Raw genomic sequence first — 56,314 nt, 5'->3', positions numbered from 1 at the left:
CCGCTGATCGCGGTGCTCAACCGGATCAGCAACGCCCTGGTACGGCTGTGCCGGGTCACCCCGCGCGACGAGCTCGCCTCGGTCCACAACCGGGAGCAACTCACCCACCTCGTCGAGGAGTCCCAGCGGCTGGGCCTGATCAGCGAGAGCGACTCGGAGCTGCTCACCCGCTCGCTCGTCGAGCCCGAGACCCCCGTCGGCGAACTCCAGATCCCGGCCGCGGAGATCACCTCGGTCGACGGCGACGCGGGCATCGACGACATCCTCCGCCGCGCCGCCGAGCACGACCGCACCCGCCTTCTCGTACGGGAGGAGGGTGGGCAGGGCCGGGTGCTCGGCTCCGTCCACGCGCGCGACGCCCTCGTCGCCCGCGCACAGGCTCGCGCCACGAACGCTCGTGCCCTGGCCCGCCCGGTGCCGGAGCTGACCCACGGCACCACGGTGGCCGACGCCATCGAGCTGCTCCGCCGCAACCGGGCCTCGCTCGCGGTCGTCCGCGACGAGAGCGGGACGCTGACGGGCATGGTGACGCTGGACGACCTGCTGGCCCGGTATCTGCAACCGGCGTGAAGGGCGGGGCCTGGAGGGTGGCGCTGTGCCCGGATGACAAGCCCGCGGCGGAAAACTGAGTTCCTGCCAGCACTTCCTGAGGGAGGTGCCACCCGCCTCCTAGCGTCCATGGCATGGACATGATTCGCAGAAGGAAAGGTAGGGCGTGGCGTTGTGCCGCGCTGTCGGTGCTGCTGACCGCGGGGACGCTCACGGCGGCGGCCTCGGGCGCCCGGGCGGACGGGGCGCGGACCGAGACGCCGGTGGTGTCGACCTCGCCGATCACCGGGGTGCGCGAGTCGGTGGTGCGGGTACGGGTGCCGTTGCCGGCGTCGGCAGGCGCCCGTCCGGCGGCGTGCGACTGGCTGTCGTATCTGCGCTACCGCGCCGAGGGCGGTCCGGCCGCCTCCGCCGACGCGGACCGGATCCTGATCGCCCAGCCGGGCATCCTGGAGGGCGCCGGGGCCTTCGACAGCGTCGCCCGCAACACCGTGGCGGCGGCCGCCGCACAGGGCCGGCACATCGAGTTCTGGGCGCTGGACCGGCGCTCCAACTGTCTGGAGGACCGCACCGGGATCGCCTCGGGCGACCAGCACACGGCCGTCGACTACTACTACCGCGGCAAGCAGGTCGCGGGCCGGACCTTCGACGGCTTCGTGGGCAACGGGCAGTTGGGGTGGATGGCGGGGCTCGGCATCGAGCAGACCGTCCGCGACCAGTACGACCTGCTCGCGGCCGAGCTGCCGGTCCAGACGCTGCGCAAGCGGAAGGTGCTGTGCGGCGGGCATTCGCTGGGCGGGGTCGTCACCGGCTACTTCGCGGCCGCCGACTTCGACGGGAACCCGCGGACCACGGCCGACGCCGGGTACAACCAGTGCGCGGGCTACTTCGCCCTCGACACCACCGTCTCCACCTCGCTCGCCGACCTCAGCGGCAACCTGCCGGACGACATCAACCTGCCCGACATCGGCCTCGGTCACGGGGTGGTCCAGGCCGGGCTCGACAGCGGAGTGCTGCCCCGCTCGCTGTCCGCGCCGGTCCTGCTCAACCCCGAGACCATGACCCTTCTCGCGATCGCCGGCCTCGGCGCCATGCGCAGCCCGGGCGCCGAGGCCGACCTGCCCCGCTATCTGCCCTCCGGTCTCAACATCGACGCCACCAACCGCTTCCTGTTCTCCAAGGACACCGCCACCTTCGTCACCGGCACACCGAGCGTGAAGGACTTCCGGCTCACCAACGAGGCGGTGCTGGGGTCGCTGATGGACGACCACTCCGTGCCGCTCGCCTTCCTCCAGAGCAGTGTCGGATTCTTCGACGGGGGACCGCTCGCCGACAAGAACTTCCCCGTGGCCAACGGGGACCAGTCGCGGCCCGGGCTGTACGGCACCGAGTACAAGGCCATCCCGGACCGGCCCCGGGGGCCGCTCTACACATGGCGCAACTTCGACCGTGTCGGGGACGCCGACGACCCCGGGTACCGGTCGGCCGACGGCACGCCGTTCACCGCCGCGGGCAAGGAGGTCACCGACATCCAGGAACTGGCCCGGAGCCTGGCCGAGCAGCCGCTGGACTTCACCGAGCAGTACTTCCCGACCAAGCTCGTCACCGACCTGCAACTGACGACCTCCCCGCAGGTGAAGAAGCTCGTCGTGCATCCCGGCGGGCTCACCGCCAACCCGACCCTGACCGTGCTCGCGGGCGACGGACTGCTCGCCGGCCGGGTCCCGGCCGACCTGCGTCCCGTGGTCGCCGACGGCTACCAGCACCTTGACGTGCTCACCGCGGCGCCCGTGCAGAACAACGGCCGGCCCGAGCCCGTCTCCACCAGCCTCGCGGGGTTCGCCGCGGACCCGCGATAAGCGCACCACAGGGGGGGGGAAGGGCCCGGGAAAGCTCCCGGGCCCTTCCCCCCTGCCGTGTGCTCCGGCCTCGGGACTCAGACCTTGCCCGCCGCGAAGGTGGCCGCGGCGTCCGCGTTCGCGGTGTAGCCCAGATGGGCGCCGACGTCGTTCCCACCGTTCTCACAGACCGGGTCGCCGGTCGCGCAGAAGTCGATGGTGCGGCTCTGGTAGGTGCCCGTGACGCTCTTGCCGAGGGCCCGGATCGGGTTGCCGAACAGCAGCACCGCCGCGACTCTCGGCTCGACCCTGGCCGGCAGCGTGGCGACGATCGGGCTGCCGACGACCGCCCCGGCGCTGCTGATCCCGATGGAGTTGTCGACGACGTTCGCACCCTGCGAATAGCCGACCAGAATGAAACGCTGATTCGGACAGGAGGCGGCCTGCTGATTGACGTGGTTCACCAGATCCGAGTTGCCCTGGGCGGCGGACGTCAGGGAAAGGTCGGCGGGATAGTTCACCGCATAGCTGGAGAACGTCCGTCCGGCGATTTTCTTCTGCAGGGCGGAATACACGGGGTCGCCGACGATGAAACCGAGCGTGCCCGGTTCGAAGGTGCCGCGGGCGGCGACAACCTCGATGTCCGTGCAGGCCGCAGCCGATGCCGTCGGTGCCGAGAGGGTGGTGAGCCCGGCTCCGCCGACCAGGGAGAGCGCGGCGAGGGATAAACGGATGCGCATGGGATCCTCCGCGGGTGGGGCGCGAGATGCGCCTGCGAAAAAGGATGCCCTGAAGGTATTCGCTGCGCTCGGCCGACTGTTATGGACGGGGAAAAGGAAACGCCGCGAGTTTTTGTACCTGGGTGAGCGTCGACCGAATGACGGGCGCCGATCCGCCCGCCGACCGGGAACGGATTCTCACTCCGGCCGCGTGCGCAGGGATTCCGCCCGCAGCGCGAGGATGAGGTCGAGGCGGGCCTCGGGATCGTGCAGGGCGTCGCCGAACAGCTTCTCCAGCTGACGCAGGCGGTAGCGGACCGTCTGGGGGTGGATGTGCAGCCGGGCCGCGACATCGGGCACGTTGCTGCCGCCCAGCAGCCAGGCCAGCAGGGTCTCGGCGAGCCGGGCGCGCTGCCCCGGCAGGACCGTGTCGAGCGGGGTGAGGGCATGGGCGCGCAGGGTGTCCAGCAACGGTTCGTCGGAGTGCAGCAGCAACGTCGCCAGATGGTCGGAGCAGCGCACCACGCCGTGCCGGGGCAGGACGCCGCGGCCCATCAGCCCCAGGGCCCGGGTCGCCCAGCGCAGAGACCGGGCGCCCTCGGTGACCGGCACCGTCGGGCCCACCGCCGCCGGACGTCCGCGCAGCGCCAGGGCGAAGCCGCGACCGGCCCACCGGCCGGAACCGTCAGGATCGGGCACGACGATGCGGGGCGGCCGGGACTCCATGTCCGACAGCGCGCCGGCCATCGCCGGCGCGTCGCACTGGTCGGGGGAGGCGGCGGCCAGGGCGACGACGGCGATCTGTCGCGGCACCGGCCAGCGAGCCCGGTGCGCGAGGTCGTTGACGGCCTCCGGGGCCACCGGGCCCGGCCCCAGCAGCAGGTTCAGCAGGCGTTTTCGACGCCGCTCCAGCTCGTCCGTGCTGCGCAACTGCCCTGCCGCGTACCCGGCCGCGGACGCCTCCGCGACCTCGTGCACCGTACGGAACGCCAGTTCGCCCAGTGCGGCCACGACCGTCGAGTCCAGCCCCAGGTCCTCCGCGGTACGGCCCATCAGCCGCCAGGCGTGCATCCCGCCGATGCGCAGCGCGGACTGCAACGGGTCCAGGGCGCGGCCCTCCACGGCCGTACCGCGTCCGAGCTCGTAGTACGTCGCCGCGATCGACTCCCCGTCGTCGCACGGGTCGGCGATGTGGTCGACGAACAGGGTCAGCGCCTGCACCACCCCCTCCCGCAGCCATTTGCGTTCCGTCTCGTCCACGGGTCGCGCGTACTCCGGGACCTGGCGGCGGACCTCCTCCTCCACCTCGTCGGCCACGGACTTGAGCCGGGCGCGCAGCAGCTCCGCCAGTTCGGGCGGCACCGGTGCGGTCCCGCGACCGTCCGGCACCTCGTGCGGTGTGGGGGCAGTCATCGGGGACATTCCTTTCGCCCGGATGCGGGTCGCGCGAGCGCTGTGGCCCACGGGACGGCTGGGACCTCCCGTGTTGGACGGGCGTCCCCTCCGCTCCGTTCCGTGCCCCCACGGCGCGGACATTACGCGGGCACCCCCAGCGCACCGGCGAGCATCGGCCACGAGGAGGCGAACTCGCCCTTCCAGTAGGCCCAGCTGTGCCCGCCGCCGGTGTAGAGGTGGGCCGTCGCCGGGATGCGCAGACGCGTGAGCATGTCGGTGAAGCTGTGGGCCGAGGGCCACAGGGCGCTCTCCAGGATCCCGGGCAGCGGATCCCCGCTGCCGCCGCCCACCCCGCTGCCCTGGGAGACGTAGAGGGCGGTGCCGCGCAGTCCCGCGGCGCGGGCGCGCGGGTTGAAGTCCCGCCAGGTGAGGAGGTTGAGGACGGGGTTGCCCCAGAGTGCGACGGGGGAGAGGCCCTCGCGGGCGACGATCGCGTCCACGATGGTCGGCACGCCCGGTGCGGTGGTGTCGAGGACCCCGCTGTAGGAGGCGGCCGCGGCGAACACGCCCGGGTGCCGGGCGGCGTGGGCCATGGCTCCGTAGCCGCCGGTGGAGACGCCGGCGACGACTCGCCTGCCGGAGGCGCGGTACTCCCGCGCCAGCAGCCGTGGCACCTCCTGGACCTGGAACGTCTCGTAGTCGGGGCCGTCGCGCCAGGCGCTGGGGATACCCGTGGGGCCCCCGTCCGGCATCGCCACGATCACGTCGCGGCCCTGGGTGAAGGCCTCGATGTCCGTCTCCCGGGTCCAGGACGTGTAGTCGTCATGGGCGCCGTGCAGCAGGTACAGCACGGGGTAGGTCCGCCCGGTGTCGGTGTCGAAGCCCGACGGGAGGATCAGCCGCACCGGAGCGCTGCGGCCCAACGCCGCGGACGGCACGGACAGGTCCAGGGTGCGTGGGCCCAGCCGGGTCGCCGCCCGCGCGCGGCCCGCGGTCGCGGCACCGAACAGGACGGCCAGACCGGCCGCGGCGGCCGTTCTGGCGGCGGTGCGCCGGGTCATTGCGGTGGCGGGGTGGGACATGGCGGCTCCTCGTGTTCCGGTTCAGGTGGACGGGGCCCGCTCGGCGAGCGCCCGGCCGAGATGGGCGGCGATCTCCTCGACGCACGGCGGGTCGAGCAGCGCCAGATGGTGCCCGGCCACCGGTACGACCTCCAGGTCCGGGCAGACCTCGTCCCAGCCCAGCGCCTCGTCGTCCCGCTCGTAGGCCGGATCGCGCACGGTGTGCGGGGCCGGCTCGGTGGCCCGGTAGAGGAGGGTCCGGCCGTGGTACGGGCCGGGCCGGTGCGCCTCGCCGATCCGCAGGTCGAGGTAGGAGGCGCGCTGGTGCTCCAGGGCCGCGGGCGGGATGTCCGCCGCCGCGCGCAGCGCCCCGAGGACGGCGTCGATGCGCTGCTCGTCGTCGTCCATCGCCACCAGGTCGTCGTACGGCAACTCCAGTGGAATGCCGTAGGTCTCGGCGACGTGCGCGGCGAAGCCCTCGAAGTGGCGTCGGACCCGGTCGGTCCCTGTCGGGCCGCGGTGCGGGAGCGGGCGCACGGAGTCGATGAGCACGAGCAGGCGCACCTCGCGTCCCGCCTCGGTCAGTTGCCGTGCGGTCTCCTGGGCGACGAAGCCCCCGAAGGACCAACCGCCCAACAGCACAGGTCCCTTCGGGTGGGTGGCGGTGATCGCCGCGGCATAGCGGCGCGCCTTGTCGGACACCGTGCGGGCCTGCTCGATCCGGTCGAGCCCGAACACCGGCTGCTCGGCGGAGAGTCGCTCGGTGAGCTGCCGGTACACCGAGGTCGGTCCACCGGCGGCGTGCACGAGGAACAGCGGCGGGTGGGAGCCGGTGGCGCGCAGTGGACGCGGGTGCACACCACCGGCGGTCGAGGGGAGCCTGTGCTCCACGCGTTCGGCGGCCTCGGCCACGGTGGCCGCGCCGAGCAGGTCGCGCAGGGGCAGGTCGATGCCGAACTCGCGCTCCATGGCCGTACGGACGCGGACGGCCATCAACGAGTCGAGGCCGAGGTCGGCGAGGGCGGCGGCCGGAACGACACGGGCCGGGGAGTGGCCGCTGACGGCGGCGATGTGGTGGCACAGCCGGGCCAGCACCGACGAGGACTCGCCCGCGGGCCCAGCCTCGGCATCGGTTTGGTGGTCGTCCCGCACCGGTGCGTCGCTCGGTCCCGACGCCGCTTTGGCCCGTCCGTCCGTCCACCAGTGCCGCACGTGCCGCCAGCGCGGTCCGGGTACGTCGACGACCTGGCCGGGCGGCAGCGGGAGGCGCTGGCCCGCCGCGTAGAGCGCGGCCAGCCGGGTCGCGAACGCGGCGGAGCCGTCCGCGTCGCGGCGCAGCGTGGCCAGGGCCAGCGCGCCGGGCACGCAGTCGGTGACGGCCCCGGTGAGGACCGGATGGGGGGAGATCTCCACGAACGCGGTGTGGCCGTCGGCCGCGGCGGCCGTGACGGCCCGGTCCAGGCGCACCGGCCAACGCAGGTTCGCGACCCAGTGGGCGGCGTCGAAGGCGCTCTCGGCGCGCGGGTCGTGGAGGACCGTGGAGTACACCGGCACGCGCGGCCGGCGGCCCCGCACTCCGGCCAGCTTCTCGGCCAGCTCCGGCAGCAGCGGGTCGACCTGCGGGGAGTGCCCGGCGCCGACCACCCGCAGGGACCGGGCGGACCTGCCCTCCTTCTCCAGCCGCTCCACCAGCCGGGCCACCGCCACCGCCTCGCCGGTGACGACCTTGTGCCGGGGCGAGGAGTGGACGGCGACATGCACCCCCGGGAAGTCCCCCGCCAGCCGGTCGAGTTCGCGGTCGTCGAGATCCACGACGGCCATGGCGCCACCGCGCAGTCCGTTCAGCAGCCGGGCACGCACGGTGATGACACGCGCCCCGTCCGCCACGTCCAGGGCGCCCGCGCACACGGCGGCCGCCACCTCGCCCATGGAGTGGCCGATCACGGCGGCGGGCTCGACACCGTGGGCACGCCACAGCTCGGCGAGCGCCAACTGCAGCCCGAACATGAGGGGTTGGGTGCTCTCCAGCCGGTCCAGGCCGGTGCCGGATGCGAGGTGGTCGTACAGGGACAGACCGTCGCACTCGGCGGCGAGCTGGGGGTCCAGCTTCTCCACCGCGGCGGCGAACGCGGGCTCCTCGGCGAGCAGTCGGCGCCCCATGCCGGCCCACTGGCCGCCGTACCCGGAGAAGATCCACACGGTGCCGGGGCCGACGAGGTCCCGGTCACCGGTGACGACGCGGGCGTCCGGGCGTCCGGTGGCCAACGCCCTCAGCGCGTCGCGGAGTTCGTCGCGCTCGGCGGCGACGACGGCGGCGCGGACCGGTCCCCGGCCGGTGCGCCCGGCGAGGGTGCGGGCCACGTCGACCGGGTGCGCGGCCGTGGTCTCCAGCCAGTCGGCGACCCGGCCCGCGGTGTCGCGCACCCGCTCCTCGTCGGCGTCGGAGAAGAGGTGCAACCGGGGGCCGGGCTCGTCGAGCGGCTCCGGCGGGGGACCGGCGGGCCGCCATTCCTCCAGCACGGCATGGGCGTTGGTGCCGCCGAAGCCGAACGAGGAGACGCCCGCGGTGGCCGTGCCGCCGTAGCGGGGCCACGGCTCGGGCTCGGTGACCAACCGCAGCCGGTCGTCGTCCAGCGCGCTGCCGTCCGCGCCGTGCAGGGAGGGCGGGATGACGTCGTGGCGCAGTGCGAGCACCGTCTTGACCAGCCCGGCGATGCCCGCGGCCGACTCCAGGTGACCGAGGTTGCCCTTGACCGAGCCGAGCAGCAGCGGCTGGTCGGGATCGCGGCCGGGTCCGAGCACGGCGGCCAGGGCGCCCGCCTCGATGGGATCGCCGAGCGGGGTGCCGGTGCCGTGCGCCTCCACGAAGTCGACCTGGCCCGGGGCGAGTCCGGCCCGTGCGTACGCGGTCTCCAACAGGGCCCGCTGGGCTGCCGGGTTGGGAGCCATGAGCCCGTTGGAGCGTCCGTCGGAGTTGACGGCCGTGGTGCGGATCACCGCCAGGACCCGGTCACCGTCCCGCTCCGCGTGCGACAGGCGCTTGAGGACGACGGCCGCGCAGCCCTCGCCGCGTCCGATGCCGTCGGCCGCGGCCGAGAACGGCTTGCACCGCCCGTCCGGGGCGAGGACACCCGCGCGCCGGAAGGCGACGGTGACCGCGGGCGACAGCAACAGGTTGACGCCCGCCGCGATCGCCGTCTCGCTCTCCCCGGCCCACAGGCTCACGCAGGCGTGGTGCACGGCGACCAGCGACGAGGAGCAGGCGGTGTCCACGGCCAGGCTGGGGCCGCGCGTGTCCAGGACGTACGCCAGCCGGCCCGCGGTGATGCTCAGGGCCGCGCCGGCCGGCGCCCAGGGGTCGACGGCTGCCGGGTCGGCGCCGGTGAGCTGGCCGTACTCCGGGGCCGAGACCCCGACGAAGACACCCGTGGCGGTGCCCGCCAGGGACACGGCCGGGACGGCGGCGTGGTCGAGCGCCTCGTGCACGACCTCCAGCAGGATCCGCTGCTGGGGGTCCATCAGCGCGGCCTCGCGGGGGGTGATGTGGAACAGGTCCGCGTCGAACCCGGCGATGTCGTCGAGATAGCCGCCGTAGGGGTGCGCGTCGGCGGGCGGGAAGGCGGTGAAGTCGCGCCACCGGTCCTCCGGCACCCGCCGGACGGCGTCGACACCCTTGGACAGCAGCCGCCAATAGTCCTCCGGGCTATGCACCCCGCCCGGCAACCGGCAGCCGACGCCGATGACCGCGATGGGCTCGCCGTGGCCACCGGACGCCCTGACGAGCGGCGCCGGGCCGGGGGCCGTGCCGCACAGCCGTGCCACCAGGGCGTCGCCGGTCGACGCCTCCCACAGCAGCGTCGCGGGCAGTTCGCACCCCGTGACCCGGGACAGCTCGGCGGCCAGCGCGACCGCGTCCCGGGAGGACATGCCCAGGTCCGTGAGCTGTCGGTCCATGGGCACGTCCTCGGGCGCGCTGCCGTCCCAGGACGCCACCCGCTCGGCGATCAGCCGGCGCAGCGCGCCCGCGTCGACGCCCCTCATCCCGCGGCCTTCCGCGACTCCGGGGACGCCGCGTAGACGCCCTGGAGATAGCGCTCCCGGGTCAGTGCCCGGGAGACCTTGCCGCTGGAGGTCCGCGCGACCGCCCCCGGCGCCACGACGACGACCTCGTGCAGCCGCAGCCCGTGCCGGCTGGAGACGGCGCCGCGCACGGCCCGTACGACGTTCGGCACGTCGAGGTCGGCGAGCGTCGTGCCGCGCACGTGCTCGGCCACGACCACGACCCGTTCCCCCGGGGTTCCGGGCACGGCGAAGGCGGCGAGCCGGTCGGGCCGCACGGCGGGGTGCGCGTCCTGGGCGGTGGCCTCGATGTCCTGCGGGTAGTGGTTGCGCCCGTCGACGATGACCAGGTCCTTGAGCCGGCCGGTGACGATCAGCTGCCCGTCCAGCACCGCGCCCAGGTCACCCGTGCTCAGCCAACGGCCGGGCGCGTCCTCGGTGTCGGTGAACCCGGCCCCGAAGACCCGCTCGCTCTCCTCCCGCCGGTTCCAGTAGCCCCGGCCGACGTTGGGACCCTGCACCCGGATCTCACCCACCTCGCCCTCGCCCAGCACGGCGCCGGTGGCGGGGTCGGCGATCCGGACGCGCTGGCCGGCCGGGCTGCCGCACCCGGCCAGCAGGACGGCTCGCGGGTCGTCGGGCCGGGCGGGCAGCGCCTTCCCGGAGGCGAGGGCGTCGCGGTCGAGGGCGAACCGGGCGAGCGGTTCACCGGGCCGGGCGGCGCTGACGAAGACGGTCGCCTCGGCGAGCCCGTACGACGGACAGTGGGTGGTGGGGGCCAGGCCCCGGTCGGCGAAGGCGGCGTGGAAGCGGTCGGCGGTGCCGGGGCGCACCGGTTCACTGCCGTTGATCAGCGCGGCGACCCCGTCGAGCCGGAGGTCCGCCTTCTGCGCGTCGGTGATGGTGGCGGCGCAGTAGTCGTAGGCGAAGTTGGGCGCGGCGCTGAGGGCGCTGGGGTGCGCGGCCAGCAGCCTGAGCCAGCGCACGGGCTCGCGCAGGAAGGCCGTCGGGTCCATCAGCACCGACAGCAGCCCGCGGACCACGGGCGCGGCGACGCTGAGCACCAGCCCCATGTCGTGGTAGAGCGGCAGCCAGCCCACGCAGGTCACCCGGTGGACGTCGGCGCCGTACGCGCTCAGCGCCTGGCGGGCGTTGGCGACGACGTTGGCGTGGGTGATCTCCACGCCCGCCGGGGCGCGCGTCGAACCGGAGGTGTACTGGAGGTAGGCGATGTCCCCGGGGTCCGTGGCGGGCGGCCGGAAGCCGTCGGCCACGTCGTCGGACACGGTGTCCGCACCGACGATCCGCGTGTCCGGGGCCGCCTGCGCGCAGAAGTCCGCCACCTCCTGCCGCACGGCGCTCGTGGTCACGACGGCCGCCGGCCGGGCGTCGGCGAGCACGCCCGCGAGCCGGTCCGCGTGTCCGGGCAGCCCCGGCGGATACAGGGGCACGGCGACCATCCCCGCGGACAGCGCCGCGAGGAACCCGGTGACGTACTCCGTGCCTTGGGGACACAGCAGTGCGACCCGCGCCCCCGGTGCGCCCTGCTCGGCGAGCCTGGCGGCGAGGGCCCGCACGCGCAGGTCCAGACGCCGCCAGGTGAGGGTGCGGTGGACACCGCGCGAGTGCGGTGCGGGATGGTCGACGAAGGTGAACGCCCGGCGGTCCGGGCTGGTCTCGGCCCAGTGCCGCACGTACTCCGGCAGGGTCCGGCACGCGGGCGCGATCGGGGGGCGGCGGCTGTCCATCGGTCGTGGCTCCTCACGTCGCGGGATCGGCCTGCGGGGGGCCGGCGTTCGATCCCGGTCGGATGCGCGGGGTTGCGCGGGGCCTTGCGGGGGTGTTCTGGAGGGCCTTGCGGGGGCCGGGAGTCGGGGTGTTCAGAGCGGGATGTTGCCGTGCCGCCGTTGCGGCAGGTGGGCGCGCTTGCTGCGCAGGGCACGCAGGGCGCGGCAGATGTGGTGCCGGGTCTCGCGCGGGGCGATGACGGCGTCGACGTAGCCGCGTTCGGCTGCGAGGTAGGGCGTGCCGTGGGTGCGCTCATAGGTGGCGATCAGGTGGGCCCGCAGCGCCTCGGGGTCCTCGGCGGCGGCCAGTTCACGCCGGTGCAGGACGCCTACCGCGCCCTCGGCGCCCATCACCGCGATCCGGGCGGTCGGCCAGGCGAGGTTGACGTCGGCCCCGAGGTGCTTGGAGCCCATCACGGCGTATCCGCCCCCGTACGCCTTGCGCACCACGACGGTCACCTTGGGGACGGCCGCCTCGGCGTAGGCGTACAGCAGTTTCGCGCCGCGCCGGATGATGCCGCCCTGCTCCTGGCGCAGCCCGGACAGATAGCCGGGCACGTCGGTGAAGGTCAGCAGGGGGATGCCGAACGCGTCGCAGAACCGTACGAACCGGGCGGCCTTCTCGGAGGCGTCGATGTCGAGGACGCCGGCCAGGTGCAGCGGCTGGTTCGCCACGACACCGACCGACTGCCCCTCGACGCGGGCCAGGGCGCAGATGATGTTGGGCGCGAACAGCTCCTGCACGTCGAGCAGTTCGCCGTCGTCGACGACCGCCCGCAGGATCTCCCGCATGTCGTAGGCCTGCTCGAGCCGGTCCGGGACGATCGAGTCGAGCGGCTCCCCGGCGGGTGCGTCGCCGGGCGCGTACTGCGGCGGCCGTTCCATGTTGTTGGCGGGGAGATACGACAGCAGGTCGCGCACGGTGTCGAGGGCGTCCTCCTCGTCGGCGGCGAGGAAGTGGGCGTTGCCGTTGACCGTGTTGCTGGTGCGGGCGCCGCCCAGCTCCTCGGCGGTGGTGCGCTCGCCGGTGACCGTCTCGATGACGTCGGGGCCGGTGACGAACATGTGCGAGGCGCCGTCGACCATCACGGTGAAGTCGGTGATCGCGGGCGAGTAGGCGGCGCCGCCCGCGCAGGGTCCGAGCACGACCGAGATCTGCGGGATGACCCCGGACGCCTGGACGTTCCTGCGCACCAGCTCGGCGTAGAGGGCGAGGGAGGCGACGCCCTCCTGGATGCGCGCGCCGCCGGAGTCGTTGAGGCCGATGACCGGGCAGCCGGTCTTCAGCGCGAGATCCATCAGGGCGACGGTCTTCTCGCCGAACGCCTCTCCCATGCTCCCGCCGAACACCGAGGAGTCCTGGGCGAACACGCACACCTGGCGGCCGTCGACGGTGCCGAACCCGGTGATCACCCCGTCGCCGTAGGGCCGCCGGCCGTCATCGCCCGTGGGCCGGGCCCGTACGAACAGCCCGGTCTCGCTGAAGGACCCCTCGTCCACGAGCCGTTCGATCCGCTCGCGGGCCCCGAACTCCCCACGTCTTCTCGCGCCGCCGCCCGCCGCCTCTTTCGCGCGTCGGCTGAGATCGGCGATGCGCTCGGCGGTGTCGCCCCGCATGGCCGCGGCCCTCTGCTCCGGACCGGATGTCGTAGCCCCTTGTGTCACAACCACCTCCGAAGTGGTTGTCGAATATGGCAGCGTGCCGACCGGGGCCGCGACGAATCACCGGCGTATGTGGGGGAGTTGAGTCATCGACTGCGGAATTTCATCCCGGCGTGACAAGGCCCGCCGACCTCCCGTGTGGCCCGGGGCGCTGAACCTCCGCCGGTGGCCTCGACCGGCGCATGCGCGGCGCTGCCTCAACCCATGCCCCCGGCCCGCGCATCGAGGCCGGACGCGCGCATCACCTGGTCGATCGTCGCCGCGAGGGGGCTGCTCGCCGGGACCACCGTTTCGACACGGCCGGGAAGTACGTCCAACGGCCGGTACCACGACCGCAGTTCGGTCGGACCCACCACGTCCGCGATGGGCTTGGTGGCATGCCGGACGAGGGTCTCCTCGAAGGGGACGTCCAGGTAGAAGCAGTGGGCGCGGTCACGGTAGTCGGCAAGGAGCCCGGCGAGCATGTCGCCGTAGTGCGCCGCGTACAGGATGCCCTCGAGCACGGTGTGGAAGCCGTGTTCGAGGGCGTGCCGCACCGTCAGGTCGATCAGGCCGATGTTGGCGCCGCCGGGGATGTCGCGCTCGCGCAGCACCTCACGGCGCAGGGTGTCCTGGCTGACCAGGGCGACACCGCGGCCGTACTGGGCCCGCACCCCGGCGGCCACCGAACTCTTGCCGCTCGCGCTGTTGCCGCGCAGGACGATCAGGCGGGTGGGGGAGGGGACCGTCGTCACCTCGGGGACCCTACCGCTCGGCCACCCCGGGCTCGTCGGTCCCGGCACGGAGGAACTCCCGGGCGCCGCGCAGGCGGGTCACGAGGCGCCGTTGTGTGGCGGTGCTGTCGAGGCGGACGTCGAGGGCGCCCGGCACACGGCTGTCGGCGCGGCGCCCGGAGGGGAGGCGGGAGGCGTCGAGCCCGTCGCGGCGGGCGATGAGGACGCCGAGTTCGTGACGGCTCACGGCGTCCTGCCCGGCCAGATGGAACATGCCCGGAAGGTCGGACGCGGCGAGTTCCAGCAGCGCACCGGCGAGGTCCTCGACATGGACCGGGCAGCGGACGGTGTCGGTGAACAGGACGCCGTCGTGCGCGCCGCCGGCCAGGTCGTGGACCATGCGTTCGTGCGCGGACCCGCCGTTCCCGATGATCAGCGAGGTGCGGGCGACCGCGGCGCCCGGTGCCAGGAGCCGTACGGCACTCTCGGCGGCCGCCTTGGCCGCACCGTACGGCGTGACCGGGTCGGGCAGGCAGGCCTCGTCGTAGTGGACCCGGGCCCCGGAGAAGACCGCGTCACTGGAGACGTGCACCAGCCGCAGGCCGTGCCGTGCGGCGGCCATCGCCGCGCGGATCGAGCCGTCGGCCGTCACCGCCCAGTCGCTCTGGCCGCTGGTGGCGTTGACGACGGCGTCGGGGGCGACCGCGGCCATGACCTCGTCGACCTGCCCGGGGACCCGGAGGTCGAGTGGGTGCCACGAGACGCCGGACGCGGCGCCGGGACGGGAACGGAACGTCGCGGCCGTCTCCCAGCCCGCGGCGGTCGCCCGACGCACCAACTCCGTTCCCAGAAAACCGCTTCCGCCGATGATCAGCACCCTCATGGCCCGCCACCGTAGGACACCGCTCAGCGCTCGGTGAGGAGTTCACGGGCCGTGTCGAGGGCCTGCTCGGCGTAGGCGCGGCCGAAGAGGACGGCGTGGACCAGCAGCGGGAAGAGCTGGTGGAGACCGACGCGCCGCTGCCAACCGGGGGCGAGCGGTGTGACGTCCTGGTAGCCCTCCAGCACCTCGGCGAGGTGTGGGCAGCCGAAGAGCGCCAGCATCGCGAGGTCGGTCTCCCGATGCCCGCCGTGTGCCGCGGGATCGATCAGCCACACCTGGCCATCGGCGCCCCACAGCACGTTGCCGTTCCACAGGTCCCCGTGCAGCCGCGCGGGATCCTCGTCCGGACCGGACAGCTCGGCGAGCCGCTCGCAGACACGCTCCACCACGGCCGCCTCGCCGCGCAGCACGGTCCCCCGGTCGACGGCCGTACGCAGATACGGCAGCACCCGGTGCTCGGCGTACCAGCGGGGCCAGTCGTCCCCGGGTACGTTCCGCATCGGGGCCCGTCCGATGTACGCCTCGGCCCCACCGCCCGGCGGCGGCGCACCGAACGCCGGAGCGCCGGACGCGTGCAGCCCGGCCAGCGCCCGCCCGAAGCGCACCGCGGCCTCGGCACCGGCCCGCCCCCGCGGAACGGACCCGGTGACCAGCCACCGCCCCTCGACACCGTGCACGGCCGGCACCCGAACCGCCCCCGCGCCGGCCAGCCACTCCAACCCGGCGGCCTCGGCCCGGGCGGCCTCCGCGCTCCCGGCGTCCTTGACCACCACCGGCCCCTCGTCGAGCGTGACCTCGGTGACCGTCCCCGACAACGGCCTCCGTGCCGTCACCGCGCGCCCGGTGAGCCGCGCGGCGACCGCCTCCGGCCCGTCCTGTTCCTCGCGCACCGCGCCCTCCGATCAACCGGCCCTCAGGCGGCCGGCTCACGCACCATGAACACGTCCACCGGGTCCTGCGACTCGACGGTGAACCCGTGCCGCTCGTACAACCGCCGTGCCGCACCGCCCTGGAGCACGTTCAGCCGGACCGGCAGCCCTTCGCGGTCGCACCGCTCAAGCAGCAGCCCCAGCACAGCCGAACCGATGCCGCCGCCCTGTAGATCCGGCGCCAGGTAGAAGTGTTCCAGCCAGTACGCGTCCTCGGCCGGCCGCAACGCCACGCATCCGGCGAACGCGCCACCCACCTCGATGACCCAGGTCTGCTCGGGCACGAAACCGTCCCGCAGCCGCTGCCGCACCCGGTGCTCGTCGTACCGCCCGAGCCGTTCCAGATCGGGCCGCATGACCACGGCACGCAGCTCGACGATCGCCTCGACGTCGGCCGCCGTCGCCGGTCGCACCTTCCAATCGGCCATGATCACCACGTTACGGTAATGCGCGTGCGTGCGCGGTGCGCGGGTCGCTACGATCCGGCACCGCCGACCACGGTGTATCCGCGAGCTTCCAGGGGGCGTCATGGAGTACTTCTTCTACTGCCGGGACCGGCAGGGTTCCATGCCGCTGCGCATGGAACTCAACGAGGAACACTGGGCGTTCATGGACCGCTACGCCGATGGGATGATCGCCCGCGGTCCGACGCTCACGGCAGACGGCGAGGGCGTGACGGGCAGCATGCACATCGTCGACCTGCCCGACCCGGCCGCCGCGCGGGAGTTCGCGTACGACGAGCCCAACCACCGGGCGGGCGTCTACAGCGAGGTGATGATCCGTCGCTGGCGGAACGTACTGGGCCGCACGATGTGGGAGTTCACCGGCGGGCGCGCCGGCCGGCACCGCTTCCTGGTGATCGCCCACGGCAAACCCGACGCCACCGGGGCGTCCGACCGGCTGGAGGCGGAGCAGCACCGGTATCTCGTCGACGGCTACCGTCAACACCTCATCGCCTACGGCCCGTTGCTCTCCGAGGACGGAACCGGGTGGAGGGGTACCGCCCTGCTCGTCGAACTGCCGGACCGCGGCGCGGCGGAGGCCCTGATGGCGAAGGATCCGTACGCCCGCGACGGGCTGTACGAGAGTGTGGAGATCCACGACTGGCGGTTCGGCGGCCGCCCCGTCGACGAGGACGACGAGCCGCGCTCCGAGGGATCGTGACGCCATGACCATCGAGGTTCGCCCGGCTTCGGTCTTCGAGGACGTCCGTCTCGTGATCGGGCCGAAGTCGCCCACCGCGTCCGTCTGCTGGTGCCTGAGCTACCGCATCCCGTCCAAGCTCAACAACGAGCTGCGCGGCCCGGCCCGCGGCGGTTACGTCGCCGAGCTGTGCCACGCACAGCCCCCGCCGGGCGTGCTCGCCTACGACGGCGACGAACCCGTCGGATGGGCCGCCGTGGCACCGCGCTCGGAGACCACGTTCGTCCGCAACCGCAAGATCCCGCACGTCGACGACCTGCCGGTGTGGTCGCTGTGGTGCATCCGGGTCCGCCCCGGGCACCGCAAGCAGGGGATCTCGCACGCCCTGATCACCGGCGCCGTGGACTTCGCCCGCTCGCACGGCGCGCCGGTGGTCGAGGCGTACCCGCTCGACAACGGCGACGCCCGGGTCGACCTGACCATGGCGTACGCCGGTATCCGCAAGAACTTCGAGCGCGCCGGATTCGTCCACGCCGCGGACACCACGTCCGTGCTGGCCGGTCATCCACGGATCCTGATGCGGCTCGATCTGCGCTGACGGCGTACGTCATCGGCACGGGGGCGGCCTCCGCGGACCGGCGCGGCGGCCGCCGGCATCTGCGCCGACACTCCGCCGACGAGGGACGGCAACCTTTCCGGTTCCGGCGGCCACTAAGGGGGCGGAGGCTCTCTTGCCGGGCCTCGTACGCCCAGCACGCGTGCTGCCGAACCATGTAAGGACTCATCCGTGGCGTCGTCCCGTTCCCACCGCCGTCGTCCCGACCGGCAGGGCACCACCTGGGTGGTCTCCGCGATCGTCGTCGCGGCCGTCGCCCTCGTCGCCTCCCTCGTCGTGGCCTTCGCCCCCGACGACGGAGGGGAGGCCACCGCGTCGGCGGCGAGCGTCGAGGCGCGGGCGGCGTCCACCTCGCCCGACGAGTCACCCGCGACGGCGTCCCCCGGCGCGTCGGCCTCGAAGAGCGCCGTCCCCTCGAAGTCCCCGAGGACCACCCCCTCGCCGTCCGCGAGCACCCCGAAGGCCAGGCCCTCGACCACCAGCCCCCGACGGACGTCCACCACCGGGGCACCGGCGGCCGGACGCATCCGCCCCGGCGTCACCTACCAGGGCAAGGCCACCTTCTACGACACCGGAAACGGCGACGGCGCCTGCTCCTACGGCCCCACCGACGACGTCATGACCGCGGCGATGAACCACACCGACTACGAGACCTCCCAGGCGTGCGGGGCGTACGTGCGCGTGCGCGGAGCCGACGGTGCCACCGTCACGGTGCGCATCACGAACGAGTGCCCGCTGCCCTGCGCCCCCGGCCAACTCGACCTCAGCCCCCAGGCGTTCGCCAAGCTCGCCGCCCCCTCGCGCGGCGAGATCCCGGTCACCTGGACCCTGCTGAGCCCCGCCACGTCCGAGAAGATCGCGATCCGCTACAAGACCGGCTCCTCCCAGTACTGGTGCGGTGTGCAGGCCATCGGCCACCGCAATCCGGTGGCCCGCCTGGAGGTCCGCACCAGCGCCGGCTGGACCCGGCTGGCCCGTACCGAGTACAACTACTTCCTCTCCGAGCAGGGCGCCGGGTGCGGTGGAGCGATCCGGATCACCGACATCTACGGCGAGCAGCTGACGGTCGACGGGATCGCCGTGCGCCCGGGGGTCGCGCAGCCGACGGGGGTCCAGTTCGCCGCCCACTGAGCCCGGGCCGTGCCGGTCAGCGTGAGGGCCCCAGCGCGCCGAGGATCAGCCTGAGCTGGCCGGTCAGTTGGGGCACGTCGAACCTGGCGGGGTCGGTGAGCGCGAGCCGCCCGAAGTGCTCCGCGCAGGCGACGAGGGCGTGCGCCAGGACCCGAGGGTCGAGTCCCGTGTCACCTCGGTCGGCGAGCAGCAGGGAGATCCACTTCTCGACCAGCAGCCGGAACCGCTCCCGGTCCGCCTCGATACGGTCGCGCACGGCGGCCGGCATGTTGCCCGGCGACAGCAGGATCAACCGCCAGGTGTCGGGGTCCTCGTGGAGCATGCCGGCCATCCGACGCACCGCTTCGGAGCCGAACGCGGCCGGGTCGCGCAGGTCGCCGACGTCGGGCACGGTCTCCAACAGCCGGGCGTAGGCACGCTCCTGCTCCCGGTCGAGCAGGGCGAGCAGCAGGGCGTCGAGGTTCGCGAAGGCGCCGTAGACCACCGACCGGGCGACACCGGCCCGCTTGGCGACGGCGTCGATCGACACCCGGTCGTAGCCGTCGTCGACGATCACGGCCAGGGCCGCGTCGAGCAGCTGCTCCCGGCGCTCCTCGATCGGTACGCGCGGGGCGTAGGGCCGCCGCCTGCGCGGCCGGTCCGACGCATTCGTGGTCGCTGACACCTTGGCAGTTTACGACACCCATGTCTTAATTTACGACAGCAGTGTCTTAATCGATCGGCGGCCCGTGCCGCGCACGCACAGGGAGCGGCTCCATGGCGAGGTTCAGGCGCGACGAGGTCCAACCGCACGAGGACTACGGCTTCTTCGGCCCGGGCTCGGTGGTGTGGAAGGTCTGGAGCTATCCGACGGCACCCACGGTGGGCTTCCAGCGCGCGGTGGTCGTGGAGGAACTCGACCCGCCCCTGGTGGCCGCGGTCCACCGCACCCAGGGCATCTACCAGCGCGCCCGCACCCGCTACGACCGGACGTTGCGCTACTTCGCCATGGTGGCCTTCGCCGGCACCCGCGAGGTGTGCAGGGCCGCCGACATCCTGGTCAAGGTCCACTCCAAGGCGATCGGCCAACTCCCGTACGGCGGCGGGACCTACGACGCCAACGACCCGGCCTCGCAGCTGTGGATCCAGCTCACCGGCTGGCACTCGATCCTCTACGCCTACGAGAAGTACGGCCCCGGGAAACTCACCGCGCGGGAGGAGAGCGAGTACTGGGAGGCCTGCGCAGTCGCCGCGGAACTGCAGACCTGCTCCCCGGACGACGTCCCCCGCACCCGCGACGGCGTCCGGGCGTACTTCACACGGATGCGCCCCCAGCTCTCCGCCAGCCCGATCGCCCGCCAGGCCATGCACCACCTCCTGAGGACCGAACTCGTCCTGCCGCCGGTGCCCTGGTGGGCGAAGCCGGCGCGCCACGTCGTCGCGAAGGCCCAGCGCGCCGCCACGATCGCCACCATGCCGCGCTGGATGCGTGAGATGGCCGGCATCCGGCAGTCCCGTCTCCTCGACCTCCTCATCGTGCCCGTGATGAAGGCGTCCTTCGCCCTCGCCCACCTCAACCCCGCCCTCGAACTGCGCCTGCTCGGCCTGCTGTCCCCCTCCACGGTCCCCGTGATCGCCCCCGTCAAGCTCGGTGTCCCGCCCCGCACCGCGGAGGTCCTGACCCCGGCCCAGGCCCGCGACCGCCACGGCTACACCAGACCCGCCGAGGCACACCTGGAGTTCCGCGCCCGCCAGGCCACCCGCGTCTTCGGCGACGGCAAGGCCCCGAGCGACCAGGGGCTGATCGAGTCCCAGGAGATCCTCGGCCCGCTGGCGTGACCTGACGCGCGCCGGCCACCCGCCCGCTCATGGGTGTTCCGACCGGGGCCCGGCAACCGGTGCCCGACGCTTGTTTGCACGGGGCGACTGCCAGGGAGAATGCATAGAGAGCCGTACGGCGTGAGCCGGTACGACCGCTCTCACCGCTCTCACCGCTCTCACCGCTCTCACCGCTCTCACCGCTCTCACCGCTCTCACCGTGCCGCCGGCCGCCCGCTCGCGCCAGCCCCGCCGAGCGTCGTGGCTGCCCAGACCGAGTCGCACACCCGTCCGCGCCGGACCCGACCCCGTTCACGACAGACGCTGCCTCGCTCGTCGCGGACCGGCAGTGCATGGCGCGAAGGAGGAGTCATGCCCCGATCCGAGGATGAGCGACCGGTCGTACTGGAAGCGCGGGGCGCGTGCGACGATCCGTGCTTGGCCAGGGCGATGGGCATCGGACGCCTCCGCCGACCCCGTGAGTACCGTCGTGCGGGGGCCTGGTGGGCGCTGGTCGCCGCCACCGCCGTCCTCGTCAGCGGGGTGATCCTGGCTCAGGGGCTGCTCATCGCCACGGGCCTGGTCGGGGCCGGTCTGGCGGCGCAGCTGATCGACCCGCCGGACTGACCCCTGGCACGCCGGTTGGTGACGCGAGACAGTTCGGCGCCCCCGGTTCGTACACTGATCACCCGCACCGGCGGCAGGAGGCGAGCGTGAGCGAACCGCTGGCGAAACGACGCCCTGAAGGTCTGTTCGTGGGCCTGTGCACCCTCGACGTCATCCAGCTCGTGGACCACGCACCCGCCGCCGACGAGAAACTGACGGCTTGTCGACAAGTCGTCGCCGCGGGCGGTCCGGCGGCGAACGCGGCCGTCGCCTTCAGCCATCTGGGCGGGGCGGCCCGGCTGTTGACCGCGATCGGCGCCCATCCGCTGGGTCTCGCCGCCGTCACGGACCTGCGCGCGTGCGGCGTCGCCGTGTCGGACCTGACGCCCGACTCGACCGAGCCCCCGGCGGTCTCCTCCATCATGGTCACGGCGTCCACCGGACAACGCGCCGTCGCCTCCACCAACGCGACGGGCCACCGCCTCACCCCGCCCGGCGACCTCGACGCACTGGTGGCGTCCTGTGACATCGTCGAGTTCGACGGCCACCACATGCAACTGGCCCTGCACACCGCCCACATCGCCCGTGCCCTCGGCCGCCCGACCGTACTCGACGGGGGCAGTTGGAAGGACGGTACGGAGAGCCTGCTGCGGTCGATCGACGTCGCCGTCTGCTCGGCCGACTTCCACCCACCCGGCACGAGCACCCCGACGCAGACCCTGCGCTTCCTGCGCGACCACGGAGTTGACTGGGCGGCGGTCGCCCAAGGGGCGGCGCCCCTCGTCTGGTTGGGTCCCGACGGCGAGGGCGGCACCGTGGACATCCCGCCCGTCCCCGTCCGGGACACCCTCGGCGCGGGAGACTTCCTCCACGGCGCCCTCACCCACCACCTCGCACGCCAGGGCCAGTTGACCCCGACGGCCTTCGCCGAGGCCCTGCGCGCCGCGACCGGCGTCGCCTCGCGGGCCTGCGCCTCCTTCGGCACCCGCGCCTGGATGCGAGGCGGGTAGAGCCGGCGACGGAGTCGCGGCTGCGCGAGCCGGGCCCGTCCGCCACCTGCCGACGCACGGCCCCGGGGACAGCGGCCCCGCAGCCGTACAAGGCCGTGACCGGCATTCCGCCACTCGCCACCGCTTTGGCTACTGTGCCGATCATGCGCCCACCCGGTCCCTCCCTCTCCTCGCCCTCGCCCGGCATCCCACCCCGGGCCCGTGAACTCGGCCTGGGCGTCGGTGACCTGCCCACGGGGCCGCTCAACGCGGTCACGGACGTGCCCGGCATCCGGGTGGGGCACACCACCCTGATCGAGCCGCCCCGCGTGCACAGCGGTGTCACCGCGATCGTGCCCGAGGGCGTGGGCCCCGCGCGCCCGCTGCCCGCCGGGGTCTTCGCGGGCAACGGCTACGGCAAACTCCTCGGCGGTACGCAGATCAGCGAGCTCGGCGCGCTGGAGACCCCCGTCCTGCTCACCTCCACCCTGTCCGCCTTCCGGGCCGCCGACGCCCTGGTGGGCTGGATGCTCGGCCGTCCCGAGGCGGTCGGCGCGCGGAGCCTGAACCCGGTGGTGGGGGAGTGCAACGACGGGCTGCTGTCCGACATCCGCTCGCGTCCGGTGCGCGAGGAGCACGTGCGCGCCGCACTGGAGAGGGCGCGCGGCGGGCCGGTGGCCGAGGGCTGTGTCGGTGGCGGCACCGGGCTGACGGCGCTGGGTTTCAAGGCGGGCATCGGCACCTCCTCGCGCCGCGTTCCCGTGGCGGGCCAGGACGTCACTCTCGGGGTGCTGGTGCAGGCCAACTTCGGCGGCACGCTCCGCGTCCTGGGCCGCACGATCACCCCCGCCGACGTCGGACTGCCGGTCCCCGACCCCGTTCCTGACACGGGTTCCTGCATGATCGTGGCCACGACCGACGCACCCCTGGACGCCCGGCAGCTGACCCGTCTGGCCCGGCGCGCCGTCTACGCCCTGGCCCGGGTCGGCGCCGGGTACGGCCACGGCAGCGGTGACTACGGGCTGGCGTTCGGCACCCGGCCCCTGGGTACTCCCGCGGGCCCGGCCGTCGTGTCCGACGACAGCCTCGACCCCCTCTTCGTCGCCGTCCTCGACGCGGTGGAGGAGGCCGTCCTCAACTCCCTGCTGACCGCCACCCGCACCACGGGCCCGGAAGGTCACACACGGCACCCGCTGCCCGCGGACCGGCTGCTTGCCCTGCTCGGGTGATCAGCGGGCCATGGGCGACAGCGCTCAGCGCATCCGCGGGTTGAGGGCGATCAGACGTTCCCGGAAGCGGGGGTCGGGCCGGTTGGGCTCCAGTTCGCCGGTGGTCGGGTCCAGGTAACCCCAGTCGCCCTCACGGCCGGCGCCGCACACCATCAACGTCAGCGTCCTGCCGGGTGCCTGGATGTCCGTGACCTCGTGAAAGGTGCTGAGCGGCACCTCGTTCGTGCCGCCCGCCGCATGCACCTGGGTCTCGGTGACGACCTGGCCGTCGACCACCTCGTAGCGCTGCTCGGTGTAGCCGCCCGCGAGAATGTGCGCGGTGAACTCCCACGGGTGGTTGTGGGGCCGCGACTTCCCGCCGTCGCGCAGGTCGGGTGCCATCCACAGGTTGACCTTGACGGTGCGGCCCTCGTCCCGGCGCAGCACCGCCTCCGCCTTGTAGCCCACGCCGTCGGAGTCGGGAACCAGCAGCCACCGGTCCTCGGACGTGAACTCCGCCCAGGTCAAGGTCTCGTCCGGCGTGAACCGCGCGAGCCCGTCGACCGTGGCGTCGAAGAGCTCCTCGTCGACGGTCAGCCCGGGCACGATCCGAACGGTCCTCATACTTCTCCCCGCGTAGAACGGCTTGACCTGTGCATGCTATCGGCCTGATGCGGCGTGGGTTCGAGTCACGCACGGCTGTTCGGGGGACCTTGTTGCCGGGGTGGTGCGGCGGGGGCCGGACAGAGGCGGGGCGGTCCTGTCCGGCCCGTTGCCGTGTCAGAAGTTGATCATGTGTCCGGCCAGGCCGTGCACCGCTTCCTTCACCGCCTCGCCGAGCGTCGGGTGGGCGTGCACGTTGCGGGCGATCTCGTGGACCGTCAGATCCCACTGCTGGGCCAGCGTCAGCTCGGGCAGCAGCTCGGTGACGTCCGGACCGATCATGTGGGCACCGAGCAGCTCGCCGTACTTCGCGTCGCTGATGACCTTGACGAAGCCGGTGGAGTCGCCCAGGCCGTGCGCCTTGCCGTTGGCGGTGAACGGGAACTTGGCGACCTGGACGTCGAAGCCCTTCTCGCGGGCCTGTGCCTCGGTCCAGCCGAAGCTCGCGATCTGCGGCTGGCAGTATGTGGCGCGCGGGACCATCACATAGTCCAGCTCCATCGTCTCCGCGTCGGCGATCGTCTCGGCGGCGATCACCCCCATCGCCTCGGCGGTGTGCGCGAGCATCAGCTTCGCGGTGACGTCACCGATGGCGTAGAGGTGGGGTACGGACGTGCGGCAGCGGCCGTCGACCTCGATCGCGCCGCGCTCGGTGAGCGCCACGCCGGTGTTCTCCAGGCCGTAGCCCGTGACGTTCGGGGCGAACCCGATCGCCTGGAGGACCTTGTCCGCCTCCAGCACCTGCTGGTTGCCGTCCTTGCCGGTGACGGTGACGCGCACCTGCGGGCCGGACTCGTCGATCGACTCCACCCGGGTGGAGGTGAGCACGTCGATGCCGAGCTTGCGGTACTGCTTGGCGAGTTCGGCGGAGACCTCCTCGTCCTCCAGCGGGGCGACCCGGTCGAGGAACTCCACGATCGTGACTTTCACGCCGTAGTTGTGCAGCACGTAGGCGAACTCGATGCCGATGGCGCCCGCGCCCGCGATGACGACCGAGCCGGGCAGCCCGTCGGCGAGGATCTGCTCCTCGTACGTGACCACGCGCTCGCTGCGCCGCGTCCCCGGCAGCAGCTTGGGGGTGGCGCCGGTGGCGATGACGCAGTGGTCGAAGCCGATGGTGCGGGTCGTCCCGTCGCTCAGCGCCACGCTCAGGGTGTTCGCGTCCAGGAAGGTGCCCCGGCCGTCGAACTCGGTGATCTTGTTCTTCTTCATCAGGTAGTGGACGCCCTTGACGCGGCCGTCGGCCACCTTGCGGCTGCGCCGGAAGGCCTCGCCGTAGTCGAACGTCACCTGCCCCTCGGCCTTGATGCCGAAGGTCTTGGCCTCGCGGGTGAAGATGTGGGCGAGCTCCGCGTTGCGCAGCAGTGCCTTGGTCGGGATGCAGCCGACGTTCAGGCAGACCCCGCCCCAGTACTTCTCCTCCACCACCGCGACCCGCTTGCCCAGCTGGGCGGCGCGGATGGCGGCGACATAGCCGCCGGGGCCGGCGCCGAGCACGACGACGTCGAAGCGGTCATCCATGACGTATCTGCCTCTCCAGGTTCTCCACCGTTACCCCCCTGATCATCCGCCGACACGGAACGTAACGGGAACTCGGGGTCGGATGGATTGCTCCGGGCCGTGGGACGGGGGCCCTGTGGCTACCTGTCGATTGGCTGACAGTCTCCCGGTGATCATGCGGAGTCGGTGCGCGCGTCCCGTAATCTCGTCTGTAAAGACGCCTGTAGAGACGTTGAATGCTGTGTGCACGCGCGTATCCGTGGTGAGGGGGCGTTGGCGTTGGGGAAAGGCACGCGGTTGGTCGCGGGCGCCGCGATCGTGGCCTGCGTCGCGCTGGCCGGCCGCAGCGCTTCGGGCGATGCCACTCCGGGCAGGTCGCTGCCCCCCGAGGCCGTCAAGGACGTCGTGGCGAACCGGGTGATGACCTGGAATCTCTGCAACCCCTGCGACGCGAGCAACGTCGACCAGGCCTCGGAGATCGCCGCCTACGCGCCCCAGGTCGTCGCGGTGCAGGAAGCGTGTGTAGGGGACGTCGAGAAGATCCGGGACGATCTGGAACGTCTCCACGGGCTGGTCTACCACGTCGAGTACGGGGCGGTGCTGCGGAACTGGGGCCGCTGCGGGGGAGTGCCGTGGAGCCCGGGGGGCTACGGACAGGCGCTCCTGTCCGCCTCCCCGATGACGGACCGTGTCCTCGAGGAGTACCCCGACGGCGGCTCCGAGGACCGCGGGTACCTGGCGGTGACCACCAAGGTGGGGGGAGACACCGTCCGGGTGTTCAACACCCACCTCGCCGAACGACGTCAGGAAGAGGTCCGCGCCGAGCAGGCCGGCGTCCTCGCCAAGGAGGTCGGAAAGTACGACCGCGCGATCGTCCTCGGCGACTTCAACGCCGTACCGTACGCCTCCGAACTCAGCCCGATGTGGGCGCTGGCCACGGACACGGACCCCCAGTGCGACCCCTCGTCGGCCGGTGCCTGCCAGACGACCACCGACTGGCAGAGCAAGTTCGACTACGTCTTCCTGCGCGGCATCACTCCGCTCGAGCATCGTGTGCGGCCCAGTGAGTACTCCGACCATCACCTGGTGTACGCCGATCTGAACCTGAGCTGAGGCCGACCACCTGCGGGGCGCCCCCATGAGGTGCCCCGTCCCGCCGAAAGCCGGGTGCGCGGGGGTGGCGGGGTGGTGTGTGATCGGGGCATGGCGATCGAGACGAACCGACCCGATATCGACGGACTCGACGACGTGGTGCGGGTGTTGGGGCGGTGGCAGGACGACCCGGCACCCGTGCAGCTGCATCCGGGGGACGTGGGGTGGTTCCGGCGGTTCGGCGCGGAGCGGACCGCCCGGGCCGTGCGGACGTGGCGCCGGGCCGGGCGGGTGCTGGCGGTCGGACTGCTGGACGGCCCGGATCTGCTGCGGCTGGCGGTCGCGCCGGACGCTCTGCGGGACGAGGAGCTGGCGCGTCGGATGGTCGAGGACGCGTCGGTGCCCGGGCGCGGGGTGCTGGGCGAGGGCCCGGTGTACGTCGAGACGCCGCCGGGCGCGCTCGTCCGCGAACTGCTGGCCGGGGAGGGCTGGCAGAACGACGAGCCGTGGACCCCGCTCCGGCGCGACCTCGGCGGACCCGTGCCGGATCCCGGCGTACGCGTCGAGGTGGTCGGGCCGGAGCAGGTGGCCGAACGGACCGCGGTCCAACGGGCGGCCTTCGGCCGGTCCACGTTCACCGACACGAGCTGGCACGCGATGGCGGCCGGCCCGTCGTACCGCGACGCGCGATGTCTGCTCGCCCGCGACGAGCGGGGCGAGGCGGTGGCGGTCGTGACGGTGTGGTCGGCGGGTCGGGGCAGGCCCGGGCTCATCGAGCCCATGGGCGTGCACCCGGCCCACCGGGGCCACGGTTACGGCCGGGCCATCACCCTCGCCGCGGCGCGGACCCTACAGGAGCTGGGCTCGTCCAGCGTGGTCGTCAGTACCCCCAGCGCCAACGTCGGCGCCGTCGCCACCTATCGCTCGGCCGGTCTGGAGCCCCTGCCGGAGAAGCGGGACCTGTGTCGGAAGGTGGCGGGTGCCTGATGATCCGGGTCGGTGCCTACCGACCCGGTGTGCGGCTACGGGCCGTGCGCCCCCGCTGTCCTGGCCGCCGCCGGGACCCGTTCCAGGACCCCGCCCGCGAACACGTCGTACAACGGCAGGGTCTCCAGGTGGACATAGCCGATGTGGCAGTCGCACACGGCGAGCGGGCAGGGGCGGGGACGCAGGGCCTGGCGGTAGGAACCGTCGTAGAGGTTGCCCAGTTCGGCGCGGACGAAGTGGCAGCGGCGGACGGTGCCCTCGCCGTCGACCGAGACGACGGACTCGCCGGTACGGCAGGGCAGCCCCGCGCTGGTGTGCGGGGTGCGGCTGTAGGGGAAGAGGGGGTCGAGCGCGGTCCACTCCTCGGCCTCGGCGTCCTGGTACGTGTGGCCCTCGGCCGCGTTGACCCACAGGTAGACGTGTGCCGGCAGGTCGGTCCGCAGGCGGCGGGCGGCCTCCAGGTGGCCGGGCAGCCCGACGACACCGACGCTGAACCGGACGCCGCGGTCGGCCAGGTCGCGGCACTTGGTGAGGAAGCGGTCGTAGGGGGTCTGGCCCGGGTGGAAGGTGCACCACAGGGCGAGGGTGTCGAGGTCGGCGTCGGCGAGCCAGTCGGTGCGGCAGCTGAGATTGGTCTGGATGGCGACGCGGCGGATGTGCGGCAGCCGGGACAGCTCGGTCAGGGCCCGTCGGTACCAGGAGCGGACCAGACCCTCGCCCCAGGGCGTGAACAGGATCGAGAGCCGGTCCTCGCTCTGGGCTGCCGCCCAGGCGGAGAAGCGTTCCAGTGCGGCACGGTCGGCGCGGAGTTGGGCGGTGGAGTCGCGGCGCTTGGCGAACGGGCAGTAGGGGCAGTCGTAGTCGCACGAGGCGAGCGGGCCCCGGTAGAGGAGGGTCAGGTCCATGGCTCGCCGCTCACTTCCGCTCGTAGGCGGCCATGGCGGCCCGCACGGCGGGGGAGAACAGCTCGGGACCGATGGCGTCGGAGTGGGCGAGCCCCTCGGGGGTGAGCCGCAGGTGGGTGGCGGTCTCGTCCAGCCAGCGGCGGTCCGCGAGGCGTTCGAGTTCGGTGCCGAAGTCGTCAGCGGGGGCGTTCCCGAAGCGGGCGCGGTAGTCGTCGACGGCGAGGCCCTCCGCCTGGAGAAGCGACTGGAGGAGGTGGCGGCGGCGCGCCTCCTGGGCGTCCACGCGGTAGCCGATCTCCGCGTGGGCGAAGTCTTTGGTGGCGACGTAGTCGTCGATGATGCCGCGGATCTCGTGCATCCCGACCGCGTAGTCGAAGGAATAGTGCAGGTCCGTGGTGTAGGAACGGGCGCCGCAGCCGAGACCGATCATGCCGTCGGTCTGGCAGGCGTAGTCGTCGGCGCCCTGCGGCGGTGCGTCGGCCCGGCGGAACATCCGCATGGACTGCTGGACATAGCCGCGCGCCAAAAGATGGTCGCGGCCCGCCCGGTACAGGCGCAGCCGCTGTTCGTCCCAGGCCGGGTCGGGGCCGCCGCCGACGCGGTGGCGGTCGAGACCGGTCAGGGGGCGGACGTAGAGCGGGTAGAGGTAGAGCTCCTCGGGGTGCCAGGCGAGGGCGGCGTCCAGGGAGTGCCGCCAGGTCTGCTCGGTCTGGCCGTCGATGCCGTAGATGAGGTCGATGTTCAGGACCGGGATGCGGCTGTCGCGGACGCGGGTGAGGGCGGCCTCGACGTCCGCGCGTCGCTGGGGGCGGACCGCGGACCGCGCCTCGGAGTCGACGAAGCTCTGCACGCCCAGGCTGAGGCGGGTGGTGCCGCGGGCGGCCAGGACGGCGAGGCGGTCCGCGGTGGCCGTGGCGGGCGAGGCCTCCACGGACAGCGGGATCGCGCGCAGGTCGGCGCCCATACGGTGCTCGGCGATGTCGAAGAGACGTTCCAGCTCGGGCGCGGTGAGGAAGGTGGGGGTGCCGCCACCGAAGGCGGCGGTGGCGAAGCCGGGTTCGTCGCCGCCGTCCAGAGCCGCTCGTACGGCGGTGGCCTGCCTCTCCAGCGCGTCGAGGTAGGCGCCGGTCAGGCCCTCGGGGGCGCCGATGCGGGTGAAGAGGTTGCAGAAGCCGCAGCGCACCTCGCAGAACGGTATGTGCAGGTACAGGGAGAGGGCGCGCTTGTCCTGCGCCGCCCACAGCGAGGTCAGCGCGGGGCGGTCGGGCAGCGGGCGGTAGGCCGTCTTGTGCGGATACGCGTAGACGTAGTGCTGGTAGGGCGACGTGACCGCGTGGTCCTGGTCCGGCGAGGTGGCCGCGTGGTCCTGGTCCGGCGAGGTGGCCGCGTGGTGCTGGGACGGCGAGGTGGCGTGGGCGGTGGTCATCGGGCGGCCTCGGCGGGGTCGAGGAAGAAGTGGGCGTAGGGCACGGTCCACACGGAGGGATGACCGAGGCGGTGGCCGGTGTAGCCGTCGTCGCCGTAGGCGGTGCCGTGGTCGGAGCAGACGATGGCGAAACAGCGGCGCCGGGAACTCATGGCGTCGAAGAGGCGGCCGATGTGCCGGTCGACGTACTCCAGCGCGGCGGCGTGCGTGGCGCGGCTGTCCCCGGCCTCGCGGGTCGCGCCGGGCAGGTGGAACCAGTTCGGCTGGTGCAGGGCCGAGACGTTCACGAAGAGGAACAGGCGCTGCTCGGCGGGAAGTCGGGCGATGACCTGCTCGGCACGCGCGATCTGGTTCTCGAAGGAGTGCGGCGAGGTGACGCCGAACTCCGGCTCCCAGTGGGCCTCGTGGAAGAGACCCGGCAGCACCGAGCCGAGCGGGCCCTGCTGGTTGAAGAAGCCCACGCCGCCGACGCAGACGGTGTGGTAGCCGGCCCCGGCGAGACCGGAGACGAGGTCCGGGGTGTCGTAGACGAAGGTGCCGTCGGCGGTGGTCTCGCTGCCGGCGAAGCTGGCCGCGAAGAGCCGGGGGTGCGGTCCGGGGGCGGCCGGGGTCGGCAGGAAGCCCGCGAAGATCGCCTGGTGGGAGGCGTAGGTGAAGCTGCCCGGGGCGTGGCGCTCCTCCCAGCGGCCGCCGGGAAGCCGGCTGCCCAGTCGGGGGAGGCGGCCCTTGGCGGCCAGCTCGGCGGCCACGTCGTAGCGCAGGGTGTCGAGGGTGACGAGGAGGATGTCGTCGTGGCCGACGACGGCCTTCATGTCGGGCTCAGGCATGGGGTGTTCCTGTTCTTGCGGGTGGAGCCGGTGAAGCCGGTCGTGCGGATGCGCGCAGGGCGGCCGCCACCTGGGCGCCGTAGGTGTCCAGGCCCTCGGCGCCGCTGCCGGGCAGGCCGGTCAGCCGGGGCAGCAGATCACCGAAGGCGTTGACCTCGCCGACGAAGGCCCTGCGCCAGCCGATGGCGGGCAGCAGGTCCACGCCGACGCACAGGGTGCGCGGGAAGCAGTGCGCGGCCCGCTCGCCCACCTCCAGCACGTCCGACCAGCGCGCGCCCGCCGCCTCGACGGCCCGGCGGGCGGTGTCGAGGTCGCCCCGGCTGCCGCCGAGGTGGAGGTTGGTCAGGGGCGAGCGGCTGGTGCGGACCACCGCGTGGGTGGCACGCCCGGCCACCACGACGACTCTCAGGTCGGCGGCGCGGCCGTGCTGGGAGGCCTTGGGGAGCCAGCGCTCCAGGTGCAGTCCGTCGGGTGCGAGGGCGTCGACGATGACGGCGATGTCCTGTTCCCGTTCGTAGCGGCGCACCCTGAGCGAGTTGTGCAGGCCGTCGTGCGGGGTGAGTTCCACGGAGGTGGTGGCCCGGACGCGGCCCCCGCCACCGGTCTCGACGGCGACCACTCCCGAGGCGGACGAGCCGTGGGCGGGTTTGACGAACACCCGGGGCATGCGATGCTCCCGCATCAGCGCCCGTACGTCGTCCCAGCCCTGGACGCGCGCGCCGTTCGGACCGGACGTGGGCGAGGCGGGGACGGGCACTCCCGCCGCGTGGAGCACGCCATGGCACCGGCGTTTGTCGAAGAGGACGGCGAGATCGTCGGTGTCGGCCAGCCGGACGCCGCCGCGCAGCCCGCGCAGCGCGGCGGTGAACCCGGCGTACCAACGGCCCGAACCCTCCACCCGGGTGGGGTCGGTGGTGCCCCGCAGCAGACGGTCGACCTCCGGATGCTCACCGGGGGAGTCGATCCGGACGAACTCGTCGTCGGCGAAGTCCGCTCCCCGCGCGCGCAGGACGTCCAGCCAGGGCACCACGCGCGGGCCGGGCAGGCCGGCCGCGCGCACGGCCTCGGCGAAGAGCGACACCCGGCGGTTGTCGGGGTTGCCGACGACCGCGAAGCGCGCGGCGGTGGCGGACGACGGGGGAGCCATGGGGGGTGAGCTCACTCGCCCACGGCGACATAGCGCCAGACCGTGCCGTCGTCCTCGGTGTCCTCCTCCGCGTCGCCGCGGTCCAGGTCGACGTCGACGCCCGCGGTCTGCAGGGTCTGCCGGAAGCGCTCCACGAAGGGCTCGCTGAGGTAGTGGTGGTGCAGGTCGAGCTTCTTGAGGTGGGTCAGGGGCTGCCCGGCCAGGAGCGCGGCGGCGCCCTCGTCGGTCAGGACGCCCATGGACAGGTCCAACACCTCCAGGCGGGCCACCACGGGGGCCGAGGCGACGGCCGCGGCCACGGCGTCCTGCATCTCGCTGTTGCGCAGGGCGAGGTGACGCAGCTTCGGCAGCCGGGCGCCGGACAGCAGGGGTTCCAGGTCGGAGACCTCGCTGTCGCCGCCGTAGTCGGGGGTGCCCAGCCACAGGTCCAGGTGCTCCAGCGCGGGCAGGTCGCTCGCGCCGATGCCCCGCACCACCTGGGCGGGCAGCCCGCCGGTCTCCACGACGAGCCTGCGCAGGGAGGTGTGGGTCAGCGCCGTGAACCCCAGCCCCGATCCGCCGCGCACACCGAACTCCTCCAACGCGGGGAAGCCGGCGAGGAGCGGAGTGACGTCGGTCTGGTTGATCCAGGAGATCTCGGACTCCTCCATCACCATGTCGCCCAGGAACAGGGCGCGCAGCGCCGGGAAGCGGTCCCGGGCGGCGAGCAGGGCCTCGATGACGGCGGAGGAGTCGGTCTCGTAGGCCTCCTCCCAGGCGCCGACCACCAGGGCTCGGACCCGCTTGGTGTCGACGGCGTCGCAGAACCGCGCGAAGGCCGCCGTCCAGTTCTCCTCGCTGTCGTACACGTCGGCGGCGACGCGCCAGGCGACGGAGTCGGACTCGGGCAGGCCGCCCACCTCGGTGTCGGGGCCGGGGAAGGCGTGGACGGGCAGCCGGTGGAACACGTCGAGGTGGTTACCGATGGTCATGCGGCTGCTCCCGAGAAGAAAGAGTGTGCGGTCCGTGATGCCGCAGTTCTACCAACAGGCACTGACAACGCCGTTCGCCGGGTCGGGGATCGGGGGCGTTGTCAGTGCCGGCGCCTACGGTCTTGGTCATGAAGCCGGTGCGTGGCGCACCCGGCGGGAAGGGGACAGCCATGTACCGGCAGGGAGACGTGCTGATCGTGCCCGTGACGGAGGGGGCGGTGCCGGGGCACGTGGCCCGCGCGCCTCGCGAGCGGCGGGACGGACGGGGGCGCCTGGTGCTGGCGCTCGGCGAGGTCACCGGACATGCCCACGCGGTCGTGGGGCCGGGGGAGTTGGTGCGTGAGCCGGGCCCGTTCGGTCCGTTGCTGCTGCACCTGCCCCAGGGCGGCCGGGTGGTGCACGAGGAGCACGCGGCCATCGCGTTGCCCAAGGGTTGGTACCGGGTGATCCGACAGCGGGAGTACGTGCCGGGTTCCGTGCGGATCGTGGCGGACTGAACGGCGTTCGGCGAACGGGATCGTGGCGGTCCGAACGACGTTCGGTGGAGCGGATCGTGGCGGTTCGAACGGCCTCCGGCGGAGCGGATCGTGCCGGACCGGACGGCGTCCGACGAGGCGCAACTTGGCGGAGGAACGGCGTTCGGTGGAACGGGCATGGCGGACTGAACTGCGTTCGGTGGAGGGGAACATGACGAGGACGGACATCGAAGTGACAGAGACGGAACAGGGCGCCGGCGCCGAGGGGCTGAGCGTCTGGCGGGCCTGGGCCGCGTCGACGGCGCCCGCCGAGCGTGCCACCGCCGAGGAAGGCGTGCGGCGGGCCTACCGGCTGGCGGGGCTGGCGGAGCCGGAGCGCGTGGTGTGGGCCGGATCCCCGTCGCAGGCCGTGACGTTGATACGGCAGCTGTCGGACCCGGGTCCGAGCGTGCGCGACGCGGTGCGCAACGCTCCCTGGGTGCGCGAGCGGAGCCGGCTGCATGCCGAACTCGGCGCCGCCGGATGGTCGGAGCACTGGGCGGCGACCGGCGGCAGGCTGTGGGAGTCGACGCAGGCGCTCGTGGACCGGATCAGGTCCGGAGTCGTCGAGGAACTGGCCGGTCGGGACACGGGCCGGGAGGCGGCCCAGGTGCGGCTGCTCCTGGTGGACGCCGTGCTCGGGCAGCACGACGCGCCCTGGCTCGCCGCCTTCCCCGCCGCCGACGGCCCGCTCGACGCGCTGGCCACGGTGTGCCGCAGCGCGGGCTGGTGGTGGCCGTTCGCCCGCGTCGCGGTGCTGTCGGAGCGGCCCGTGGCCCTCCACCGCGACGAGGCGGGCCGACTCGACCACGGCGACGGGCCCGCGCTCGCCTATCCCGACGGCTTCGCCCTGCACGCCTGGCGCGGCATGCCGGTACCGGCCGCGTTCCTCGCCGAACTGTCCTCGCTCACCCCCGAGCGCATCCGTGCCGAGGAGAACGCCGAGCTGCGGCGGGTGATGCTGGAGTACTACGGCTACGACCGCTACCTCGCCGACTCCGGCGCGCGACCGGTCCACCAGGACGAGACCGGCACCCTGTGGCGCATCGACCTGACCGACGACGAGCCCGTGGTGATGGTGGAGGTGCTCAACTCCACCCCGGAACCGGACGGCACGCACCGCACCTACTGGCTGCGGGTGCCCCCCTCCACCCGGACCGCGAGAGCGGGCGTGGCATGGACCTTCGGGCTCCAGGCGGAGGTGTACGCACCACTGCGGGAGACCTGAGGGGCATACCTCCCCCTCCTCAGGGTGCCGCTCGCCCACGGACCGGCACCCCGCACGCGTGCCGGGCACCGAGTAAGGGCTGCACGTCCGCCGCCACGCCGCGAACTGATGGCGACCTTTTTTCCGCGACGTGTGCAACCCGCGGTGCCCGAGAGCGGTGTTACTGAAAGAAGCTCGTGCGCCCTGACCAGCGCGCGAACAGCGGTAGGAAACGGGAAAAACGGGGTGTACGTGATGACCAGCCCTACGCCCACCGCCTCTCGAAGAGGGGCGGTACCACCGGACCCGGACCGGGAACGGGACACCAGCCCGGGAGGGGAAGAGGGGGAACTCGCCCAGTACGAAGCCACATCCGCAGCCGTGCTCTCAGCCGGGTCCGGAGCCGATCCCGGGGACGACGCCGACCTCCTGGACTTCGACACCTACGCCGCCGTCCGGTGGCCGCGACTGCTGCGTACCGCGTACTTGCTGACCAACGGCGACCACCACGAGGCGGAGGACCTGGTCCAGGTCACGCTCGCGAAGGTCTATCTGCGCTGGCACCACATACGCACACTGGACGTACCCGACCAGTACGTCCGGCGCGCCCTGATCAACAACAACACCACACGGCAGCGGAAACGAAGGGTGGTCCAACTCCTCACCCCGCATCTGCCCGAGCACCGCGTCCCGTCCGGGAACGGCGGCGGCCCCGACAGCTACGACACCAGGTCGGAGCTCTTCGCCGCCCTCGCCACGCTGCCACCCCGGCAACGAGCGGTGGTCGTGCTGCGGTACTGGGAGTGCCTGAGCGAGGAGGAGACCGCGCGGATCCTCGACTGCTCGGTCGGCACGGTGAAGAGCCAGGCCAGCCGGGCACTGAAGAAGCTGCGCTCCAGCGCGGCACTGTCCGATTACGCCGCCACCATGGCGCACGGGCACTAGAAGGACGTGGCAGACATGAAGAGCGACATCACGCCGCAGCCGCCGGTGCCCGAACTGTGGCAGGTGCTCGACGACGCCACCCGGGAATGCGCCCCCACGGTGTTCCCAGGTGAGCGGATCATCCGCCGGGCGCGGACCATCAGGCGGCGCCGCAGACTGGCCACCACGGTCGTGGCCGTGGCGCTGCTGATTCCACTGGCAGGCAGCCTGGCCTTCCAGCCGCACCGCACGGCCTCGCCCGCCGTCAGCGCGGCCACCTCTTCACCGGCCCGCCCCTCCGCCTCCCACGAGCCGGCCCAGGACCGCTCCCCCGAACGTGTCGTTCGTGTCGGGGAGCGGATCGAGGTCGGACTGGGCGTCTGGTACGAGCTGAAGAAGCGGGAGTACTGCACCGCGGACCCGAACGACGAGGATGCCGTGTGCGTGGGGCCGTTGGACGTGGACCAGCCGGGGGCGATACCGATGACCGCCAGCCAGCACTTCCGGAAGGAGGGCACGGTGAACATCCTCGTGTACACCGGGAAGACGCCCGCTGCCCGGATCACGGTGACGGAGGACGGCCGGACCACCGACATGCCCATCGTGCGGCTGGCCGGCCGGCCGGCCTACGTCAGCACGTACGCGGTCACCGCGCCGAGGTCGGGGAAGGGTTCGGGCGGGATGCTCGACGGCGTCCTGTTCCGCGTGTACGACTCCCACGGCAAGGAACTGGCGAGGATGGGCGACCACTCCCTCTGAGCGCCTGCCCGACAGGGGGCGCGACAGGCGACCGTCCATCCACGGGGTGCCGCCGGACCGACCGTGAGGGCCAGGGCGCGTGCGCTGGAGCGTCCTGACCCTCGTACGAGACATGGGGGGTGACGTCTCACCCCGTGGTCAGTAGCCGACGCGGAAGGTCGCGTCCTGTTGGGCGGTGGCCGTGGAGATCGGGTCGATGCGCAGCACGTAGTTGGAGTGGCGTATGTAGCGGGTGGGGTTGTTGTACGAGCGGAAGGATGCCCAGCTCGCGTCCGCGAGGCCCGCGGTGCGGTAGAAGGTCGCGTCGCCCGCGAACGCCGACGTGCCGTCGTTCACGTCGAGTTGGAGCGCGTAGTTGTAGTGCCGCAGGTAGCGGGTGGGGTAGTTGACCGACCGGAAGGAGACCCCGGAGCTGTCGGCGAGCCCGGGGACCAGGGTCCACAGGGAGTCCTTGTACGGCTCGACGGGGTACTCGTCGATGCGGCCCGCGTAGTTGGAGTGGCGGACGTAACGCGACGGGAAGTTGTATGACTTGAGCCGGTTCCAGGCCGGCGCGCCCCACTTGGCGAGCAGGTTGTTGTACTCGGTGGTGGTGATCGTCGTGATGCCACAGTGCTTGGAGTTGACCGGCTGGGTGTAGGTCTTCTGGTCCAGGGCGGTCCAGGTGCCGGCGGCGAGGCTGCTCGACTGCCAGGCGTAGAACACCCCGTTGGGCGTGTACGTGTCTCCCCACAGCCACCAGTTGCCGGACGTCAGGGACTTGACCACCGTCGGGGCCTCGGTGCCGCCGTGTGCCACGCCCGCGCTGTACTCGGTGAAGCTGCCCGGGTTCAGGGAGGTGGACCGGGCGCTGACCAGGGTCTGGTTCTTCTTGAAGAAGAGGTAGTTGTAGCCGTTCACACCCACGGCCATGTCGCCGTCGATGACGTCGTAGCCCGGGTCGAAGAAGACCTGCGGGGCGGAGGCGGTCACGAAGTCGCTGGTGTAGTTCACCATGATCACGTTGTGGCCGCTGGAGTTCACCGAGGAGTAGATGACCGCGTACTGGCCCCGGCCCGCGTCCCAGAAAGCCTCGGGCGCCCAGCTGTGGGTGGCCATGTCGTGCAGCTTCAGGCGCCGGTAGCCGGTGAAGGTGCGCAGGTCGGCGGAGTCCCAGACGTGGATGTACTGGCTGTTGTAGCTCCAGTCGGTGCCCTTGAGATCGGTGGCGAGGACGACGAAGGTGCCGTCCTGCTTGCGCATGAGAAAGGGGTCGCGCAGACCGAGGGCCCCGGCGGTGGGGGTGACCAGGGGGTTGTTCTGGTTGAGCGGCGTCCAGTTCAGCCCGTCGGGGCTGACGGCGAGGTGCAGGCCGTAGTCGGTGCCGTCGCCGAGGTTGGTCGACTCGGTGAAGTACACCATCGCGTACGCCGAGTCGGCGGCGTGGGCGGTGCCGGAGCCGAGGGTGAGGGCGAGCGGCAGGGCGGCGGTCATGCCGAGCAGGCCACGACGGGTCAGGTGGGGATTCGCGCTCATCTTTGTTCTCCAAGGTGGTGTGCGGGGAGCACCTCAAAGTGCGGTATTTCGAACGAGGTTCGGGAAATCGGTCAGAACGTAGGGCGTGGCCCTGTGTGCGTCAATCACCTGGCGCATCTTTGGTGAAGTCTGTGCACACGGGCCACGCCCCACAGATGGCTCAGCGCTGGGTGTAGACGAACCCGATCTTGTCGACCTCGTCTCCCGCTCGCCCGTGGAAACCGGCGATCTGCCAACCGGCGGGGGCGGTCCGGGTCACACAGTCGGACGTGGTGGTGCCACCGGCGAGGGTGCGGCCGAGGCTGGTCGTGAACTTGGCGTAGAAGATCCGCGTGTGGTCGTCCTTCACACTCTGGCAGAGGTGTGCCGACGTCACGTACTCGCTGCTGCCCAGCGTCAGCGAGGACGCCGTGCCCCCGGTGCCGCCGTGCCTGAACGTGGTGCCGTTCGCGAGGGTCAGGCTCATCTGGTCGACGCGGGAGGCGGCCCGCAGCGAGACGGTGGTGGCGCGGGCGCCGGCCGGGACGCCGGCGATGTCGTTGAAGTAGTCCCCGTGCGGGCCTCCGAACTGGTCGCTCAGCTGGAAGGCGGAGTTGCGTGACCAGCTGAAGCCGACGTTGATCGGGTCGTGGTCGGACAGCATCAGCCCGGCGTCGTTGAGGAACGTGGAGTGCTCGTTGTTGTACGACGTGGCGTTCAGCGAGACGAGCTTGCTGCCGCGATAGAGGACCTTGTCGACGATCTCACAGGTGTTGGGCACGGTGGTGCCCGTCTGGTCGCAGACGAGGGCGTCACTGCCCTTCGCGGGCGCGCTGCCGCCGCGCACGAGCTGGACCCACGGGTCGGTCAGCCCGTTGGCCGCGGCGAACTCGGCGATGGTGTCGCCCGAGCGTGTGTAGCGGGTGTTGGTGTCGCCCATGACCACGACCGCGTTCCCGGCGGAGTGGGTGGAGATGAACTGGGTGAGCTGGCTGAGGTTGGCGGCGCGCGCGGCGAGGTCGTCGGCGTTGGTGCCCGCGTTGGTGTGCAGGTTGTAGAAGTCGACGTAGACGCCCTCGGCCAGGCGCTCCCGCATGAACGTGAAGCCCTTGGGGGTCAGACAGTCGCCCGAGCCGTAGGTGCAGGTGTTCCAGCGCACGCGCTCGAAGTCGCCCTCGTCGTAGGCGAACTTCGACAGGGTGTTGAGGCCGCTGCCGATCCCGGCGCCGCCGCTGGTCGGTGTGCGGTAGGCGTGGTTGGTGTCGGCGGCGTAGAGGGCGGCGTGGTAGTTGAAGTCCTCCTGGACGTTCACGATGTCGTACGGCGCTATGCGCCCGCCGATGGCCGTGGTGGCCGGCTCGCGCGGTGTCGGGGCACTGGAGATGGCCTCGGGCAGGCCGGCCACGTTGTAGCTGAGGACGTTGAAGGTGCCCGAGTCCGCCGCCGAGTCCGCCGCCGCCGAGGGGGCGGCCGCGGTGAGACCGCCGAGGGTGGCGGCGGCCGCCGCCAGACAGGCGAGAAGTCTGCGCATGGGGTGTGTCTCCTGAGGGAGGGAAAGCGGTTGTGAGGGGAGCGTGACGGAAGTTACCGCTGGTTACCCCGGTCTTGTCGAGTGTTTGGGCGTTCTTTCACAGGAGTTGTGGGCCGTACATGGACGGTTCGGGTGATCGCCGCCAGGGATTCATGGGCAGGGATCCGCAGCTGCACGGCTGGGCGCCGCGGAAGTCGGGCAGGGCGGCGGGTACGGATGGGGACTCGGTGCCTCCCGTGCGCGGTGCCCCTCGGGGAAGGGCGTCCGGAGGTGCCGTTCGGACGGTCAGTCCCAGTCGGACGGGGGCTGCTCGACCGTGCCGCCCGTGTGCGGGGAGGCGATGTAGTCCTCGGCACCCTCCGGCAGGGCCGAAACGCATGCCGACGAGCAGGCGTTGACCAGCAGCGGCAGCACATCGGTGGCCACCCCCGCAGGGAGAGCCAGACCTGGCGGAGTCCGCCCCGCTCGATCGGGCGGTCGCAGACACTGCACCGGTGGACGGCGGTCACGCCCCGGCGGCGGGGTCCAGATGGCCGGGATCGAGGTCCGTCACCGTGTCGCGAGGGGGCTGGAGCCGGGGGAAGGGCGGCCTCGTCTTGTAGTTCCCGAACAGCGCGCGCGTGCTCACCGTGCTGCGGGTCAGCTTCCGGCAGCGGGTGATCTCGGCGGGGAACCAGTGCAGCCGGTAGGAGGTGTACGGGGTGAACTCCTCCAGGTTCGTCATGGCGCCGATCTCCGGCGGGACGCGGACGAGGTTGCTGCCGTAGGGGACGAGGTGTCTGACCTCCGTCAGCTTCGCGATGCTCGGCGGCAGGGTGATGACCTGCCGCCGCTCCTCGGCGCTGAGCTCCGTCAGCGGACGGAACTCCTCACGGCCGTCCCGCGCCGCCTCGTCGACGAGTTCCAGGAGGCGCCGCCAGCCCGGTGCGGTGGTGTCCTGCCGCTCCCGGTGGAACCCGACGGCGGTCCGGGCCGGCGGGCGGGACTGGTGGACGCAGGAGCAGGTGTCCCTGTGCGCCGGTGGCTTGTCCGTCATGGGGTGAAGATACGCAGGGCGAGGCGGTGCCCCACCGCATACCGCGGCGACGGCGGCGCTCAGACCCAGGTGTCGAACCACATCCTGGCGCGCCAGTCGGCGTACGGGATCGTCTGCCCGGTGTAGATCGGGAAGAAGTAGATGAAGTTCCAGGCGATGAGCAGGACCAGCACACCCGCCGCCACCAGCCCGCGGATGCGACGCCTCTCGCCCGCACCCGGCGGACCTGCCATGGCTCCGGCCATCATCGTCACGGCCAGGCACAGATACGGGACGAAGACGACCGCGTAGAAGGAGAAGACCGTGCGGTCCTGGTACAGGAACCAGGGCAGATAACCGGCGCCCGTCGCGCACAGGACGGCTCCCGCGCGCCAGTCGCGGCGCAGCGCCCACCGGTGGAGCAGGTACACGAGGGCGCAGCAGGCCGCCCACCACAGCAGCGGTGTTCCCAGCGCGACGATCGCCTGTGAGCAGTCGACCGTCGTACGGCAGCCGTCCTGTCCGGGCTTGGGGGACTCGTAGTGGAAGAGCACGGGTCGGCCGAGAACCAGCCAACTCCAGGGATTCGACTCGTACTTGTGGGGAGTCTGGAGCCCCACGTTGAACTGGTAGACGTCGTGCTCGTAGTGCCACAGGCTGCGCAGCGGGGCCGGGATCCAGGACCAGGTGCCGCCGCGGTGGTCCGCCCAGTGGCGGCCGTAGCCGTTGTCGGACCGGAACCAGCCGGTCCAGGTCGCGAGATACGTCAGGGCGGCGACCGGGACGAGGGAGAGGGCCGACCAGCCGAAGTCCTTGCGCAGCACCGCACGGTAGGGGCGGTACGCACCCGCCACACGGCGGGCGCCGACGTCCCAGAACAGGGTGAGGGCGACGAAGAAGGCGAGGAAGTACAGGCCGTTCCATTTGGTGGAGGCCGCCAGTCCCAGGAAGACACCCGCCGCGAGCCGCCACGGGCGAAGCCCCGTCCCGGCGTGGTCGCCGGTGTGGCCGTCCGGGCGTGCCCGCCCGCGTTCGTCGGCCGGCAGCGCCGCCGCGAGTCGGGCGCGGGCCTTGTCGCGGTCGACGAGCAGGCATCCGAACGCCGCCAGCACGAAGAACATCACGACGAGGTCGAGCAGGGCGGTACGGCTCATCACCAGGTGCAGGCCGTCCACCGCCAGCAGGGCGCCGGCCACGCAGCCCATCGCCGTCGAACGGAACAGGCGGCGGCCGATGCGGCACAGCATCAGCACCGACAGCGTGCCGAGCAGCGCCGGCATGACACGCCAGCCGAGCGGCGTGAGGCCGAACACCGTCTCGCCGAGGGCGATCACCCACTTGCCCGTCGGCGGGTGCGCGACGAAGGTCCCGCCGTCGGTGAGCGGGATGACCTGCGGGTGCGCCAGGATCTGCGGGTCGGCGATCTTGCGGTCCGGCCAGGTGCCCTCGTAGCCGAGCCGCAGCAGGGACCAGGCGTCCTTGGCGTAGTACGTCTCGTCGAACACCACGGCCCGCGGACTGCCCAGGGTCCAGAACCGGGTCAGGCCCGCCAGGAGCGCCACCAGCAGCGGTCCGCCCCAACCCGACCAGCGCGCCGGCCGGGAAGCCGCCGCCGAGGAGAGACCGAGCGTGCGCCACGCCCACGTCCCCGGTTCGGGGAACGGTGCGACCAGGCGGTCGCGCACCGCCGTACGCGGCGGCTCGACGTACCCGAAGCGCCGCAGCCGCCGCTCCCAGGGGATCGACTGCCGGTACGTCACCTCGCGGGGCTCGTCGACGGACACGGGCGTGTTCTCGTGGATCACGGGGTGGGCTTCCTGGGGGCTGGTGGACGAGCGGCGAGTGGGCGCGGACGGTCTGCGGCCGACGGCCTCAGGGGCGGTACGGCACCGGCACCGGCGCGCCGGACGACGTATAGGTCGGCGCCGGTGCTCCCTGGGCGCTGGAGGCGGGGTGGGCCGTGGGCGGGGTCGAGACCGACTCGGCGGAGGTGACGGGGCGGGGCTGGGGTCCGGCGGGGTCGCCCTGGGCGAAGGAGCCCGACAGGACCATGAGGACGACTCCGAGGCCGGTGATGGTCAGGACCGACCCGAGGGCCATCCACGCCGTCCGGGACCGCTGCCGGGCGCGTACGCCGGCTCGCAGACGCCGCTGGTGATGGCCCTCGTAGGCCGTCTCCTGGTGGCTGTCACGCAGCATGCGCGCCAGTTCCTGCTCGAAGTGATCCATGACTCCGTCTCCACTCGACTCGCGGCGCTTGATCGCCCGAACCCGTTTGCTCGCCTGACTCCGCCTGCCGGCCTGTCTCCGCGGCGCGCCTGACTCCGCCTGTCCGCCGTCTCCACGGCTTGCGGGACTCCCTTCGCCTGCTCGCCGTCTCCGCCGGCTCGTGCGAGTCCGCCGACTCGACCGGCCCGATCGTCCAACCCCGCCCGCCCGCCCCCCTCGGCGGACCGGCCCCACCCGGTCCCGCCCCTCGAACCTCGTCCCCACCCACTCGCCCCGCTCGACGGACCACCTCCGCCAACTCGGCCTACTCGACCCGCTCGACCGCGTCCGACATGAGCTGGCGTAGCCGGGCGACGCCGCGGGCGGTGAGGGAGCGCGCGGTTCCCAGGGGGCAGCCCAGCGCCTCCGCGACCTGTTGCTCGGGCAGGTCCTGGTAGTAGCGCAGCACCACCGCGGCCCGCTGTCGCGGCGGAAGTGACGCCAGCATGGCTTCCAGCCGGGTCCGTTCGTCCACGGCGGCGATCTCGTCGCCCACCCCGGGCGGGTCGGGCAGTTCCTCCACGGGGTGTTCGCCCCACCAACGGCGCCGTGCCGAGCGTGCCGCGGCCCGGGTGAGGACCTTGCGCACATACGCCTCGGGTGCCTGGGCGGCCACCTTCGGCCAGGCGAACCACAGCTTGACCAACGCCTCCTGGAGCAGATCCTCGGCCCGGTGCCGGTCTCCGCCGGTGAGCAGCCGGGACAGGTGGAGCAGCGCCGACCAGCGAGCCGCCACGAACCGGTCGAAGTCCTCGGCCCGCGACCGCCCCATGGTGACGCCCCCCTTCCCCTTGCCGAGCACACCGGCCCCAGCCGCGAGCCGCTTCCCCTTGCCGGGCACACCGGCCCTCACCGCGAGACGCCCTCACACCTCTTAGAAAGACGCTGGCGCCCGCCCGGCTATGCACTCCTGGCGTGTGGTGTGAGTCACATGTGTTGGCCGGGTGGCTGTCGCAGATGTTCCGCTCATTCCGCTTCGTCTCGTCGGGCCCGCGCGTCCGGCCTCCGGCCGACCCCGTGACCACGGCGTCTCCGGAAGCCCGCACGCTGTGTGTTCCGTGATCTGTGTCCCCGTCAACAGGCCTTGTCGAGTTGACATGTTGGAGGCGGCGGCAGGTGAGGGGTGATCACTTCCGGTTGGGTTGACGGTGGTAGCATTCCGCCCGTCTGCGGCCTTGATCCACTTCGCTCTGGCGGCGGTCCGAAACCGGTCCGCTCATGGCACCGAACAGCCCCTGCGTGACGGGCTGCGGATCCTCGTGAGGCGTACCCGTCGACGCCTGCATGCCATGCGCCGAGAAAGGTTTCCATGACTCAAGACGTGCTTCTTTGGTGCCTGGTTGCGATAGCGGCGATAGCCATAGCCGCAGTCGTGGCACTCGTACTCCGCAACAGGGCCCTGGGGGTCCGGAAGAGGGAGGCCGAGGCCGCGCTGGGGCAGCGGCTGAGTTACGCCGACGCCGAACTCAGCCGCGTCCGGAGTGAATTGGAGAAGATCCGCGCTGACCAGGACGCCGTCATCCGGGAGGCGGAGCAGGCCGCGGAGGAGAGCACCAAGTCGGTGCTCAAGGGTGCCGCCCGCTTCCTGCAGAGCCTCGCGGCCGAGCAGACGGCGCTGCTGGACGAGGTCCAGCGCAAGTACGGCGGGCACAGCGTCCTGACCGACCTGATGGACGTCAACCACGCCAACGCGCAGATGGCGCGCAAAGCCCAGGGCATCGCGGTCATGTGCGGCGCGCCGCTCGGCCGCCGCAACCAGCCCGCCAGCGTCTACGACGTCGTCCGCAGCGCCCAGAGCCAGATCCGCAACTTCCACCGCGTCGAGATCATGCAGCCGAGCGGTATCGCCCTGAAGGCGTCCGCCGTCGCACCGGTCGCGCTGGCCGTGGCCGAACTCCTCGACAACGCGGCGAGCTTCTCGCAGGCGGAAGCGCCGATCGAGGTGACGTTCCAGCGGGTGCAGAAGAACCTGTGCATCGTCATCGACGACGCCGGCGTCAGCATGAGCGACGAGGACCGGCAGAGGGCGACCGAGCTGCTGTCCGGCGACGCCGTGCCCCGGCTGTCCCAGCTGGGTGCCCAGCCGAAGTTCGGTTTCCCCGTCATCGGTCTGATCGCCCGTCAGTACGGCTTCAAGGTGGATGTCACCGGCGTTTCCCGGTACGGCGGCGTCCGGGCCGTCGTCCTGCTGCCCGAGGAGCTGTGGACCATGGAGGAGACCCCGCCGCCGGCCACCGAGTCGCCGGTGAGCAGCATCCGGCCGGTCGAGGGCCGCGAGCAGGGTGAAGCGCGCACGGTGCACGGTCTGCCGAAGCGCGGCGCCCGCAAGTCGCCCATCGCCAGCGTTCCCTCCGCCGGCCCCGGCGCCGACGGGGAGCAGGCGCCCAGGAGAGCTCGCGGTGGCGGGCTCGGGGCCTTCCAGCGCGGCACGTTGACCGGCCGTGACCTCGATGCCTCGACGCCCGAAGGGTCCGATGACGCATGACGACCACAGACATGTCGTGGATGGTCCAGGACATCGTTGACAACGTTCCCCGGGCGCGGCACGCCGTGGTGCTGTCCGCGGACGGCATCCCGCGCGGGTCCACCGACGGGCTGACCGACTCGGACGTGCGGACCATCTCGGCCGCCATGGCCGGGATGCAGTCGCTCAGCCGGGCCACCGCCCACTTCGCCGGAGCCTCTCAGGACCGGCAGTGGAACCAGACGATCATCGAGTTCGCGCACGGCTGGGTGTTCCTGATCGGGGCGGGGCAGGGCGCCTACCTGGCGGCCGCCGCGGAGCCCGACGTCGACATGCAGCAGATCTCCTTCCGTATGCACCGGCTGGTCGCCCGGCTCGGCAACAACCTCACGGCGCCGCCGCGGGTGAACGCCGGTGACGGCGCCCGGTCCGGGGACGACGCCGCGGCGCAGCGGGACGGAGAAGGCGGTTCCGGGTTCGCCCTGCCGGAACTGGACGAGGCGATCGCATCGGTGCGCGGCGCCCGGCACGCGCTGCTGCTGGGGGCCGAGGGGCTGGCGCGGGGAGCGAGCGCGGGCATCGGCAGGGACATGGCGGACACCATCTCCGCGGCCATGACCGGCATCCACGCCTACAGCCGTGCGACGGCGCCGTTCGCGGGCGGGACACGGGACGACGAGTGGCGGCAGACGGCCATCGAGTTCCAGCACGGATGGATCTTTCTGATCGCGGCCGGTGACGGTGCCTTCCTGGCGGCCTCTGCCGAACACGACTGCGACATCGAGGAGTTCACCACGCGCCTGAGCGATGTGGTGCCCAAGCTCGTCGCGCGGCAGGTGCCGCAGGGAGGGAGGCTCGGCGATGCATGAGGAGTCGGACGGTGAGCTGGAGCTGACGTCGGCCTTAGTGCCCCTGTTCGTCATCGCCAAGGGGCGTTCGCTGCCTGCGGAGAACGAGTACGAGCACACCACGCTCGTGACCGCCCAGGAGGGCGCCTCGGCCGCGGCTCGCACCCTGTCCCCGGAAGCCCGCGCGGTCATGGACCTGATCGCCGACGGCTTCCTGTCCGTGGCCGAGGTCTCCGGCTACACCCGGCTGCCCCTGGGCATCGTGCGCATCCTGCTGGCGCAGATGGCGGAGGACGGCCTCATCGTCGTGAGGAATCCGGCGCCGCGGGCCGAACGTGTCGACCGCGAACTGCTCATCGCCGTGCTCGACGGCCTGAATTCCCGATTCGGAGCGTAAAGCGTGTATCTGGATCCAGCCGTCTCCCGCTCCGTGAAGATCCTCGTCGTGGGCCACTTCGGAGTGGGGAAGACGACCTGCATCGGCAGTATCTCCGAGATCGAACCGCTCCAGACCGAGGAAGAGATCACCGAGGCCAGCGAGGGCTTCGACGACCTCTCGGGGACCCCGAACAAGACGACCACCACCGTCGCGATGGACTTCGGGCGCCTGACCCTCAGCGACACCCTGGTCCTCTACCTCTTCGGAACGCCGGGACAGGAACGCTTCAAGGAGATGTGGGAGGGCCTGTCCCGGGGCGCCCTGGGCGCGCTGGTGCTGGTCGACCCCGAACGGCTGCACGAGAGCTTCCCCATCCTGGACCTGGTCGAGCAGTTCGGCCTGACCTACGCCATCGGCGTCAACCGTTTCGACGGCACCCCCGACTACCCCCTCGACGAGGTGCGTGAGGCGCTCAACCTCACCGCGGAGACCCCCATCGTCCACTGCGACGTCCGTGACCAGGACTCCTCGGCCCAGGCACTCATCACCCTCGTCAAGCACCTCATGTCCATACTTGGCTAGGAGCCACGGCATGCATCAGCAATCCGACCCCACCGGCATCCCGGCCGGCTGCCCCGCTCACGGCAACGTCCCGCTGTACGGACCCGCGTTCGGCTCCGACCCCGAGGGTCACTACGCCCATCTGCGCTCGCTGGGCCCCAGCGCCCCGGTCGACATCGCGCCGGACGTCGAGGTCGAGCTGGTGACCAGTTACGACGCGAGCCTGTACATCCTGCAGAACCCCGCCTTGTTCGTGCGGGACTCGCGCCGCTGGAACGCGCTGAACGAGGGTCGGGTGCCGGCGGACAGCCCGGCCCTGCCGATGCTGGGCTACCGCCCCAACGCGCTGTTCAGTGACGGCGCGGCGCACGCGCGGCTGCGGCAGGCGGTCACGGACAGTCTCGCCACCGTCGACCAGGTCCGCCTCGTCCGGCTGACGCAGCAGTCGGCGGACTACCTGATCAGCCGCTTCAGCTCCGAACCCCTGGGCCAGGCCGAGCTGATGGCCGCCTACGCCCAGCCGCTGCCGCTGCTCGTCTTCGGCGACCTGTTCGGCTGCCCGCCCGAGATCGGCGACCGGGTCATCGCCGGGATCAGCGGCATCTTCCAGGGCACCGCCGGTGCCGACGAGATCCTCGGCGGCGCGCTCGCCGAGCTGATCGCCCTCAAGCGCCGCCAGCCCGGGGAGGACCTCACCACCCGTCTGATGGTGCACTCCGCCCGGCTGACCGACGAGGAGGTGCTGCACCAGCTGGTGACCCTGCTCTCCGGCGGCACCGCACCGCTCGGCGCCGCGATCGGTACCGGCAGCGCGCTGTACCTCAGCGAGGAGTGGCCGAGCGGGCTGCCGATCGAGGACGCGATCGTGCAGACCCTGTGGAACTACGCCCCGATCGCCAACTACGCGGCCCACTACCCCACGCAGGATGTGGAGTTGGGCGGCAGGACGGTGCGCGCGGGCGACCCGGTCCTGATCTCCTTCGCGGCGGCCAACACCGACCCCAAGCTGACCGAGCACCGCGAGCAGCTCAGCTCCAAGGCCCACCTGGCCTTCGGCGCTGGCCCGCACGCGTGCCCGGCCAAGGACCCGGCGTTCATGATCGCGTCCACGGCCGTGGAGTCCCTGCTCAACCGGCTGCCCGACGTCGAACTGCGCGTCCCCTTCAAGGAACTCGCATGGGTGCCCGCGCCGTGGAGCCGGTCCCTGGTGACCGTCCCGATCCGGTTCAGCCCGCGTACCGTGCCGTCCGCCGCCGCCTCCCGGCCCGCGGCGCCGCGTGCCGCCGACACGGCGCTGCCGTCCGCCGTGACCCCGCACACGGCCTCGACCGCTCGGCCGGCGCAGGACTCCTCGCACCGCAAAGGCGGGCTGTTCAGTCGATTCCGGGCGTGGGTGAGTGGGGAGTGACGCAGGTAACGCTGTGAGAACGCAGTGTTATTGGATGGTTCAAACACCTGACGGGTACGTATGGCGGCTGATTCCAGAAAGGGGCCGCCATCGTGGGCACCACCACGGCTCGGTCGTTCAACCGTCGCGCCACTGTCTCCCTGTTCTCCCGTCTGCGCACCGCTGACGGGCAGTCCGATCCCTTCCCCCTCTACGCCCAACTCCGGGAGCGGGGCTCAGTCAGCCCCGCCCCCTGGGGTGGCTTCCTCGTCACCGGTTACGCCTCGTGCGACCAGATACTGCGCAGCAGCGCCTGGCTCGAACCGGACACGCGCTGGCGAGAACGGCAGGGGGCGCGCACTCGGTGGAGCGCCCCCTCCGCGCGTGAGATCAGCCGCACCCTGCCGGCGCTCAACCCTCCGGAGCACACCCGGGTGCGCCGGTCGGCCGGCAACTTCGACCGCAGCACCATCGAGCGGATCGGCCTGAGAGCGGGTCAGGTGGTCGACCGGCTCCTGGACACCGTGGAGGAGCATCTCCACGCCGGGGAGGCCGACTTCGTCGCCCTGGTGGGCGAGGAACTCCCCGTGGCCACCATCGGCGACTGGCTCGGACTGCCGAGCGCGGACTGGCCGCGCCTGCGCGAACTGACCCACGACCAGGTGTTCACCCAGGAACTGCTCCCCTCCGCCAGCCAGTTGGCCCGCTCCGACGCCGCCATGGCCGAACTGCGCTCCTACTTCCTGGACTTGGTGCGCGAACGACGCACGCGTCCCGGCGAGGACCCGGTGTCCAGATGGATACGCACCTGGGACGCCCTGGAACCGGACCAGGACAAGGCCGACGAGGCGGTCTACTTCCTTGCTCTGTTCGTCCTGCTGGCCGCCCTGGAGACGACCTCCACCCTGCTGTCGACGATGACCCTCCTGCTGGTCGAGGACCCTGACCGCTGGAGTCTGCTCGCCGAACACCCCGACCTGGTGCCCGCGTTCGTGGAGGAGGCGCTGCGCTATGACCCGCCCACCCATGTGATCAGCCGGATCGCCGCCGAGGACTGCCTCCTGGAGGACGTCGAGGTGCGCGCGGACGAGATGGTCCACCTCATGATCGGCGCCGCCCACCGGGACCCCGCCCGGTTCGCCGACCCCGACCGGTTCGACCCCCGCCGCAGACCCACCCACCTCTCCTTCAGTGGAGGCATCCACTACTGCCTCGGGGCGCCCCTGGCCCGGCTGGAGGCCCAGACCCTGCTCCGTCAGACGATCACCCGCCTGCCGCGCCTCACCCTGGTCCGCCGCCCCTCGTGGGCGCCCCGGGTGGCGTTCCGGCGCCCGCTGAACCTGGATGTCGCCCCCGCATGAACCCGATCGCCCCCGCCCCCGCCGTCCCGCCGCACAAGCCGCTCGCCATCGGCCAGAGCGGACCGGTCCTCCATGTCGAACTGCCCGACGACATACTGAGCGTGGCCGTCCTGGACGAACTCATCGCCCTCCTCGACAGCCTCCACGACCGGCCCGATGTCCGTGTCATGGTGCTCTCCTCCCCGGGTGAGGACTTCTGTCTGGGCGCCGACCGCCTGGAGTACCAGGAGGCCCTGGCCACGGACCCGACCGGTGCCACGATGCGCCGCGTCGCGGACAAGGCCCACCGTCTGTGCCAGGCCCTGGAGGACACGCACGTCGTCACCATCGCCCGACTGCACGGCAAGGTCATCGGCGCCGGCCTCGCACTCGCCGCCTACTGTGACCTCCGTGCCGGTTCGGACACCTGCCGGTTCCGCATGCCCGAGGTCGGCGTCGGTCTCGCCCCCGCCTGGGGGGGAGCCATGGGCCGTCTGATCGCGGAAGCCGGCGCCGCGAGGATCCGCGAACTCATGCTCACCTGCGAGGTCTTCGACGCCACGACCGCCCACCGTCTGGGCCTCCTGCACAAGGTCGCTCCCCTAGACCAGCTGGACGGCACGATCGCCGCCTGGACCAGACCCCTTACCCGCCGTTCCCCCGAGGCACTCCTCCTGACCAAACGCATGCTCACCGGCTACGCGAAGGCCGCCCGCACGGCGGACGTCGCCCTCCTCGACTCCCACCTCCTGACCGCCCAGCTGACCGCACACCGAACCCGCGGCTGACAACACCCCGCGGCGCACCCCCGGTTGGCGACGAAATCCCCGTCCGCGGTGACAAACGCACCGGGGAAGACGCGTCGTACCTGACCCCCACCCGTCGCACCTGATGCCCCCACCGTCGCGGAGACTGCCCCGCGGGGTGGGGGTCAACTCATGAAAGGGGCCTGGACACTTGTGCGGCCTGCGGGAGGCCGACGCACGGTGCTCTCGGAGGGGAACCTCCCGCTGCGGACGGCGCGTTCAGCAGCACCCCGCGGACTGCTCGGGTGCGTCGAAGAGGCCCGCGCCGCCGCAGACACCGGTCTCGGGGAGGGTGAGTTCTACGCGTTCGGCGGCCTCCCGGTCGCCCGCGATCGCGGCGGTGACGGAGCGGACCTGCTCGTATCCGGTCAGGGCGAGGAAGGTGGGGGCGCGGCCGTAGGACTTCATGCCGACGAGGTAGACGCCCTGTTCGGGGTGGGAGAGCTCGTTCACGCCGTGCGGGTAGACCGTGCCGCAGGAGTGGACGTTGGGGTCGATCAGCGGGGCCAGGGCGGTCGGCGCCTGGAGGCGTTCGTCGAGGGCGAGGCGGAGTTCGGAGAGGAAGGACAGATCCGGACGGAAGCCGGTCAGGGCGATGATCTCGTCGACCGGGTCCGAGCGGCGGCCGTCGTCCGCGACGAGGACGAGCCGGTCGCCGTCGCGCTCCACGGCCTGCGTGCGGAATCCGGTGACCGCGCTCGCGTGACCGTCCTCGACGGCCGCCTTGGCGCGCAGGCCGAGGGCGCCGCGGGCGGGGAGCTGGTCGGACTCGCCGCCGCCGAAGGTCGAACCGGTGAGCCCCCGGCGCAGGATCCACAGCGCGTGCGTCCCGTCAGCTCCCTCCCCGGCCAGGTCGGCGAGGGCGGCGAGGGCGGTGAAGGCGGAGGCCCCTGAACCGACGACCGCGGTGCGCCGGCCCGCGTACCGAGCGCGGACCGACGGGTCCTTGAGATCCGGGACGCGGTAACTGACGTGGTAGGCGACCGACTTCTCACCGAGGGCGGGCAGGCCGTTCGCGCCCACCGGGCCGGGCGTGGACCAGGTGCCGGAGGCGTCGATGACGGCGCGGGCGCTGACGAGCTCTTCGCGGCCGTCGGCGAACTGAAGGTGCACGGTGAAGGGTTGTTCGTCCCGGCCGGAGTCGACGACGCGGTCCCGGCCTGCGCGAGCGACCCCGGTCACCCGGGCGCCGTAGCGGACCTTGTCCCCGAGGGCGTCGGCGAGCGGCTGGAGATAGCGCTCGGCCCAGTCGTCGCCGGTCGGGTAGTGGGCGGCTTCGGGGCGTACCCAGCCGGTGGGGGCCAGGAGCTTCTCCGCGGCGGGGTCGATGACCTCGGCCCAGGGGGAGAACAGGCGCACATGGGCCCAGTCCCGGACAGCGGTGCCTGCGGACGGCCCGGCCTCCAGGACCAGCGGGTCGATGCCTCGCTCGACGAGATGGGCGGCGGCGGCCAGACCGATGGGGCCGGCGCCGATGACCACTACGGGCAGTGGGCCGGTGGTGAGCGCGTTCACGAGGCTCCCCTTTGTTTCGATGTTTGTCGATGGCTCGTTCCGGCCAGAATGGCAGCTGCTTCGACAGGTGTCAACATAGACGTTTATCGAATCAAAAAGCGGCCCCCTGCCCATGGCTACCGGGGCCACTGGCTCGCTGCTTCGACGCATGTCAACATAGACGCATGTCGAACACGAAGGTGCTCCCCGTCCTGGAACCCGCCGCCGACGCCGTCGCGCCGTGCTGCCCCCCGCTCACCGAGCGCCCCTTCACGGCGGAGGAGGCCGAGACGGCCGCCCGGATGTTCAAGGCGCTGGGCGATCCCGTACGGCTGCGGCTCTTCTCCGCCGTCGCCTCTCATGAGGGCGGCGAGGCGTGCGTGTGCGACATCTCCGACGTCGGCGTCTCCCAGCCGACCGTCTCCCACCACCTGAAGAAGCTCAAGGACGCCGGACTGCTCACCTCCGAGCGGCGCGGCACCTGGGTGTACTACCGGGTCGAGCCCTCCGTGCTGGCCGCGATGGGCAAGCTCCTCACCATCGCGGAGAACTGACTCGCCCTCCTCGGACGTCAGCCCTGGTCCGGGTCCCGCAGGATCTGGACGGTGTCGCCGACCGCCCGCTCCCCGGCCGCATCGGACGGCGTGTTGACCAGAGCCCCGTTGACGGCCATCGCCGTCGAGCCGCCTCCGTCGAGGTTGAGGGCCTGGACGGCGCCCAGGGTCCGCATGAACCGCGCGGCCTCGGCGAGCGTGAAGCCCTCGCTGACGCCCGGCTGCCGGCCGTCGACGGTCGCGAGCAGCAGCCTGCCGTGCCGGTCGACGCCGGCCATCGTGCGGGGCTGGCGGACGTTGGACCACGCGAAGCCGAAGGAGAGGTCCAGCGGGTCGAGCGTGCCCTCGGTGGCGGCGTCGATGTGGATACGCCCGTCCTCGACCAGAGTGGGCGCCGCGCTGACGACGCTGTCGTCGGGGCCGAGCGCGATCCGCCGTCCGGACGCGTCCCGCACCCTCTCGCGCAGGTGCAGCCGACGGCCCACGTCGGCGTGCTCGGCGAGCCAGGTGGCCGCCTCACCGGTGCCCTGGAGCACGGCGCCCACGGCGGGCACTGTCCCGCCCCGGTCGCCGCGGGAGACCACGACACCGTCCTCGTCCAGTACGACCTGGGTGCCCGCGCCGGTGGGCAGCGGTGCCCCGAACCTGGTGGTGAACTCGACCAGGTCGTCCGCGAGCGAACACGTGAGGTCCTGACGGGGCAGCGCGGTGGGGACGGCCCCGGGGCGGCCGCAGTTGCGGACCTTGCCCGGCATCCGGTTGACGCCCTCCACCGCGTGGACGGCGGACCCGGCGCGGACGGTGACGCTGCTGGACAGGTCCGCCACCCGGGCACGCCGCCCCCCGTCCTGGAGGACCAGCGCGGCACGGGAACCGACCGCCATGGACTGCAACTCGCCGTCCACCACCGACAGTCCGGCCGTCGTGCCCTGGACGCCGTCCGCGTCGGACGTCACGAAGAACCCGCCGTTGACACCGACCAGGGAGTCCAGACGCTGGGCCACGGTGGAGGTCTTCTCGCGGTCGGCGGTGTTGCCGCCGTCGCTTGCCTCGACCGTCCCCCGCAGCCGTCTGGGATCGACCACGGCCACATGGATGCGCTGCGCGTCGGCCCGCTGTCTCCCGTCGTACCCCGTCCACTCCACGGACGTCCGGAAACCCGCCCCCGACACCGCCGAGTTGAGGGACCGGGCCTCGGCCTGGGTGCCGTACCGCCCGACCCTGACCTGCCACCCCATCGTGCCGCGCGGGGTGTCCGCGTAGGCGTCCCAGGCCACCCGCTCCAACCGGGGCTCGAACCCGGCCGCCCGCAGCTTCTCGGCGGTGGCGTCGGCCCAGGACCGGTCACCGAGCAGGGCCCAAGAGGCCGCCCCGGTCAGGCGGTTGACCGCGGGCGCCTGCACCGTGACCGTCCAGACACCTGCGGCCTCCGGGACATCCAGTACGCCGGTGCGGACTTCGACCCCGGGAGCCACGTACTGCGTGGTCCACGAGATCCGGTCGCCGTCCGCGGCGCTGTCCCGTGCACTCGCGGCGGCGGAGGGGGCGAACGCGATCAGGGTCAGCGCGGTCCCCAGCGCGAAGCCCCGTGCGGTCCTGCGGTGTCCACGGCGTCGTGCGCGTTCGAGCGTCGACCTGAGGGGCCGACCGCTGCTCTGGTGGCCCGGCTGCGTGCCGCCCGCACCGCCGCCGCTCCCGGCAATCACAGACATGGCTCTCCCGTCCTAGGACCGTGCGGCACCCGGGCGCCGCGCCCGCCATCCCACTCCCGCACGAAGGCCGCCACGTGAAGAAGCGGGCATGAGAAGGGAAAGCTTCGCTGATATCCGCGGGTCCGAGAAGGCGGCCCGTGGAGCGTTTCCAGTCGTCCTTGGTCAGGTGCCCGACACCCCCGTGTCCGTCGAACGCCGGTTCTGCGGGGGAGGGTTGAACCGCTCGCGGGACCGTGTCCCCGTCAGCGGCTCTTGCGTACCCGGGCCGCCGCGCGGGCTTCCGCGGCCTTACGGGCCTCGGCGGCCTTGCGGGACTCCTTCGCGGGCCGGCCCGCCTGGGAACCGAGGCCGCGGAAGGGGGCGTTGCCGGTCTTGGTCTTCGTCACGGTCGGCGGACGCTTCGCCCCAGTGATGGCGGTCAGCTTCGCCTCGCCGGAACGGACCTGGGTGACCGTCGGCCGGATCCCGGCGTCGGACATCATCCGGTTGACGTCGCGTCGCTGGTTGGGCGTGACCAGCGTGACCACGGTCCCGGACTCCCCGGCGCGCGCGGTACGCCCGCCGCGGTGCAGGTAGTCCTTGGCGTCGGCGGGCGGATCGACGTTGACGACGAGGTCGAGGGTGTCGATGTGGATGCCCCGTGCGGCGACGTTGGTGGCGACCAGCACGGTGATCTCGCCGTCCTTGAACTGGCCGAGGGTGTGCGTGCGTTGGGGCTGCGACTTCCCGCTGTGCAGGGCGCCGGCCCGTACGCCGCTGGCCCGCAGGTGACGGGTGAACTGATCCACGCCTGCCTTGGTGTCCAGGAACATCAGGACACGGCCGTCGCGTGCGGCGATCTCGGTCGCGGTCGCGTACTTGTCGGCCGGGTGGATGTTCAGCACGTGGTGTTCCATCGTGGCGACCGAGCCCGCCGCCGGGTCGACCGAGGTGAGCACCGGGTCGTGCAGGTAGTCGCGCACCAGCTGATCGACGTTGCGGTCGAGCGTGGCCGAGAACAGCAGGCGCTGTCCGTCGGAGCGCACCTGGTCCATGATCTCCGTCACCTGCGGCAGGAAGCCCAGGTCACACATCTGGTCGGCCTCGTCCAGCACCGTGATCCGCACCTGGTCCAGATGGCAGTCCCGGCGCGAGACCAGGTCGGTCAGGCGCCCCGGCGTCGCGATGAGCACGTCGACCCCGGCCCGCAGCAGCGCCTGCTGACGGTTGATGGACAGCCCGCCGACCACCGTCGCCAGCCGCACGTCCAACGTCCGCGCGTACGGTGCCAGAGCGTCGCTCACCTGCTGGGCGAGCTCCCGGGTCGGCACCAGGACCAGCGCCAGCGGCCGCTTCGCCGCCGCGCGTGAGCCCGCCGTACGGGTGAGGAGGGCCAGTCCGAAGGCGAGCGTCTTGCCGGACCCGGTCCGCGCCCGGCCGAGCACATCGCGACCGGCCAGCGCGTTGGGCAGGGTGGCGGCCTGGATCGGGAAGGGCTCCGTCACCCCGAGGCCGGTCATCGTCCGCGTCAGTTCCGACGGCAGCCCCAGGTCGGCGAAGGAGGCGGCCGGAGGCAGACCAGGGACCACCGGCTGCGGCGTCGAGGGCTCCCCCGGTGCTCCCTGCGCGCTGTGCGGTTCACCCGCGTGGGGGAGTCCGGAGGCCGACGGCTTCGCGTTCATGGGCACCTTTCTGGGTCGGGCGCCCCGGGAACGGCCCGGGGCCCGTACCTCTCGGCACGGGCCCCGGCGAGGTCGAAGCGTGCCCTCATTTTATCAGCGGCGCCCGGAGCCCTGCCGCTCCATGGGGCGCGATCACCCGACGTGACCGAGCCCTGGATGCCCCGCTGCCTGACGGTTGGGGCCCTTTTCGCCCTGGGCCGGGCGGACTTGGGCGGTCGAATGTTCTCGGACTTCGACATGGATCATCGCTGTTGCTCTCTGGTGAGGGACCGTTTCACCGTGTAGCGTCACTGTCAGCTGTCGTGGTTCGCAGTACCTGCCCGCGCCAAGGCGCGGGCGCTTTGCTGTGCAGTGCCGGACCAGGGCGATCACCTCCAGGGCCGCGCGGTGCGGTACCTGACGTCGACTGAGAGGTACCAGCATGGCCAGCGGAACCGTCAAGTGGTTCAACGCCGAAAAGGGCTTCGGCTTCATCGCCCAGGACGGCGGCGGACCGGACGTCTTCGCCCACTACTCCAACATCAACGCCTCCGGCTTCCGTGAGCTCCAGGAAGGCCAGGCGGTCACCTTCGACATCACCCAGGGCCAGAAGGGCCCCCAGGCGGAGAACATCACCCCCGCCTGAACCAGCCCCCTCAGATCCTGAGGTCGGTGCTGTCTTCTGTCGGTCGGCGAGGCGTCGAGTACGCCGCGCCGGCCGACAGGCCGTTGTGGGGCCCTCACCTCTTGTGTCCCGGCCGGAGCGAGCGCCGTCACATGTGAGGATGTGGCCATGGTGTGGCTGGGGAAACG

The 56,314-nt window shown here is 72.2% G+C and carries 52 protein-coding genes (1 of these 52 running past the window's edge); 24 read left to right on the top strand and 28 right to left on the bottom strand.

The features are described from left to right. Both ACZ56U_RS10165 and ACZ56U_RS10160 read left to right on the top strand, forming a co-directional pair. A protein-coding gene (locus tag ACZ56U_RS10165) for a hemolysin family protein (protein ID WP_469083562.1) crosses the window boundary here: on the top strand, window positions 1-570 show its 3' portion. It extends 453 nt beyond the left edge of the window; 570 of the gene's 1,023 nt are visible here — the last part of the coding sequence; the start codon falls outside the window, past its left edge; its stop codon occupies window positions 568-570. A gap of 113 nt (window positions 571-683) precedes the next feature. Further along, on the top strand, window positions 684-2,408 hold the full coding sequence (locus ACZ56U_RS10160; RefSeq protein WP_469083561.1) for a hypothetical protein: 1,725 nt from the start codon (window positions 684-686) through the stop codon (window positions 2,406-2,408). A 77-nt stretch (window positions 2,409-2,485) separates the two neighbouring features. Here the strand turns inward: ACZ56U_RS10160 and ACZ56U_RS10155 are convergent, their stop codons facing one another. The 10 genes from ACZ56U_RS10155 to ACZ56U_RS10110 form a co-directional block, all read right to left on the bottom strand. Then, a complete protein-coding gene (locus ACZ56U_RS10155) occupies window positions 2,486-3,127 on the bottom strand; it encodes a cutinase family protein (protein ID WP_469083560.1) in 642 nt (213 codons plus the stop codon). A gap of 177 nt (window positions 3,128-3,304) precedes the next feature. Next, window positions 3,305-4,519, bottom strand: coding sequence for a PucR family transcriptional regulator (locus ACZ56U_RS10150; protein WP_469083559.1), 1,215 nt, complete (start codon window positions 4,517-4,519; stop codon window positions 3,305-3,307). 122 nt (window positions 4,520-4,641) lie between these two features. Beyond that, window positions 4,642-5,583, bottom strand: a complete 942-nt coding sequence (locus ACZ56U_RS10145; protein ID WP_469083558.1) for an alpha/beta hydrolase — start codon at window positions 5,581-5,583, stop codon at window positions 4,642-4,644. A gap of 21 nt (window positions 5,584-5,604) precedes the next feature. Then, window positions 5,605-9,603 carry a beta-ketoacyl synthase N-terminal-like domain-containing protein gene (locus tag ACZ56U_RS10140; protein WP_469083557.1) on the bottom strand — a complete coding sequence of 1,333 codons (3,999 nt, stop codon included), beginning with the start codon at window positions 9,601-9,603 and terminating at the stop codon, window positions 5,605-5,607. Continuing rightward, window positions 9,600-11,369 (bottom strand): fatty acyl-AMP ligase, encoded by a 1,770-nt coding sequence (locus tag ACZ56U_RS10135; RefSeq protein ID WP_469083556.1) that lies wholly within the window; start codon window positions 11,367-11,369, stop codon window positions 9,600-9,602. The genes ACZ56U_RS10140 and ACZ56U_RS10135 overlap by 4 nt, the downstream gene beginning before the upstream one ends. A gap of 132 nt (window positions 11,370-11,501) precedes the next feature. Continuing rightward, window positions 11,502-13,025: an acyl-CoA carboxylase subunit beta gene (locus ACZ56U_RS10130; RefSeq protein WP_469083555.1), complete on the bottom strand. Its 1,524-nt coding sequence runs from the start codon at window positions 13,023-13,025 to the stop codon at window positions 11,502-11,504. 242 nt (window positions 13,026-13,267) lie between these two features. Then, the gene (locus ACZ56U_RS10125) at window positions 13,268-13,804 is read right to left on the bottom strand and encodes a P-loop NTPase family protein (protein WP_469083554.1); all 537 of its coding nucleotides are present in this window, start codon (window positions 13,802-13,804) and stop codon (window positions 13,268-13,270) included. 10 nt (window positions 13,805-13,814) lie between these two features. Beyond that, window positions 13,815-14,666, bottom strand: a complete 852-nt coding sequence (locus tag ACZ56U_RS10120) for an SDR family oxidoreductase (RefSeq protein WP_469083553.1) — start codon at window positions 14,664-14,666, stop codon at window positions 13,815-13,817. Window positions 14,667-14,689: 23 nt separating this feature from the next. Beyond that, on the bottom strand, window positions 14,690-15,556 hold the full coding sequence (locus tag ACZ56U_RS10115; protein ID WP_469083552.1) for a fructosamine kinase family protein: 867 nt from the start codon (window positions 15,554-15,556) through the stop codon (window positions 14,690-14,692). Window positions 15,557-15,579: 23 nt separating this feature from the next. Continuing rightward, the gene (locus tag ACZ56U_RS10110; protein ID WP_469083551.1) at window positions 15,580-16,023 is read right to left on the bottom strand and encodes a GNAT family N-acetyltransferase; all 444 of its coding nucleotides are present in this window, start codon (window positions 16,021-16,023) and stop codon (window positions 15,580-15,582) included. Window positions 16,024-16,123: 100 nt separating this feature from the next. Here ACZ56U_RS10110 and ACZ56U_RS10105 point away from each other — a divergent pair, with 100 nt between their 5' ends. The 3 genes from ACZ56U_RS10105 (at window position 16,124) to ACZ56U_RS10095 (ending at window position 18,485) form a co-directional block, all read left to right on the top strand. Beyond that, window positions 16,124-16,759, top strand: a complete 636-nt coding sequence (locus ACZ56U_RS10105) for a YciI family protein (protein ID WP_469083550.1) — start codon at window positions 16,124-16,126, stop codon at window positions 16,757-16,759. A gap of 4 nt (window positions 16,760-16,763) precedes the next feature. After that, on the top strand, window positions 16,764-17,336 hold the full coding sequence (locus ACZ56U_RS10100; protein ID WP_469083549.1) for a GNAT family N-acetyltransferase: 573 nt from the start codon (window positions 16,764-16,766) through the stop codon (window positions 17,334-17,336). A 189-nt stretch (window positions 17,337-17,525) separates the two neighbouring features. Further along, on the top strand, window positions 17,526-18,485 hold the full coding sequence (locus ACZ56U_RS10095) for an expansin EXLX1 family cellulose-binding protein (RefSeq protein WP_469083548.1): 960 nt from the start codon (window positions 17,526-17,528) through the stop codon (window positions 18,483-18,485). 16 nt (window positions 18,486-18,501) lie between these two features. Here the strand turns inward: ACZ56U_RS10095 and ACZ56U_RS10090 are convergent, their stop codons facing one another. Further along, complete coding sequence (locus tag ACZ56U_RS10090; protein ID WP_469083547.1) at window positions 18,502-19,149, bottom strand: TetR/AcrR family transcriptional regulator; 648 nt, start codon at window positions 19,147-19,149, stop codon at window positions 18,502-18,504. A 92-nt stretch (window positions 19,150-19,241) separates the two neighbouring features. Between ACZ56U_RS10090 and ACZ56U_RS10085 the strand changes: the two genes are divergently transcribed. From ACZ56U_RS10085 to ACZ56U_RS10070, 4 genes are all read left to right on the top strand, one after another. Continuing rightward, on the top strand, window positions 19,242-20,303 hold the full coding sequence (locus tag ACZ56U_RS10085) for an oxygenase MpaB family protein (protein WP_469083546.1): 1,062 nt from the start codon (window positions 19,242-19,244) through the stop codon (window positions 20,301-20,303). A gap of 351 nt (window positions 20,304-20,654) precedes the next feature. After that, window positions 20,655-20,909: a DUF3040 domain-containing protein gene (locus ACZ56U_RS10080; protein ID WP_469083545.1), complete on the top strand. Its 255-nt coding sequence runs from the start codon at window positions 20,655-20,657 to the stop codon at window positions 20,907-20,909. An 86-nt stretch (window positions 20,910-20,995) separates the two neighbouring features. Continuing rightward, a complete protein-coding gene (locus ACZ56U_RS10075) occupies window positions 20,996-21,898 on the top strand; it encodes a PfkB family carbohydrate kinase (protein WP_469083544.1) in 903 nt (300 codons plus the stop codon). 143 nt (window positions 21,899-22,041) lie between these two features. Next, window positions 22,042-23,106: a P1 family peptidase gene (locus tag ACZ56U_RS10070; protein ID WP_469083543.1), complete on the top strand. Its 1,065-nt coding sequence runs from the start codon at window positions 22,042-22,044 to the stop codon at window positions 23,104-23,106. A 24-nt stretch (window positions 23,107-23,130) separates the two neighbouring features. Here ACZ56U_RS10070 and ACZ56U_RS10065 read toward each other — a convergent pair whose 3' ends face one another. Then, window positions 23,131-23,691 (bottom strand): hypothetical protein, encoded by a 561-nt coding sequence (locus tag ACZ56U_RS10065; RefSeq protein WP_469083542.1) that lies wholly within the window; start codon window positions 23,689-23,691, stop codon window positions 23,131-23,133. A 174-nt stretch (window positions 23,692-23,865) separates the two neighbouring features. After that, on the bottom strand, window positions 23,866-25,269 hold the full coding sequence (gene lpdA, locus ACZ56U_RS10060) for a dihydrolipoyl dehydrogenase (RefSeq protein WP_469083541.1): 1,404 nt from the start codon (window positions 25,267-25,269) through the stop codon (window positions 23,866-23,868). Window positions 25,270-25,521: 252 nt separating this feature from the next. Here lpdA and ACZ56U_RS10055 point away from each other — a divergent pair, with 252 nt between their 5' ends. Both ACZ56U_RS10055 and ACZ56U_RS10050 read left to right on the top strand, forming a co-directional pair. Further along, a complete protein-coding gene (locus ACZ56U_RS10055; RefSeq protein ID WP_469083540.1) occupies window positions 25,522-26,361 on the top strand; it encodes an endonuclease/exonuclease/phosphatase family protein in 840 nt (279 codons plus the stop codon). A 90-nt stretch (window positions 26,362-26,451) separates the two neighbouring features. Further along, entirely contained in the window at window positions 26,452-27,327 is an 876-nt protein-coding gene (locus tag ACZ56U_RS10050) for a GNAT family N-acetyltransferase (RefSeq protein ID WP_469083539.1), read from the top strand. Between the two features lie 35 nt (window positions 27,328-27,362). Here the strand turns inward: ACZ56U_RS10050 and ACZ56U_RS10045 are convergent, their stop codons facing one another. From ACZ56U_RS10045 to ACZ56U_RS10025, 5 genes are read right to left on the bottom strand one after another with little or no spacing between them, the layout of a single operon-like run. Continuing rightward, window positions 27,363-28,232, bottom strand: a complete 870-nt coding sequence (locus ACZ56U_RS10045) for an STM4011 family radical SAM protein (RefSeq protein ID WP_469083538.1) — start codon at window positions 28,230-28,232, stop codon at window positions 27,363-27,365. A 10-nt stretch (window positions 28,233-28,242) separates the two neighbouring features. Continuing rightward, complete coding sequence (locus tag ACZ56U_RS10040) at window positions 28,243-29,658, bottom strand: STM4012 family radical SAM protein (RefSeq protein ID WP_469083537.1); 1,416 nt, start codon at window positions 29,656-29,658, stop codon at window positions 28,243-28,245. Next, window positions 29,655-30,470 carry an STM4013/SEN3800 family hydrolase gene (locus tag ACZ56U_RS10035; RefSeq protein ID WP_469083868.1) on the bottom strand — a complete coding sequence of 272 codons (816 nt, stop codon included), beginning with the start codon at window positions 30,468-30,470 and terminating at the stop codon, window positions 29,655-29,657. Before ACZ56U_RS10035 ends, ACZ56U_RS10040 begins: the two co-directional genes overlap by 4 nt. 7 nt (window positions 30,471-30,477) lie before the next feature. After that, window positions 30,478-31,632: an STM4014 family protein gene (locus ACZ56U_RS10030; protein ID WP_469083536.1), complete on the bottom strand. Its 1,155-nt coding sequence runs from the start codon at window positions 31,630-31,632 to the stop codon at window positions 30,478-30,480. An 11-nt stretch (window positions 31,633-31,643) separates the two neighbouring features. Beyond that, complete coding sequence (locus tag ACZ56U_RS10025) at window positions 31,644-32,603, bottom strand: STM4015 family protein (RefSeq protein WP_469083535.1); 960 nt, start codon at window positions 32,601-32,603, stop codon at window positions 31,644-31,646. 170 nt (window positions 32,604-32,773) lie between these two features. Between ACZ56U_RS10025 and ACZ56U_RS10020 the strand changes: the two genes are divergently transcribed. The 4 genes from ACZ56U_RS10020 to ACZ56U_RS10005 all read left to right on the top strand — a co-directional run bounded on the left by ACZ56U_RS10020 (window position 32,774) and on the right by ACZ56U_RS10005 (window position 36,008). Next, window positions 32,774-33,100: a hypothetical protein gene (locus ACZ56U_RS10020; protein ID WP_469083534.1), complete on the top strand. Its 327-nt coding sequence runs from the start codon at window positions 32,774-32,776 to the stop codon at window positions 33,098-33,100. Window positions 33,101-33,290: 190 nt separating this feature from the next. Then, window positions 33,291-34,346 (top strand): DUF6745 domain-containing protein, encoded by a 1,056-nt coding sequence (locus ACZ56U_RS10015; RefSeq protein WP_469083533.1) that lies wholly within the window; start codon window positions 33,291-33,293, stop codon window positions 34,344-34,346. Between the two features lie 360 nt (window positions 34,347-34,706). Further along, on the top strand, window positions 34,707-35,270 hold the full coding sequence (locus ACZ56U_RS10010; protein WP_469083532.1) for a SigE family RNA polymerase sigma factor: 564 nt from the start codon (window positions 34,707-34,709) through the stop codon (window positions 35,268-35,270). A 15-nt stretch (window positions 35,271-35,285) separates the two neighbouring features. Next, on the top strand, window positions 35,286-36,008 hold the full coding sequence (locus tag ACZ56U_RS10005; RefSeq protein ID WP_469083531.1) for a hypothetical protein: 723 nt from the start codon (window positions 35,286-35,288) through the stop codon (window positions 36,006-36,008). Window positions 36,009-36,146: 138 nt separating this feature from the next. On the opposite strand, the gene ACZ56U_RS10000 is transcribed toward ACZ56U_RS10005, so the two are convergent. The 7 genes from ACZ56U_RS10000 to ACZ56U_RS09970 all read right to left on the bottom strand — a co-directional run bounded on the left by ACZ56U_RS10000 (window position 36,147) and on the right by ACZ56U_RS09970 (window position 43,088). Continuing rightward, window positions 36,147-37,523, bottom strand: coding sequence for a glycoside hydrolase family 43 protein (locus tag ACZ56U_RS10000; RefSeq protein WP_469083530.1), 1,377 nt, complete (start codon window positions 37,521-37,523; stop codon window positions 36,147-36,149). 160 nt (window positions 37,524-37,683) lie between these two features. Next, window positions 37,684-39,033 (bottom strand): jacalin-like lectin, encoded by a 1,350-nt coding sequence (locus ACZ56U_RS09995; RefSeq protein WP_469083529.1) that lies wholly within the window; start codon window positions 39,031-39,033, stop codon window positions 37,684-37,686. A 285-nt stretch (window positions 39,034-39,318) separates the two neighbouring features. After that, window positions 39,319-39,459 carry a hypothetical protein gene (locus ACZ56U_RS09990; protein WP_469083528.1) on the bottom strand — a complete coding sequence of 47 codons (141 nt, stop codon included), beginning with the start codon at window positions 39,457-39,459 and terminating at the stop codon, window positions 39,319-39,321. A gap of 79 nt (window positions 39,460-39,538) precedes the next feature. Beyond that, window positions 39,539-40,069 carry a hypothetical protein gene (locus tag ACZ56U_RS09985; protein WP_469083527.1) on the bottom strand — a complete coding sequence of 177 codons (531 nt, stop codon included), beginning with the start codon at window positions 40,067-40,069 and terminating at the stop codon, window positions 39,539-39,541. A gap of 59 nt (window positions 40,070-40,128) precedes the next feature. After that, a complete protein-coding gene (locus tag ACZ56U_RS09980; RefSeq protein ID WP_469083867.1) occupies window positions 40,129-41,832 on the bottom strand; it encodes a dolichyl-phosphate-mannose--protein mannosyltransferase in 1,704 nt (567 codons plus the stop codon). Window positions 41,833-41,920: 88 nt separating this feature from the next. After that, a complete protein-coding gene (locus ACZ56U_RS09975) occupies window positions 41,921-42,277 on the bottom strand; it encodes a hypothetical protein (RefSeq protein ID WP_469083526.1) in 357 nt (118 codons plus the stop codon). 304 nt (window positions 42,278-42,581) lie between these two features. Beyond that, the gene (locus ACZ56U_RS09970; RefSeq protein WP_469083866.1) at window positions 42,582-43,088 is read right to left on the bottom strand and encodes a SigE family RNA polymerase sigma factor; all 507 of its coding nucleotides are present in this window, start codon (window positions 43,086-43,088) and stop codon (window positions 42,582-42,584) included. 600 nt (window positions 43,089-43,688) lie between these two features. On the opposite strand from ACZ56U_RS09970, the gene ACZ56U_RS09965 reads away from it, so the two are divergent. The 7 genes from ACZ56U_RS09965 (at window position 43,689) to ACZ56U_RS09935 (ending at window position 50,083) form a co-directional block, all read left to right on the top strand. Next, window positions 43,689-44,801 carry an ATP-binding protein gene (locus ACZ56U_RS09965; RefSeq protein ID WP_469083525.1) on the top strand — a complete coding sequence of 371 codons (1,113 nt, stop codon included), beginning with the start codon at window positions 43,689-43,691 and terminating at the stop codon, window positions 44,799-44,801. A 20-nt stretch (window positions 44,802-44,821) separates the two neighbouring features. Further along, window positions 44,822-45,649, top strand: a complete 828-nt coding sequence (locus ACZ56U_RS09960; protein WP_469083865.1) for a roadblock/LC7 domain-containing protein — start codon at window positions 44,822-44,824, stop codon at window positions 45,647-45,649. Beyond that, window positions 45,642-46,025 (top strand): DUF742 domain-containing protein, encoded by a 384-nt coding sequence (locus ACZ56U_RS09955; protein WP_391232038.1) that lies wholly within the window; start codon window positions 45,642-45,644, stop codon window positions 46,023-46,025. The genes ACZ56U_RS09960 and ACZ56U_RS09955 overlap by 8 nt, the downstream gene beginning before the upstream one ends. 3 nt (window positions 46,026-46,028) lie before the next feature. Next, window positions 46,029-46,589 (top strand): GTP-binding protein, encoded by a 561-nt coding sequence (locus tag ACZ56U_RS09950; protein WP_391232040.1) that lies wholly within the window; start codon window positions 46,029-46,031, stop codon window positions 46,587-46,589. Window positions 46,590-46,599: 10 nt separating this feature from the next. Next, entirely contained in the window at window positions 46,600-47,976 is a 1,377-nt protein-coding gene (locus ACZ56U_RS09945) for a cytochrome P450 family protein (protein WP_469083524.1), read from the top strand. A gap of 92 nt (window positions 47,977-48,068) precedes the next feature. Then, window positions 48,069-49,316: a cytochrome P450 gene (locus ACZ56U_RS09940; RefSeq protein ID WP_469083523.1), complete on the top strand. Its 1,248-nt coding sequence runs from the start codon at window positions 48,069-48,071 to the stop codon at window positions 49,314-49,316. Continuing rightward, window positions 49,313-50,083 carry an enoyl-CoA hydratase/isomerase family protein gene (locus ACZ56U_RS09935; RefSeq protein ID WP_469083522.1) on the top strand — a complete coding sequence of 257 codons (771 nt, stop codon included), beginning with the start codon at window positions 49,313-49,315 and terminating at the stop codon, window positions 50,081-50,083. Before ACZ56U_RS09940 ends, ACZ56U_RS09935 begins: the two co-directional genes overlap by 4 nt. Before the next feature lie 237 nt (window positions 50,084-50,320). On the opposite strand, the gene ACZ56U_RS09930 is transcribed toward ACZ56U_RS09935, so the two are convergent. Next, window positions 50,321-51,616: an FAD-dependent oxidoreductase gene (locus tag ACZ56U_RS09930; RefSeq protein WP_469083521.1), complete on the bottom strand. Its 1,296-nt coding sequence runs from the start codon at window positions 51,614-51,616 to the stop codon at window positions 50,321-50,323. A 164-nt stretch (window positions 51,617-51,780) separates the two neighbouring features. On the opposite strand from ACZ56U_RS09930, the gene ACZ56U_RS09925 reads away from it, so the two are divergent. Next, window positions 51,781-52,149 carry an ArsR/SmtB family transcription factor gene (locus tag ACZ56U_RS09925; RefSeq protein ID WP_469083520.1) on the top strand — a complete coding sequence of 123 codons (369 nt, stop codon included), beginning with the start codon at window positions 51,781-51,783 and terminating at the stop codon, window positions 52,147-52,149. 17 nt (window positions 52,150-52,166) lie between these two features. Here ACZ56U_RS09925 and ACZ56U_RS09920 read toward each other — a convergent pair whose 3' ends face one another. Further along, entirely contained in the window at window positions 52,167-53,861 is a 1,695-nt protein-coding gene (locus ACZ56U_RS09920) for a phosphodiester glycosidase family protein (protein ID WP_469083519.1), read from the bottom strand. Window positions 53,862-54,103: 242 nt separating this feature from the next. After that, entirely contained in the window at window positions 54,104-55,522 is a 1,419-nt protein-coding gene (locus tag ACZ56U_RS09915) for a DEAD/DEAH box helicase (RefSeq protein ID WP_469083518.1), read from the bottom strand. A gap of 421 nt (window positions 55,523-55,943) precedes the next feature. On the opposite strand from ACZ56U_RS09915, the gene ACZ56U_RS09910 reads away from it, so the two are divergent. After that, window positions 55,944-56,147, top strand: a complete 204-nt coding sequence (locus ACZ56U_RS09910; protein WP_037751662.1) for a cold-shock protein — start codon at window positions 55,944-55,946, stop codon at window positions 56,145-56,147. The last annotated feature ends 167 nt before the right edge of the window (window positions 56,148-56,314 follow it).

The sequence above is a fragment of the Streptomyces sp. NPDC034103 genome (assembly GCF_055575395.1).
Note: the sequence above shows the minus strand (reverse complement) of the source record. Positions and strands in the feature narration are given on the sequence as shown.

Coding starts and splice junctions, on each gene's coding strand:
- ACZ56U_RS09910 (WP_037751662.1), top strand. CDS start 55,944: ATGGCCAGCGGAACCGTCAAGTGGTTCAACGCCGAAAAGGGCTTCGGC.
- ACZ56U_RS09920 (WP_469083519.1), bottom strand. CDS start 53,861: ATGTCTGTGATTGCCGGGAGCGGCGGCGGTGCGGGCGGCACGCAGCCG.
- ACZ56U_RS10045 (WP_469083538.1), bottom strand. CDS start 28,232: ATGGACCTGACCCTCCTCTACCGGGGCCCGCTCGCCTCGTGCGACTAC.
- ACZ56U_RS09955 (WP_391232038.1), top strand. CDS start 45,642: ATGCATGAGGAGTCGGACGGTGAGCTGGAGCTGACGTCGGCCTTAGTG.
- ACZ56U_RS10050 (WP_469083539.1), top strand. CDS start 26,452: ATGGCGATCGAGACGAACCGACCCGATATCGACGGACTCGACGACGTG.
- ACZ56U_RS09985 (WP_469083527.1), bottom strand. CDS start 40,069: ATGACGGACAAGCCACCGGCGCACAGGGACACCTGCTCCTGCGTCCAC.
- lpdA (WP_469083541.1), bottom strand. CDS start 25,269: ATGGATGACCGCTTCGACGTCGTCGTGCTCGGCGCCGGCCCCGGCGGC.
- ACZ56U_RS10035 (WP_469083868.1), bottom strand. CDS start 30,470: ATGAAGGCCGTCGTCGGCCACGACGACATCCTCCTCGTCACCCTCGAC.
- ACZ56U_RS09925 (WP_469083520.1), top strand. CDS start 51,781: ATGTCGAACACGAAGGTGCTCCCCGTCCTGGAACCCGCCGCCGACGCC.
- ACZ56U_RS10000 (WP_469083530.1), bottom strand. CDS start 37,523: ATGAGCGCGAATCCCCACCTGACCCGTCGTGGCCTGCTCGGCATGACC.
- ACZ56U_RS09915 (WP_469083518.1), bottom strand. CDS start 55,522: ATGAACGCGAAGCCGTCGGCCTCCGGACTCCCCCACGCGGGTGAACCG.
- ACZ56U_RS10020 (WP_469083534.1), top strand. CDS start 32,774: ATGTACCGGCAGGGAGACGTGCTGATCGTGCCCGTGACGGAGGGGGCG.
- ACZ56U_RS10155 (WP_469083560.1), bottom strand. CDS start 3,127: ATGCGCATCCGTTTATCCCTCGCCGCGCTCTCCCTGGTCGGCGGAGCC.
- ACZ56U_RS09960 (WP_469083865.1), top strand. CDS start 44,822: ATGGTCCAGGACATCGTTGACAACGTTCCCCGGGCGCGGCACGCCGTG.
- ACZ56U_RS10160 (WP_469083561.1), top strand. CDS start 684: ATGGACATGATTCGCAGAAGGAAAGGTAGGGCGTGGCGTTGTGCCGCG.
- ACZ56U_RS10105 (WP_469083550.1), top strand. CDS start 16,124: ATGGAGTACTTCTTCTACTGCCGGGACCGGCAGGGTTCCATGCCGCTG.
- ACZ56U_RS10120 (WP_469083553.1), bottom strand. CDS start 14,666: ATGAGGGTGCTGATCATCGGCGGAAGCGGTTTTCTGGGAACGGAGTTG.
- ACZ56U_RS09975 (WP_469083526.1), bottom strand. CDS start 42,277: ATGGATCACTTCGAGCAGGAACTGGCGCGCATGCTGCGTGACAGCCAC.
- ACZ56U_RS10040 (WP_469083537.1), bottom strand. CDS start 29,658: ATGACCACCGCCCACGCCACCTCGCCGTCCCAGCACCACGCGGCCACC.
- ACZ56U_RS09945 (WP_469083524.1), top strand. CDS start 46,600: ATGCATCAGCAATCCGACCCCACCGGCATCCCGGCCGGCTGCCCCGCT.
- ACZ56U_RS10015 (WP_469083533.1), top strand. CDS start 33,291: ATGACGAGGACGGACATCGAAGTGACAGAGACGGAACAGGGCGCCGGC.
- ACZ56U_RS10100 (WP_469083549.1), top strand. CDS start 16,764: ATGACCATCGAGGTTCGCCCGGCTTCGGTCTTCGAGGACGTCCGTCTC.
- ACZ56U_RS10130 (WP_469083555.1), bottom strand. CDS start 13,025: ATGCGGGGCGACACCGCCGAGCGCATCGCCGATCTCAGCCGACGCGCG.
- ACZ56U_RS10110 (WP_469083551.1), bottom strand. CDS start 16,023: ATGGCCGATTGGAAGGTGCGACCGGCGACGGCGGCCGACGTCGAGGCG.
- ACZ56U_RS10135 (WP_469083556.1), bottom strand. CDS start 11,369: ATGGACAGCCGCCGCCCCCCGATCGCGCCCGCGTGCCGGACCCTGCCG.
- ACZ56U_RS10025 (WP_469083535.1), bottom strand. CDS start 32,603: ATGACCATCGGTAACCACCTCGACGTGTTCCACCGGCTGCCCGTCCAC.
- ACZ56U_RS10080 (WP_469083545.1), top strand. CDS start 20,655: ATGCCCCGATCCGAGGATGAGCGACCGGTCGTACTGGAAGCGCGGGGC.
- ACZ56U_RS09995 (WP_469083529.1), bottom strand. CDS start 39,033: ATGCGCAGACTTCTCGCCTGTCTGGCGGCGGCCGCCGCCACCCTCGGC.
- ACZ56U_RS10145 (WP_469083558.1), bottom strand. CDS start 5,583: ATGTCCCACCCCGCCACCGCAATGACCCGGCGCACCGCCGCCAGAACG.
- ACZ56U_RS10085 (WP_469083546.1), top strand. CDS start 19,242: ATGGCGAGGTTCAGGCGCGACGAGGTCCAACCGCACGAGGACTACGGC.
- ACZ56U_RS09970 (WP_469083866.1), bottom strand. CDS start 43,088: ATGGGGCGGTCGCGGGCCGAGGACTTCGACCGGTTCGTGGCGGCTCGC.
- ACZ56U_RS10070 (WP_469083543.1), top strand. CDS start 22,042: ATGCGCCCACCCGGTCCCTCCCTCTCCTCGCCCTCGCCCGGCATCCCA.
- ACZ56U_RS10140 (WP_469083557.1), bottom strand. CDS start 9,603: ATGAGGGGCGTCGACGCGGGCGCGCTGCGCCGGCTGATCGCCGAGCGG.
- ACZ56U_RS10150 (WP_469083559.1), bottom strand. CDS start 4,519: ATGACTGCCCCCACACCGCACGAGGTGCCGGACGGTCGCGGGACCGCA.
- ACZ56U_RS10005 (WP_469083531.1), top strand. CDS start 35,286: ATGAAGAGCGACATCACGCCGCAGCCGCCGGTGCCCGAACTGTGGCAG.
- ACZ56U_RS09935 (WP_469083522.1), top strand. CDS start 49,313: ATGAACCCGATCGCCCCCGCCCCCGCCGTCCCGCCGCACAAGCCGCTC.
- ACZ56U_RS10030 (WP_469083536.1), bottom strand. CDS start 31,632: ATGGCTCCCCCGTCGTCCGCCACCGCCGCGCGCTTCGCGGTCGTCGGC.